This window comes from Desulfitobacterium elongatum (genome assembly GCF_055378975.1).
Genome location: NZ_AP038772.1, coordinates 2,248,622 through 2,306,292 on the forward strand (window position 1 = coordinate 2,248,622; position 57,671 = coordinate 2,306,292).

The 57,671-nt window shown below is 42.1% G+C and carries 54 protein-coding genes and 1 riboswitch (2 of these 55 running past the window's edge); of the genes, 9 read left to right on the plus strand and 45 right to left on the minus strand.

Going from position 1 to position 57,671, the window contains the following annotated elements:
* Together ACZ42W_RS10605 and ACZ42W_RS10610 are read left to right on the plus strand one after the other, a co-directional pair.
* On the plus strand, positions 1 to 1,285 hold the 3' portion of the coding sequence (locus tag ACZ42W_RS10605) for an FAD-dependent oxidoreductase (RefSeq protein WP_464170618.1). 395 nt of this gene lie to the left of the window's left edge; the window shows 1,285 of its 1,680 coding nt (coding positions 396-1,680); the start codon falls outside the window, past its left edge; it ends in the stop codon at positions 1,283 to 1,285.
* Between the two features lie 38 nt (positions 1,286 to 1,323).
* Positions 1,324 to 1,746, plus strand: coding sequence for an FMN-binding protein (locus ACZ42W_RS10610; RefSeq protein ID WP_464170620.1), 423 nt, complete (start codon positions 1,324 to 1,326; stop codon positions 1,744 to 1,746).
* 1,459 nt (positions 1,747 to 3,205) lie between these two features.
* On the opposite strand, the gene ACZ42W_RS10615 is transcribed toward ACZ42W_RS10610, so the two are convergent.
* From ACZ42W_RS10615 to ACZ42W_RS10630, 4 genes are all read right to left on the minus strand, one after another.
* A complete protein-coding gene (locus ACZ42W_RS10615; protein WP_464170622.1) occupies positions 3,206 to 3,439 on the minus strand; it encodes a hypothetical protein in 234 nt (77 codons plus the stop codon).
* A 43-nt stretch (positions 3,440 to 3,482) separates the two neighbouring features.
* Positions 3,483 to 4,460, minus strand: coding sequence for a D-alanyl-D-alanine carboxypeptidase family protein (locus ACZ42W_RS10620; protein ID WP_464170624.1), 978 nt, complete (start codon positions 4,458 to 4,460; stop codon positions 3,483 to 3,485).
* A 130-nt stretch (positions 4,461 to 4,590) separates the two neighbouring features.
* Positions 4,591 to 5,406, minus strand: coding sequence for a M23 family metallopeptidase (locus ACZ42W_RS10625; protein WP_464170626.1), 816 nt, complete (start codon positions 5,404 to 5,406; stop codon positions 4,591 to 4,593).
* A 77-nt stretch (positions 5,407 to 5,483) separates the two neighbouring features.
* Positions 5,484 to 5,813 carry a LysM peptidoglycan-binding domain-containing protein gene (locus tag ACZ42W_RS10630; protein ID WP_464170628.1) on the minus strand — a complete coding sequence of 110 codons (330 nt, stop codon included), beginning with the start codon at positions 5,811 to 5,813 and terminating at the stop codon, positions 5,484 to 5,486.
* 167 nt (positions 5,814 to 5,980) lie between these two features.
* On the opposite strand from ACZ42W_RS10630, the gene lexA reads away from it, so the two are divergent.
* Positions 5,981 to 6,595, plus strand: a complete 615-nt coding sequence (gene lexA / locus ACZ42W_RS10635) for a transcriptional repressor LexA (protein ID WP_464170630.1) — start codon at positions 5,981 to 5,983, stop codon at positions 6,593 to 6,595.
* Positions 6,596 to 6,664: 69 nt separating this feature from the next.
* Here the strand turns inward: lexA and ACZ42W_RS10640 are convergent, their stop codons facing one another.
* From ACZ42W_RS10640 to miaB, 15 genes are all read right to left on the minus strand, one after another.
* A complete protein-coding gene (locus tag ACZ42W_RS10640) occupies positions 6,665 to 7,750 on the minus strand; it encodes a D-alanine--D-alanine ligase (protein WP_464170632.1) in 1,086 nt (361 codons plus the stop codon).
* A 73-nt stretch (positions 7,751 to 7,823) separates the two neighbouring features.
* Positions 7,824 to 8,381, minus strand: a complete 558-nt coding sequence (gene lepB / locus ACZ42W_RS10645) for a signal peptidase I (RefSeq protein ID WP_464170634.1) — start codon at positions 8,379 to 8,381, stop codon at positions 7,824 to 7,826.
* A gap of 10 nt (positions 8,382 to 8,391) precedes the next feature.
* Entirely contained in the window at positions 8,392 to 9,657 is a 1,266-nt protein-coding gene (locus ACZ42W_RS10650) for a methionine gamma-lyase family protein (protein ID WP_464170636.1), read from the minus strand.
* A gap of 12 nt (positions 9,658 to 9,669) precedes the next feature.
* The gene (hflX, locus tag ACZ42W_RS10655; protein WP_464170638.1) at positions 9,670 to 11,286 is read right to left on the minus strand and encodes a GTPase HflX; all 1,617 of its coding nucleotides are present in this window, start codon (positions 11,284 to 11,286) and stop codon (positions 9,670 to 9,672) included.
* A 115-nt stretch (positions 11,287 to 11,401) separates the two neighbouring features.
* Positions 11,402 to 12,361: an AAA family ATPase gene (locus tag ACZ42W_RS10660; protein ID WP_464170639.1), complete on the minus strand. Its 960-nt coding sequence runs from the start codon at positions 12,359 to 12,361 to the stop codon at positions 11,402 to 11,404.
* A gap of 76 nt (positions 12,362 to 12,437) precedes the next feature.
* Positions 12,438 to 14,270, minus strand: a complete 1,833-nt coding sequence (gene typA, locus ACZ42W_RS10665) for a translational GTPase TypA (protein ID WP_464170641.1) — start codon at positions 14,268 to 14,270, stop codon at positions 12,438 to 12,440.
* A gap of 235 nt (positions 14,271 to 14,505) precedes the next feature.
* On the minus strand, positions 14,506 to 14,763 hold the full coding sequence (gene hfq / locus ACZ42W_RS10670; protein ID WP_464170642.1) for an RNA chaperone Hfq: 258 nt from the start codon (positions 14,761 to 14,763) through the stop codon (positions 14,506 to 14,508).
* 40 nt (positions 14,764 to 14,803) lie between these two features.
* Entirely contained in the window at positions 14,804 to 15,748 is a 945-nt protein-coding gene (gene miaA / locus ACZ42W_RS10675; protein ID WP_464170644.1) for a tRNA (adenosine(37)-N6)-dimethylallyltransferase MiaA, read from the minus strand.
* Complete coding sequence (locus ACZ42W_RS10680) at positions 15,736 to 16,581, minus strand: class I SAM-dependent methyltransferase (RefSeq protein WP_464170646.1); 846 nt, start codon at positions 16,579 to 16,581, stop codon at positions 15,736 to 15,738. The genes miaA and ACZ42W_RS10680 overlap by 13 nt, the downstream gene beginning before the upstream one ends.
* Before the next feature lie 19 nt (positions 16,582 to 16,600).
* Positions 16,601 to 18,616 (minus strand): DNA mismatch repair endonuclease MutL, encoded by a 2,016-nt coding sequence (gene mutL, locus ACZ42W_RS10685; protein ID WP_464170648.1) that lies wholly within the window; start codon positions 18,614 to 18,616, stop codon positions 16,601 to 16,603.
* Positions 18,613 to 19,938, minus strand: coding sequence for a histone deacetylase family protein (locus ACZ42W_RS10690; RefSeq protein ID WP_464170650.1), 1,326 nt, complete (start codon positions 19,936 to 19,938; stop codon positions 18,613 to 18,615). The genes mutL and ACZ42W_RS10690 overlap by 4 nt, the downstream gene beginning before the upstream one ends.
* Positions 19,935 to 21,614 (minus strand): hydantoinase/oxoprolinase family protein, encoded by a 1,680-nt coding sequence (locus tag ACZ42W_RS10695; RefSeq protein WP_464170652.1) that lies wholly within the window; start codon positions 21,612 to 21,614, stop codon positions 19,935 to 19,937. Before ACZ42W_RS10695 ends, ACZ42W_RS10690 begins: the two co-directional genes overlap by 4 nt.
* 15 nt (positions 21,615 to 21,629) lie before the next feature.
* Positions 21,630 to 24,182, minus strand: a complete 2,553-nt coding sequence (gene mutS / locus ACZ42W_RS10700) for a DNA mismatch repair protein MutS (RefSeq protein WP_464170654.1) — start codon at positions 24,180 to 24,182, stop codon at positions 21,630 to 21,632.
* Positions 24,183 to 24,287: 105 nt separating this feature from the next.
* The gene (locus ACZ42W_RS10705; protein WP_464170656.1) at positions 24,288 to 24,698 is read right to left on the minus strand and encodes a YlbF/YmcA family competence regulator; all 411 of its coding nucleotides are present in this window, start codon (positions 24,696 to 24,698) and stop codon (positions 24,288 to 24,290) included.
* An 87-nt stretch (positions 24,699 to 24,785) separates the two neighbouring features.
* Positions 24,786 to 26,132 (minus strand): tRNA (N6-isopentenyl adenosine(37)-C2)-methylthiotransferase MiaB, encoded by a 1,347-nt coding sequence (gene miaB, locus ACZ42W_RS10710; RefSeq protein ID WP_464170658.1) that lies wholly within the window; start codon positions 26,130 to 26,132, stop codon positions 24,786 to 24,788.
* 222 nt (positions 26,133 to 26,354) lie between these two features.
* Here miaB and ACZ42W_RS10715 point away from each other — a divergent pair, with 222 nt between their 5' ends.
* Positions 26,355 to 26,531 (plus strand): DUF1540 domain-containing protein, encoded by a 177-nt coding sequence (locus ACZ42W_RS10715; protein WP_464170660.1) that lies wholly within the window; start codon positions 26,355 to 26,357, stop codon positions 26,529 to 26,531.
* Between the two features lie 44 nt (positions 26,532 to 26,575).
* Here ACZ42W_RS10715 and ACZ42W_RS10720 read toward each other — a convergent pair whose 3' ends face one another.
* The 9 genes from ACZ42W_RS10720 to ACZ42W_RS10760 form a co-directional block, all read right to left on the minus strand.
* Positions 26,576 to 27,076, minus strand: coding sequence for a HyaD/HybD family hydrogenase maturation endopeptidase (locus ACZ42W_RS10720; protein WP_464170662.1), 501 nt, complete (start codon positions 27,074 to 27,076; stop codon positions 26,576 to 26,578).
* A gap of 71 nt (positions 27,077 to 27,147) precedes the next feature.
* Positions 27,148 to 27,777, minus strand: coding sequence for a Ni/Fe-hydrogenase, b-type cytochrome subunit (gene cybH, locus ACZ42W_RS10725; protein ID WP_464170664.1), 630 nt, complete (start codon positions 27,775 to 27,777; stop codon positions 27,148 to 27,150).
* A gap of 41 nt (positions 27,778 to 27,818) precedes the next feature.
* Positions 27,819 to 29,375, minus strand: coding sequence for a nickel-dependent hydrogenase large subunit (locus tag ACZ42W_RS10730; RefSeq protein WP_464170667.1), 1,557 nt, complete (start codon positions 29,373 to 29,375; stop codon positions 27,819 to 27,821).
* Between the two features lie 2 nt (positions 29,376 to 29,377).
* The gene (locus ACZ42W_RS10735; protein ID WP_464170669.1) at positions 29,378 to 30,460 is read right to left on the minus strand and encodes a hydrogenase small subunit; all 1,083 of its coding nucleotides are present in this window, start codon (positions 30,458 to 30,460) and stop codon (positions 29,378 to 29,380) included.
* A gap of 301 nt (positions 30,461 to 30,761) precedes the next feature.
* Positions 30,762 to 32,030: a D-alanyl-D-alanine carboxypeptidase family protein gene (locus ACZ42W_RS10740; protein ID WP_464170671.1), complete on the minus strand. Its 1,269-nt coding sequence runs from the start codon at positions 32,028 to 32,030 to the stop codon at positions 30,762 to 30,764.
* Positions 32,031 to 32,050: 20 nt separating this feature from the next.
* The gene (locus tag ACZ42W_RS10745; RefSeq protein ID WP_464170673.1) at positions 32,051 to 32,896 is read right to left on the minus strand and encodes a DegV family protein; all 846 of its coding nucleotides are present in this window, start codon (positions 32,894 to 32,896) and stop codon (positions 32,051 to 32,053) included.
* 179 nt (positions 32,897 to 33,075) lie between these two features.
* Positions 33,076 to 33,198 (minus strand): hypothetical protein, encoded by a 123-nt coding sequence (locus tag ACZ42W_RS10750; protein WP_464170675.1) that lies wholly within the window; start codon positions 33,196 to 33,198, stop codon positions 33,076 to 33,078.
* Positions 33,199 to 33,317: 119 nt separating this feature from the next.
* Entirely contained in the window at positions 33,318 to 33,728 is a 411-nt protein-coding gene (locus ACZ42W_RS10755; RefSeq protein WP_464170677.1) for an acyl-CoA thioesterase, read from the minus strand.
* A gap of 91 nt (positions 33,729 to 33,819) precedes the next feature.
* A complete protein-coding gene (locus ACZ42W_RS10760; protein ID WP_464170679.1) occupies positions 33,820 to 35,253 on the minus strand; it encodes a peptidoglycan DD-metalloendopeptidase family protein in 1,434 nt (477 codons plus the stop codon).
* Positions 35,254 to 35,401: 148 nt separating this feature from the next.
* Here ACZ42W_RS10760 and ACZ42W_RS10765 point away from each other — a divergent pair, with 148 nt between their 5' ends.
* Positions 35,402 to 35,575, plus strand: coding sequence for a DUF896 domain-containing protein (locus tag ACZ42W_RS10765; protein ID WP_464170681.1), 174 nt, complete (start codon positions 35,402 to 35,404; stop codon positions 35,573 to 35,575).
* A 71-nt stretch (positions 35,576 to 35,646) separates the two neighbouring features.
* Here the strand turns inward: ACZ42W_RS10765 and ACZ42W_RS10770 are convergent, their stop codons facing one another.
* Positions 35,647 to 35,868 (minus strand): hypothetical protein, encoded by a 222-nt coding sequence (locus tag ACZ42W_RS10770; RefSeq protein WP_464170682.1) that lies wholly within the window; start codon positions 35,866 to 35,868, stop codon positions 35,647 to 35,649.
* Positions 35,869 to 36,041: 173 nt separating this feature from the next.
* Between ACZ42W_RS10770 and ACZ42W_RS10775 the strand changes: the two genes are divergently transcribed.
* Positions 36,042 to 36,293 carry a hypothetical protein gene (locus ACZ42W_RS10775; RefSeq protein ID WP_464170684.1) on the plus strand — a complete coding sequence of 84 codons (252 nt, stop codon included), beginning with the start codon at positions 36,042 to 36,044 and terminating at the stop codon, positions 36,291 to 36,293.
* A gap of 35 nt (positions 36,294 to 36,328) precedes the next feature.
* On the opposite strand, the gene ACZ42W_RS10780 is transcribed toward ACZ42W_RS10775, so the two are convergent.
* The 5 genes from ACZ42W_RS10780 to ACZ42W_RS10800 form a co-directional block, all read right to left on the minus strand.
* Positions 36,329 to 37,117 (minus strand): DeoR/GlpR family DNA-binding transcription regulator, encoded by a 789-nt coding sequence (locus ACZ42W_RS10780; RefSeq protein ID WP_464170685.1) that lies wholly within the window; start codon positions 37,115 to 37,117, stop codon positions 36,329 to 36,331.
* Positions 37,095 to 38,831, minus strand: a complete 1,737-nt coding sequence (gene pyk / locus ACZ42W_RS10785) for a pyruvate kinase (protein ID WP_464170687.1) — start codon at positions 38,829 to 38,831, stop codon at positions 37,095 to 37,097. The genes ACZ42W_RS10780 and pyk overlap by 23 nt, the downstream gene beginning before the upstream one ends.
* 137 nt (positions 38,832 to 38,968) lie before the next feature.
* On the minus strand, positions 38,969 to 39,979 hold the full coding sequence (gene gap, locus ACZ42W_RS10790) for a type I glyceraldehyde-3-phosphate dehydrogenase (protein WP_464170689.1): 1,011 nt from the start codon (positions 39,977 to 39,979) through the stop codon (positions 38,969 to 38,971).
* A 178-nt stretch (positions 39,980 to 40,157) separates the two neighbouring features.
* Complete coding sequence (locus tag ACZ42W_RS10795; protein WP_464170691.1) at positions 40,158 to 41,306, minus strand: PRK06851 family protein; 1,149 nt, start codon at positions 41,304 to 41,306, stop codon at positions 40,158 to 40,160.
* 433 nt (positions 41,307 to 41,739) lie between these two features.
* Positions 41,740 to 42,153, minus strand: coding sequence for a NifB/NifX family molybdenum-iron cluster-binding protein (locus ACZ42W_RS10800; protein WP_464170693.1), 414 nt, complete (start codon positions 42,151 to 42,153; stop codon positions 41,740 to 41,742).
* Between the two features lie 167 nt (positions 42,154 to 42,320).
* Here ACZ42W_RS10800 and ACZ42W_RS10805 point away from each other — a divergent pair, with 167 nt between their 5' ends.
* Together ACZ42W_RS10805 and ACZ42W_RS10810 are read left to right on the plus strand one after the other, a co-directional pair.
* Complete coding sequence (locus ACZ42W_RS10805) at positions 42,321 to 43,232, plus strand: AAA family ATPase (protein WP_464170959.1); 912 nt, start codon at positions 42,321 to 42,323, stop codon at positions 43,230 to 43,232.
* Between the two features lie 11 nt (positions 43,233 to 43,243).
* Complete coding sequence (locus ACZ42W_RS10810; RefSeq protein ID WP_464170694.1) at positions 43,244 to 44,641, plus strand: VWA domain-containing protein; 1,398 nt, start codon at positions 43,244 to 43,246, stop codon at positions 44,639 to 44,641.
* Between the two features lie 81 nt (positions 44,642 to 44,722).
* On the opposite strand, the gene ACZ42W_RS10815 is transcribed toward ACZ42W_RS10810, so the two are convergent.
* Positions 44,723 to 45,745, minus strand: coding sequence for a molybdopterin-binding protein (locus ACZ42W_RS10815; protein WP_464170696.1), 1,023 nt, complete (start codon positions 45,743 to 45,745; stop codon positions 44,723 to 44,725).
* Positions 45,741 to 45,877: riboswitch (molybdenum cofactor riboswitch) on the minus strand. Its footprint overlaps the gene before it by 5 nt.
* 165 nt (positions 45,878 to 46,042) lie before the next feature.
* Between ACZ42W_RS10815 and ACZ42W_RS10820 the strand changes: the two genes are divergently transcribed.
* Positions 46,043 to 46,747: a Crp/Fnr family transcriptional regulator gene (locus ACZ42W_RS10820; protein WP_464170697.1), complete on the plus strand. Its 705-nt coding sequence runs from the start codon at positions 46,043 to 46,045 to the stop codon at positions 46,745 to 46,747.
* A gap of 39 nt (positions 46,748 to 46,786) precedes the next feature.
* Here ACZ42W_RS10820 and ACZ42W_RS10825 read toward each other — a convergent pair whose 3' ends face one another.
* The 10 genes from ACZ42W_RS10825 to ACZ42W_RS10870 all read right to left on the minus strand — a co-directional run.
* The gene (locus tag ACZ42W_RS10825) at positions 46,787 to 47,380 is read right to left on the minus strand and encodes a 4Fe-4S dicluster domain-containing protein (RefSeq protein ID WP_464170699.1); all 594 of its coding nucleotides are present in this window, start codon (positions 47,378 to 47,380) and stop codon (positions 46,787 to 46,789) included.
* Between the two features lie 210 nt (positions 47,381 to 47,590).
* Entirely contained in the window at positions 47,591 to 48,601 is a 1,011-nt protein-coding gene (locus ACZ42W_RS10830) for a M42 family metallopeptidase (protein ID WP_464170701.1), read from the minus strand.
* Positions 48,602 to 48,616: 15 nt separating this feature from the next.
* Positions 48,617 to 49,633 (minus strand): M42 family metallopeptidase, encoded by a 1,017-nt coding sequence (locus ACZ42W_RS10835; protein ID WP_464170703.1) that lies wholly within the window; start codon positions 49,631 to 49,633, stop codon positions 48,617 to 48,619.
* The gene (locus tag ACZ42W_RS10840) at positions 49,624 to 50,685 is read right to left on the minus strand and encodes a M42 family metallopeptidase (RefSeq protein WP_464170705.1); all 1,062 of its coding nucleotides are present in this window, start codon (positions 50,683 to 50,685) and stop codon (positions 49,624 to 49,626) included. Before ACZ42W_RS10840 ends, ACZ42W_RS10835 begins: the two co-directional genes overlap by 10 nt.
* 170 nt (positions 50,686 to 50,855) lie before the next feature.
* Positions 50,856 to 52,268, minus strand: coding sequence for a dipeptidase PepV (gene pepV / locus ACZ42W_RS10845; RefSeq protein ID WP_464170707.1), 1,413 nt, complete (start codon positions 52,266 to 52,268; stop codon positions 50,856 to 50,858).
* Between the two features lie 75 nt (positions 52,269 to 52,343).
* On the minus strand, positions 52,344 to 54,374 hold the full coding sequence (locus ACZ42W_RS10850) for a penicillin-binding protein (RefSeq protein WP_464170961.1): 2,031 nt from the start codon (positions 54,372 to 54,374) through the stop codon (positions 52,344 to 52,346).
* 284 nt (positions 54,375 to 54,658) lie between these two features.
* Positions 54,659 to 55,636 carry a rhomboid family intramembrane serine protease gene (locus ACZ42W_RS10855; protein WP_464170963.1) on the minus strand — a complete coding sequence of 326 codons (978 nt, stop codon included), beginning with the start codon at positions 55,634 to 55,636 and terminating at the stop codon, positions 54,659 to 54,661.
* Between the two features lie 241 nt (positions 55,637 to 55,877).
* Entirely contained in the window at positions 55,878 to 56,156 is a 279-nt protein-coding gene (locus ACZ42W_RS10860) for a ferredoxin family protein (protein WP_464170709.1), read from the minus strand.
* The gene (locus ACZ42W_RS10865; protein WP_464170711.1) at positions 56,153 to 57,445 is read right to left on the minus strand and encodes an FAD-dependent oxidoreductase; all 1,293 of its coding nucleotides are present in this window, start codon (positions 57,443 to 57,445) and stop codon (positions 56,153 to 56,155) included. The genes ACZ42W_RS10860 and ACZ42W_RS10865 overlap by 4 nt, the downstream gene beginning before the upstream one ends.
* Before the next feature lie 12 nt (positions 57,446 to 57,457).
* Positions 57,458 to 57,671, minus strand: partial view of an FAD-binding protein gene (locus ACZ42W_RS10870; RefSeq protein ID WP_464170713.1) — the 3' portion only. It continues 1,106 nt past the right edge of the window; 214 of the gene's 1,320 nt are visible here — the last part of the coding sequence; the start codon falls outside the window, past its right edge; the stop codon is at positions 57,458 to 57,460.

Here is a 57,671-nt window from a genome sequence, read left to right on the forward strand (position 1 = left end):
AGAATTATCCCGATACGCTTCCCATAGAGTCGATCAAAGATTAATGAAACTCTGGGCTGACAATAGTGGTCCGACAGTAGATTGGTTGGAGAATGTGGTCAAAGAATACGGAGCTTATATGGTTTTGGAGACAGATACGGGTGTAGCTGAGCACGGTGCGTACAAAACCTTCGCAATGCAGCACAATATTCAAAATGATGAGAAACCAATCGAATCGACTCAGATCATTAAGGAAAAAGCCAAAAAGTTGGGAGTAAATATAGTACTTCAGACTCAAATGGTTCAATTGATTCGCGAAAACGATAATAAAGGTAGAGTATCAGGCGTCATAGCAAAAACTAAAGACGGTCATGTAAAAATTATGGCTAGTAAAGGTACGATTCTGAGTACAGGTGGTTATTCAAACAATATGGAAATGTTGAAAGATATGAATCCCCTTGCAGTCCAAAGTTGTGTTGGGACAGCTAGCCATGTAGGAAGCCAAGGAGATGGAATTAAAGCGGCTACTTGGGTTGGTGCTGCAAAAGATGACATTGGCACTGTAATGATATTTGACAGAGCAGCAATTCCAGTCGGCGCAGATGGAAAAGATCTCACTAAGGGAGCATGGCTCCATATGGGAAGTCAGCCATTCCTGAAAGTCAATTTAAAAGGCGAACGATTTTCAAATGAATCTATCCCATACGATTTCATAATACACGCAGCAAGTATTGAACCCGGTGATAGATACTGCATGATCTGGGATGCAAATTGGAAGGAACACACTAGACAATTCCATACTATCGGCTGTTCTCGACTACAGTACAGCAAATCTGGAAGTAAGTTGATGCTCTTTGACGAAAATGCAACAGAAGCAATGCACAAGGATCAATATTTACCCGCTGGAATTATCGTTGAGTCCGATACATTAGAAGGGTTAGCACAGAAACTAAAGTTGCCTGGAGCTACTTTTGTAGAAACAGTGAAGCGTTATAATGAACTTTGCAAAAAAGGTATCGACGAAGATTTTGGGAAAGAAAGCTATCGTATGATTGCCCTAGAAAAAGCTCCTTTTAGAGCAAGCCTTTTAGGGGGTCAACTCCTTTGCACATTAGACGGATTGCGAATCAACACAAATCTACAAGTACTAGACACAAATTTAGAGCCCATTGAAGGTCTCTACGCTGCTGGAAATGATAGTGGTGGATACTTTACTGATAACTATCCTGAATTACTGATTGGGTGTGCAAGTGGACGAAGCATTACATTCGGAAGATTAGCAGGACAAATCGTAGCAGGGAAATAATATGAATCATATAGTTTTAGTTTTAAGGAGAGAAGAAAATGAAAAATATTAAATTTATGCGAGTTGTGTTATCAATTGCTCTTTTATCACTATTATTTACGACAGTAGGCTGTGGTTCTTCGACTGAAACAACAGCTAAACCTTCGACTGATACAACACCTAAACCATCGACTGAAACAGCAACTAAAGCCAGTGCATATAAAGATGGTGTATATGATGGTGTTGGTCAAGGAATACATGGAGAAGTAAAAGTATCCGTAAAAGTAGCTGGTAGTAAAATCTCAGAAGTTAAGGTAACTTCTCACAACGAAACAGAAGGCGTTGGAAGCGTGGCAGTAGATACATTGCCAGGTGAGATTGTAAAAGCACAATCAACTAAAGTAGAGACAGTATCAGGTGCTTCTATAACATCTAAAGCAATCGTCGACGCTGTAAACAGTGCATTAGAAAAAGCAAAATAAGTTTTCCCCTGTCCCATTTTGTTCTGAAAATTTCCCCTCCTTAAATGAATATTTACAATTAACATTTAAACATTGGGCTCAAAAAAACAGGTCTTGCAGAGAAATTAGTCACATTCATTGGCGGGGGAGAGCTGTCTAACCGCGTTTTCATAACCCATTTCATGGGGTCCAGGGCCGCCAGTCGATCTCCGAGTGTTCGCCTAATATCAAAGGCTCTGTACACCTTGAGCATTGAATCGTAATTCTTTTGCTATTGTAATAGGAGTAGTTGTGTCCAACGAGAAACGTTTAAGTACGACAATGGCTCAGCAGACTAAGGAAAGTTATCTATGGAAAATGGTAAAAATGGTGAAGTCATAAGATATTCATATAAACCAATTATATCGAGTTTCGTAATCTCCATATACTACGAATTTCCTTAAACAAAACATCCTGGGATATTTTGACAGTGGATTACGAACCTTCCGTCATCATAAGAGAAGAGAAAGGGAGCTATGCCGAACGAAAAGAGAAGAGACGTAAAGTTTAGAGTGAAGTAACGGGGTGGGACTAGATTGTCTGTAATAGAAAGGTAGCTAAATGTATATGGCAAATGGGGAAGAGGGAGAAGCAATTTAATGTCTACCGTAAATCCATTCAATATTTTAGGTTAGCTAAAAACGTAGGGTATATAACACACGCAAGATCTAATCTAATGGATGATCACAAGAAACAACTCTGCACTAAAACGATATTTAGTGCAGAGTTGTTTCTTAGAGAGACTTAGCTAAAAGGGGTAACACTTCGCTTATAAAAATTGAATCTAAAATGTAATTGGTTATGAGAAACAAAAATGCTCCAGGACTAGACCCAATCCATAAATACGAAATTAACGTATTCGCAAACCTCTGTAGTTAACTCGTAAGGCTGGTTAACTGCAAGTATACTCGCTAATAGATTTAAAAGTTACAGAGGCTTCTAAAGGCTCTGTTATACAAAGGGTTAATTGCAGTCAAACTCTAATCAACATTACTGATATTGAATCTTTTGTATAAATCCTATTGTTAAAGATTCTGCTGTTGGATGAATCATACCAGTCTCATAATTTGAAAGCCTTAAAGAGGCTACTAGAGGCTGAGTTTTATAGCTGGGATTGTGAACAGACCCATCGACCGACATTGTTGCTATTGAAGCAGTAACAATGTCTGAAAAAATTCGCAGAGAAACGATTACTGATGTTTACTAATAGTAAATTCTAAAAGAATAAAAAATAGAGACACTTATAACCCAAAAGTTTGTTTGATGGTCAGAATCTTTTGGGCTGTAAATAGTATACCCCTTTCCCGTATCAATTAGCAACTTGACATAATATTCATTATAGGACCCAAAATTAAATTTTTTAACACTCTCTTCGCCTTACTTCAATCGATCATTTTTAGGTTTTAGAAGGTTAATCTTTTATCCCTATCATCTCTTGTACTTATTTATTTTTTGACTTAATTCGAAATGATTTTCTGAGTTGATGCTGAGTTTGGGGCTCCTCAGTATTAAGTAAGATATCATCAATCTCAATACCTACATACTCAGCTTTAGAATCAATGCATTGGCAGCAATTATCGCAGATTTTTTCTGGACTTAATTCACAACGATCGCACTCTCCACATTCTGTACAAAGCCGATCCTCAAGTATACAGGGTTCACCATAAGTTTTCATATTAAAACACTCCAATATTCAATGTTTCTGGCTAGATTGCATGCTAAGGTGCAAAAAAGCCTGGCGCGGTAACTAGGGAGTCTGGATGACTCGTAATACTTTTTAGCGCTGAACGAGTACGAATCTTTGCCATCGCTTGGTCTAATAATTCAATAGTATCCTTATATCGTTGTTTGCTTCCTAATAAAACTAATAAAATATCACCATCAGGTCTAGTAATATAAGTTACAAGGCATTGACCTGCCTCAGTTGTCGTTCCTGTTTTAAGGCCAATATCCCCTGGGTATATTCCAAGAAGCTGATTCGTATTCTTTATGAGCTTTTTTTGCTTAGAACCACTTGAGCGAGTCCACTCTATAGTGGCCTCCTTCATGTTGACATATTTCATGAGTTCTTCCTTTTTAACAAACGCTAAGGCAATTTGTGCAAGGTCATGAGCAGTCGTGAATTGGTCAGGATTTGGTAAACCATTTGGGGTTCTAAACTTGGAATTTGTGCTACCTATTTTGCTTGCGTATTGGTTCATTGCATTTAAAAAGTCATCCATAGTGCCATAGGCAGAGACGGCTAAAACGATTGCAGCATCATTCGCGCTCTCTACATATAATGCAGTTAAGAGATCCTTGACTAGAATTTGGTCTCCAGGCTGGAGACCAAGCTGTGAGCCTTCGGTATTCCGAACCTCTTCTCCTACCCGAATAAGATCATTTTCATGGAGTTTTTCCATAGCTACTATACCTGTAAGGAGTTTTATTGTGCTTGCAGGTTGGCGTTGAACCTCATCGTTTTCAGCTAACAGCTTCTCTCCTGTTCGTACGTTTAGCATTAAATAACTAGACGTTTCAGCTGGTGAAGAGCCTTTCTTATCCGATACAGCGAGACTAGGTGAGTTTATGGTGGAAGAACCAACTTGTTCCTGCAAGGCGATAGCTTGTCCAGGGACATATGGAAGAACGATTATCCCGAAAGTGATAATCGCTAAAATGAATAAGCATATTCTTTTAGGAATTTTCCTACGCATAGTATACCTTCTTAAAATTGTAGTGTTCGGTTAACAATTATATTATAAAGAATTTGATACTTGTGAGCAAGTCATAAAAATTTTCGTGGATAAATATCATTTGACACCTTTGAATTTCTTCAGTTAGTGTTTATAGTCCTTTTAGATGCTGCCAAACATAGAGGAACGAATAAGGATTAATCCATTCTCCATTTGGCAACTCGATTCCAAAATGTAAGTGATCTGGAGTAGTCAGGGCATCACCGGTATGCCCCATTGTCCCAATTCGAGCTCCCTTTTCTATCTTTTGACCGACTTTTAAGCCAGATTCAATGGATTGCAGATGAGCATAGTAATAATAATTTCCATCCTCTCCCCTGATCCCTACTCGTTCACCTCCGAGTCTATTCCAACCTAACTTTTCGATTTGCCCTGAGGAAACACTGATTAGGGGTGTTCCTTCAGGACCGAACAAGTCCGTTCCTTCATGTTTCCTTGCTCCCCCTTCACGATCTGCTCCAAACGTATTTTCGTACCACGTTTTTCCTTGAACAGGAAAGTCAAAACGGGAAGGTTCAAAGTAAGGTTGGGTCAAGAGGATTTCTCTTCGTCTTTTGATTAGCTTAATCTTGTCCGTTTGGACCTGAATAGTTTCGGATTTCCAGGAAAGTTTCGTGAATGAAATTCCTGAATGTAATTGCTTAATAACGAAAGAGTGTTGCACTTCAGGGAGGCTGCTCTTCAGAGCAAGTAAATCGGCCCATCCTGTTGGAGAGATTTTCTCACCTTCGACTTGACACTTCAAGACAAGTTCGGTGGAAAGGCTTGTTAAGTAAGGATAAATGTCTGGTGCAATTGGAGGTGCTCTATGTATACCTTTCCATGAGGTTAATCCGACGATAAGAAGAACTAAAATTTGAAGTGGCCATAATTTATGACTATTTAACCTTATAAGAGACTTAATCATCGTGTCTCATCTCCCCTCTTCCCTCTTCAGTGCATACTTATGGGGAGAATCAAAACCTTAGAAGCAGAGTGAGAGGATTAGGGATTATTTTGCGAAATGGGAGTGTATATCACTTGACCTGTGCGAATGGTGGCATCAGTTAGGTGATTATAATCCATGATTTCCAGAACAAGTGTACGTGTATCTATTTTTAGTCTCGCATTTTCAGCTAATGACCATAGAGTATCTCCTGTCTGTACCACTTGGGGTTGAAAAATTAATGCCTCTACTCTGTCGTTAGCACGCTGCCAGTCCCAATAAAACCATACGAAACTAGAGAGAAAAAGCAGGATAAGAATGAGGGAAGAAAGAAATTGTCTTTGTGCTTTTCGATTGCGGTATTGACGAAGTGAAGAACAAGTACTCATATTAACCCTCCTATACGTTCCCTTAAATGATGAATATACGAACATAAGTTCTTAGGAACAGTATACGTGAGGAAGTCGATGTTCGTCAATAGTTAAGCGAACATTTGTTTGCAGTTTTTTGAGGTTAATGCTAAAATGAAGTTAATATATGGTGGGGAGGGACTAGTGTGTATCCGGATTTAACGCACAGACAGACAGATATTTTAGAATTCATAAAACGTGTCATTCGTCAAAAGGGGTATCCTCCCTCTGTTCGTGAAATTGGTGATGCAGTGGGATTGATGTCGAGTTCAACGGTTCATGGACACTTGCAAACTTTAGAGGAAAAAGGATACATACGCCGCGATCCAACAAAGCCTCGTGCTATAGAAATCCTAGATAGCTCGAGTGATGTGAACGAGAAAAAGACGGTATCTGTACCCATCATCGGTCGGGTAACGGCAGGACAACCTATTTTAGCACAGGAAAATATCGAAGATACGTTCCCTATACCTGTTGATTTAGTTAACTCTGATAGCGTGTTCATGCTTAGAGTCAAGGGTGAAAGTATGATCGAAGCGGGAATCATGGATGGCGATCTGATTTTGGTACGCCAGCAAAACACTGCCAGGAATGGAGAAATCGTTGTGGCTTTGATTGGTGACGAAGCTACAGTCAAACGCTTTTTTCGCGAAAAGACCCTCATACGCTTACAACCTGAAAACTCAATGATGGAGCCGATTTACTCCCAAGATGTCTCCGTTTTAGGGAAAGTGATTGGTGTATTTAGATTATTACACTAGAATACTAAATAGATAATAATAAATAGAAGAGGACTTGCCAATGGCAAGTCCTCTTCTATTTAAAGGCGTTTATCTTGAAATTTTCCTGGAACGATTATCCTCAAAACGCTCAAAGCCAAGCGAAATGAGGCGACTGATGAGTTCGGTGTAGGGAATTCCGCTCGCTTCCCAAAGTTTCGGATACATGGATATCTGCGTGAACCCTGGCAGTGTATTAATCTCATTGATATAGATGTGATCGTCTTTTGTAACAAAAAAGTCTACTCTACTAAGGCCAGAGGCTTCAACCGCATGGAAAGCACTAACAGCCATCTCTTGTAATTTACAAACAACATCTGGATCAAGGGGTGCTGGAATAAGCAGGCGGGAACCTGTATCTAAATATTTTGCATCGTAATCATAGAAATCATGTGCAGGAAGAATTTCGCCAGGGATACTTGCTTTTGCTTCGTCATTTCCAAGTACACTGACTTCGATCTCACGGCCATTGATATTTTCTTCTACGACAAGTTTGCGATCGTATTGAGAAGCATGTTCTAAGGCGTTTTGAAGTTCGGCTCGATTATGCGCTTTCGATATACCTACACTCGAGCCCAGATTTGCTGGTTTGACGAAGCAGGGATAGCCTAAGGATTGTTCAATATTGGTTATGACTTTCTCTGGGTCAGATTTAAAATCCGTCCTCAGTAATGTAAGATATGCTGCTTGAGGAAGCTCTGCTTCGGAGAAGACAGCTTTCATACGGTCTTTATCCATTCCTAAGGCAGAACCTAATACTCCAGAGCCTGCATAAGGGATGTTCGATATTTCGAACAAACCCTGTATCGTACCATCTTCACCAAAGGGCCCATGTAGGACTGGGAAGATCAAATTAAATTTCCCCTCGTCTGGAAGCTTGCTACCGTCTAAAGCAAGAAAATGTGGATTAGACGGGTCATGCACCAGAGTTACCTGAATTCCCCGAGGGGTTGGATCTTGTTGCCAATCTTCAGGATTTACTCCCCAGAACCATTGTCCTTCTTTGGAAATACCTACAGTTTGAATATCATATTGGTAACGGTCAATGGCTTTTAAAACAGAGCGAGCTGAATTTAAGGATACCTCATGCTCTCCAGATTGTCCTCCAAATAAAATTATGATTTTTGTACGTGTCATTATATGTACCCATCCTCCCTCGGCATTTTTAGTTCATTTTATGTATATGCAAAAAGAAAGAAAAGGCACCCGCCTAACGGGCAAGCGCACCAAAACGTTCAAATGGCCAATAACGGAATAATGTTTTCCCGGAAATATTTTCGATAGGTAAGAAACCCCATTCACGAGAATCAGCACTATTATTTCGGTTATCCCCCATGACAAACACTGACCCTTCAGGAACTTTTACAGGTTCTACATTTTTTATAGGTCGTTCAAGAATATAAGGTTCATAAAGGGGTTGACCGTTAATATAGGTTGTGTGGTTGCGTACTTCTACAGTATCTCTTGGTAACCCTATCAGTCGTTTAATAAAGTCGTCAGAAGCGTGCGCACTTGCTGGAGGGTGAAAGACAATAACATCTCCTGAATGAAGCTGACCAAAGTGTTTAAAAAAGAACTTATCGACGATGACTCGATCCTGGAGTTGAATCGTTGGTAACATGGAGCCAGTCGGAATAACTCTTGCTTCTAAGACATAGGTACGAATCACCCAAGATAAAGCAAAAGCTATAATAACAATTTCGATGAGTTCTAAGATATAGCGAGCCGTGCTTTTTTCAGGCTTCCTAAGCTCATGTTCATTTTCCACGATGTCCACCTCACTTAAGTAATCCCTGTTCCCAAAGTTTTTGAGCCGCTAAGATGTTCCCAAACTTGACATAGGTCATGGATACTCCGCCCTGTTGATAGGCAATATAGGGTTCCCGTAACGGACCATCTGCAGAAAACTCACTTGTAGCCCCTTGAATGAAGGTTCCACCGGCCATAATCACCTCATCTTCATACCCCGGCATTCCAGCCGGAATTGGAAGGATATGGCTGTCAATTGGCGAACCTTTTTGTAATCCTTGACAGAAGGCAATCATTCTCTCTTTGGAACCTAACTTTACAGCTTGTATCAGATCCGTACGAGGAGCTTCAGGAAGCGGGTTGACTTCAAAGCCTAAAGCCTGCCAAAAGGCAGCAGAAAAGATGGAACCACGAATCGATTCACTCACTGTGAGTGGGCTGAAAAAAAGTCCTTGAAAAAAGTGGTGCTGCCATTCAAGGGTCGCACCCACTTCTCCCCCGATTCCAGGCGCAGTAAGCCTACAAGAGGCTTTATCTACGAGTTCTTTTCTTCCTGCAATATATCCTCCTGTAGGGGCTAGGCTACCACCTAGATTTTTAATCAGTGAGCCAGCGATTAGGTCGACTCCTACATCCCCAGGTTCGAGCTTCTCTACTAGTTCACCATAGCAATTATCCACAAAAAGGATGAGTTGAGGATAATTTTTTCTAATGAATTGAACAAGTTCTGAGATTTGAGCAATGTCTAGGGCATTTCGCCAAGTATACCCTCTGGAACGCTGAACAATGAGCATTTTTGTATTGGGCTTAATAACGTCTTTGAATAAGGAGTACTGAATCTTTCCCTCATCATTCAGTGGAATTGCATCATAGAATACCCCGAAATCCATGAGGCTTCCTTGTCCTTTGCCCCGTAAACCAATCACTTCCTCTAGTGTATCATAAGGATCTCCACTAACAGAAACAAAGTGATCTCCCGGTCTGAGTACCCCAAATAAAGCCGCTGCAATTGCATGTGTTCCGGATACAAATTGACCACGCACGAGTGCGGCTTCAGCGCCAAGGACTCGTGCCATAACGCGATCGAGAACTTCTCTACCGCTATCGCCGAGTCCATAGCCAGTAGAACCCTGTAAATGATACGTAGTTACCTTCTCTTCTTGAAATGCCTGTAAGACCTTAGTATGATTATACTCCATTATTTCCAGAATTCTAGGCTCTTGTTTCTTTAGAAGGTTTTCAGCATAAAGTTTTGCTTCAAGAATTGAATCTGGTAAGTTATCTAAAAAAAACACCCGTGTAACCTCCTAATTGGATGAATCACCAGAGGGAAGAAGCTCAAGGATTTTTTTCCACACAGGCTTCAATGAATTGTCCTGAACGAGGGAAAGTGGAATGGGATGGGCGAGCTCCTGAGCTAATCTGTTTAATTCGGAAGGATTGTTTACCTTATCAATTTTATTAAGAAGTGTAATTCGTGGTTTGCTTAAGCAACCTAATTCTTCCAATATACTATGGACCGTATCTGCTCGTTCAAGCGCTTTAGGATGACTCGCATCAAGGACATGGAGTAAAATATCAGCATTTTGTACTTCTTCGAGCGTTGCAAGAAAAGCATGAAGAAGCTGGTGAGGAAGTTTCTGAATAAAGCCAACGGTATCGCTTAAAAGAATATCCGTTTCTTGATCAAGGTGTATCCCGCGTACGACTGGGTCGAGTGTGGCAAAGAGCTTGTCCTCCCCTTGAATCCGATCACCCTTTGAATGTGTAAGCTCCATTGCTTTATGGAGAAAGGTTGTTTTTCCCGCATTTGTATAGCCAACGAGAGAAACAAGTGGAACTCCACTTTTCAGACGCTGACGACGTTGGGTATTTCGGTTCTTTCGGATCTCTTTAAGTTCTTCTTCTAAGAGATTAATTTTACGACGCACTCTTCTTTTGTCTAATTCAAGCTTGGATTCCCCAGGGCCACGAGTCCCTACCCCTCCTCCTAATCTCGAAAGGTTTTGACCTTGCCCCGATAGATGAGGCAAAAGATGTTTAAGCTGTGCAAGTTCAACTTGCAGCTTTCCTTCCCGTGATTTCGCACGTTGTGCAAAAATATCGAGGATGAGAGTTGAACGGTCAAGAACTTTCATTCCTGTAGACTGTTCCAAGGTTCTAGATTGCACAGGAGTCAACTCATCATCACAGATTAAGACATTGGCTCCACAATTTTGCAGCTCATGGGTTAATTCTTCTAATTTCCCTTTGCCTAGGTAGCTGACAGGGCTACCATAACGTTTGGGCTGCAGGAGTTGACCAACCACTTTGACTCCAGCCGTGCGAGAGAGCTCAGCAAGTTCAGCCAAGAGTTCTCGTCCTTCCTCTTCATCTGCTAAGCCCACGAGAAATGCTAGTTCTTCGTTTGAGCCTTTTGAGGAAGGGCCCGAAGGGCGCGAACGTGAGAATCTTGAAGCATCATCATAGGAAAAAGATCTAAACTCTTCAGGATTTAGGGAAATATTTTCAAATCCACCCGATTCCATGAGAAATGCAACATTTACTCCTGTGATTTTACCGTTCCGAACGCCAAGGCTCGTCATGCTTTCTAATCCAAGAGAAGTTAATGCACTCAAGTCTACAGGACTTAAGTTTGAATTTCCACTGGGGTGGGTGTGAATACATCGCAAGCGCCCAGATTGGCGCTCTGGAAAAGGAGGAAGCTTAACTGCGGCATGTTGCCCCACAGCAACAGCGTTCACAACACCTGAACGATTAATATAGAGTGCGATTTCTTTATTCCAAAGACTTGTTAGGGAGCATATTCCATCTAATAAAGAAGAATGGATAAGCTCCGGACGTTCAGTCCGGAGCGCGGTCAAGGTTTTGAGTTCTTCAAGCTGGGTTGCTCGTATTCCCGAGACATCGCCATAAATATCCATATGAACCTCCCTGTCCATCATGAAAACTCTCATGTTTTTGTTGCAAGGTATTATCTAATAGTAGTATGTTCATAATTGTCTGCTTAGAAACTTCTTTTCCACACGTGACACTCATTTATTGAGAATCATCTATACTAAGGTCGCACGCTTGGATTTTTATGAGTTCTTCACGGGACGAACTCGATCTTTGAAATAGACGAACCGCTTGTTTGCGAATTGTCCGTTCAATCATATTTCGAACAAGGCGAGCATTGCCAGCGTAGGGATGAGAGTTTAATACGCCTTGAAGCATAAATCGCAAGGCATCTCGAGCCTCGCATGTAAGCTCGTATTGTCTAGATTTCAGCATGGATTCTCCGATGGCAAGGAGCTCATCGATGGAATAATCAGGAAAATCAATATGGATAGGAAACCTTGAACGAAGTCCAGGATTGGTTTGTAAAAACCATTCCATTTCGTGTCGGTATCCTGCGAGAATAAGAATTAGATTAGTTTTATTATCCTCCATGGCCTTAACGAGTGCATCAATCGCTTCTTTACCGAAGTCCTTTTCTCCACCTCTGGCTAAGGAGTAGGCTTCGTCAATAAATAAAACGCCGCCCAGGGCTTTTTTCACTTGGTCCCGAGTCTTTTGAGCTGTGTGTCCTATGTATTCCCCAACCAGGTCCGCCCTCTCGCATTCTATGACATGGCCCTTTTGTAAGACATCCATCTCTTTGAATAGTTTGCCAACTAAACGAGCGACCGTTGTCTTCCCTGTGCCTGGATTACCACGGAAAATCATATGTAGTACGAGAGGTTCTGCGACAAGTTTTTCACGTGTTCTCCGCTTTTGAATCTCGACATACGCTTGAAGTTCACGGATGAGTAGTTTTACAGTTGAGAGCCCCACTAAGCTATCAAGCTCAGCAATAATCTCAGCGACATTATCCTTTTCTATGTTGCTGGAAGTCGATTTACGTCCTCGAAAAGCTTCAGGAAAAGATTCTTCTTCGTAATCTCGCCTTACTTCAGCAGGCGTTTGTACGACCGGAGGTTGATTCTTCTCCGGTCGAAATGTAACACGAATCGGCATATGATGAGACACCTCCCGTCCTTACTACTATACGCACCAGGACGAGAAAGGTGTCCTAAAATTTATAAGTTATGAATTACTTGGCTGAATTCGAGGATAAGGACTTCGCATAGCGAACTCGAGAATTCCTGTCTAAATACTTTTTGCGTAAGCGTATACTTTTGGGGGTAACCTCCACAAGTTCATCATCATCGATATACTCAAGAGCCTGTTCAAGTGAAAATATCTTGGCAGTCTCAAGACGAAGAGCCTCTTCAGAATTACTGGCACGCATATTGGTTACATGTTTTTTCTTCACGACATTGACTTCTATATCTTGTTCGCGATTGTTTTCGCCGACAATCATACCTTCGTAAACTTTTGTGCCGGGTTCAATGAAGGTCGTTCCACGTTCTTGGGCAGCGTTTAGACCATAGGTTGTAGCTTCCCCAGTCTCAAAGGCGATGAGTACACCACGGCTACGTCCTGGAATATCCCCTTTATAGCGTTCATAGCCATGGAAAACATGACTCATCATCCCTTCTCCACGTGTCTCAGTTAGGAATTCGCCTCGGAAACCAATAAGTCCTCGGGCAGGAACTCTAAACTCAACACGCATCTGAGTCGATGATAGGTTGGTCATATTGACCATTTCAGCCTTGCGCTTTCCAAGAAGTTCAATCACTGAACCCATTGAAGTTTCCGGAATATCGCATATGAGATATTCCACAGGCTCACATTTATGCCCATCCACCATTTTGTAAATGACCTCTGGTTTTGAAACTTGAAGTTCATATCCTTCTCGTCTCATATTCTCGATGAGAATGGAAAGATGAAGTTCTCCACGTCCCGATACCCGGAAGGAATCAGCGGAATCTGTCTCATCAACGCGTAAACTGACATTGGTTTCAACCTCTTTAAAAAGGCGTTCACGTAGCTTACGCGAGGTTACAAATTCACCTTCTAGACCAGCAAACGGACTATTATTGACGATAAAGTTCATTGTCAGTGTTGGTTCGTCAATTTCGATTACCGGAAGGGCTTCGGGAGAGGTGGCGCAGGCAACGGTTTCCCCAATATTCGCGGAAGTCAATCCTGTTAAGGCTACGATTTCACCTGCTTGAGCCTCTGAGACATCAACCCGTTTTAGGCCTTCGTAGACATAGACTTTACCGACCTTAGCGCGTTCAAAGCTTTCATCCCGTTTTACTAAAGTAATGGATTCACCTTGATGAACTGTACCACGAACAATTCGGCCGATAACAATTTTGCCAACGTAGTCGTCATAGTCAAGGGTAGTCACTAAGAGTTGAAGTGGAGCTTCAACTTCTACGTTGGGTGCAGGAATATGCTCTAAAATAACCTCAAAGAGTGGCTCAAGGTTTTCACCTAACTGGTTGGGGTCTAACCCTGCAATTCCTTCACGTGCGGAAGCATAAACCACTGGAAATTCGAGCTGTTCATCATCTGCACCCAACTCAATAAATAAATCTAAGACCTCATCCACTACTTCTGCTGGTCGTGCATCATGACGATCGATTTTATTGATAACAACGATAGGAACAAGTTTCAGTTCTAAAGCCTTCCGCAAGACGAAACGAGTTTGAGGCATGGGCCCCTCAAAAGAATCTACAATCAGTAGAACTCCGTTGACCATTTTTAAGACTCGTTCTACTTCCCCTCCGAAATCAGCATGCCCTGGTGTATCCACAATATTAATTTTTGTTCCTTGCCAATGGACTGACGTATTCTTAGAGAGGATGGTGATCCCCCTCTCGCGTTCAAGGTCATTGGAGTCCATTACACGCTCCTGGACTTGTTGATTGGCTCTAAATGTTCCGCTCTGTCTAAGCATCGCGTCGACTAACGTAGTCTTACCGTGGTCGACGTGAGCAATGATTGCAATGTTACGAATATTCATTAATTGCATTGTGTTGTATCCTTTCTAGCAAATTTGCCACTAAATTTTAGTTTACCATGCTTTTATTATCTGTACAATAAGATATAATAAAATACTTTTGAAAAATATTGTGCAGATTATCTGAGGAAGAGATGGAAATATTTGCATACTGTACCAAATAGATAAAAAATAAATTAATAAAAAGCCTGGTTAACCAGGCTTTTTCATATACTCAACAGAGTTGATGTATGAAATTAAGAGAAATCTACTCCCGGTGCTCGTCAGTCGCTGCAGCGGAAGCAGCAGCTAGATTGATCGGACGAATGGGCATAACTGTAGAAATGGCATGCTTATATACCATCTGCTGTTTACCTTCAAATTCAATGACAACGGTAAAATTGTCGAAGCCACGGACTAACCCCTTGAGTTGAAACCCATTTACTAGGTATATCGTGACTGGCAAGTTTTCCTTGCGAACTTGATTCAAAAACGTATCTTGTAAATTGATGGGCGATTTATTCATTTTTTTCCCTCCATCACCATCTATTTCTATATCTATTTTTCTATTCTACACGACTTTGAATTCCGCTGCAAGTATTGACCAAGGATTCCAGAATTTTTGTCATGTTCTCGTTATAGGTATCATACCAGGTAATGCGTGGATCCCTACGGAACCATGTGAGCTGACGTTTCGCGAAATGCCGAGTATCCCGCTGAAATAACCTAAGCATTTCAGGAAAAGTAACCTTGCCGAAGAGATGCCAAAGGGCATGTCGATAGCCTATACTTTGCAAAGGCTTTAGATGTGGAGAATACCCATCGCTGAGAAGATTTAGAGTTTCGTCAAGGAGTCCCGAGGATAGCATTTGCTCACAGCGGCGATTTATTCTCTCATAAATGACTTCCCGAGGTGCTGTAAGCCCAATATAAAGAATGCTGGAATCTAGAGACGAATAAGTGGTATCATGCTTCCCACGAATCTCTGAAAAAGGTTTACCGCTTAGCTCACAGACCTCTAAGGCTCTGATAATTCTTACAGTATCATTCGGATGTAAACGCTGGGCACTTTGAGGATCCCGCTCCTGTAATGCGCAGTGTAAAGCTTCTTTTCCTAGCTTATCAAGGAAAGAAAACCAGTATGCTCGTATCTCTTCAGAGCCACTTTCCGCAAAATCAAAGGGGTCGATGAGAGAGCGAATATAAAGCCCCGTACCCCCGACGACAATGGGCACCCTCCCGCGTTTACGTATATCTTGAATATAGTCATTTGCTAGGGTTTGAAATTGAGCCACTGTAAACGGTTCTTCTGGATTGAGATAATCCAGAAGATGGTGTGGAATACCTTGTTGTTCCTCTAAAGTAGGTTTTGCTGAGCCTATATCAAGTTTTCGATAGACCTGCACAGAGTCTCCAGAAATAATCTCTCCACCAATTGCTTGAGCAAGGGCAACTCCCATGGCTGTTTTCCCCACCGCGGTAGGTCCGACGATAATAATTAAAGGATCCAAGTGTGTTCCTCCCTACGTTGGATAACCCCAAAGTCTACTTGACTATATTTCCCACCTTCATCAACAGAAAAACCCAGTCGGGAAAACTCCTTACTTCCTTTCCTCTCCTTCAAAATCACTCTCTTCTTTGCCACCCGACAGGCGTCAACTACCACTTCTTTCAGTAAGGGGTGGACATTTGAGTAATGGTGTAAGGGAAGAATCGAAGAACTTTGTTCTCGGGTATGTCGAAACATAGGATCAAAGTAGATGACATCAACCGAGGCTGAGTGAGATTGAGCCAGAATGTCTCTGTGATCACCCCAAAGGACCTCTATTCTTTGAGCAGCCTCAGCTAAGGCTAGCCATGCCTTAGCTTTTTCGGGATTTTTCACATGAGGGAGAGGTCCATGAGCTAAGGTAGAAAGGCCTTCTCTGATAAGCGCACTGAGAATAGCCGAATGCTCTATAGCGATAACCCTTCCTTCTTCTCCTACTTGCCATGCTGCGACTAAAGCATCCGTCCCCAAGCCTAACGTTGCATCAAGTAAGGTGTCTCCGCGTTGAAGTCCTGTAGCACTTAAAAAGCGGTCTGACTCTCCCCTACCGAGCTGCATTAAACGGATGAGAGCCATATTGGGATGAAATTTAAAACGAATTCCTTCAGTTTCAAGAAATGCACCTTGGCGAGTAATATGAAGAATCGGAAGCGCTAAATCTTGTATGAATTGGGGAGAGTTATCACTAGGTTGAATAAGCTTTATCCCCGGTTGCTTGGAAAACCACTGGGCCTTGCTCAACAGATTTGAATCTGACGGATGCGTTAATTTAAGAATCACTGGGTATTCTGACATTAAATTAGCCACTCTCATTTCAAGTACGATAGAATCGTCGTTCTAATTCTCCACGAGTGAGTTTTACCATGGTAGGACGCCCATGTGGGCAAGTATAGGGATTTTCTGTCTTACTCAGCTGAACAATCAGTTGCTCCATCTCTAGGAGAGATAGAGATTCTTTCGCTTTTATAGATTCTTTACAAGCGAGCATGTAAATCCATTCTTCGAGAAGCTGATCAAAGGTGGGCGGTATTTGCTTGAGTAATACTTGATCGAGAAAATCGCGAAGGAGCTTTTCGCCCTGATAGGGGCCACTGTAGGCGGGAATTCCTCGAAGTAAATAAGTGCGTGTTCCAAATTGCTCAAGGATAAACCCCATATCATTTAAAAGCATGAGATGTTCCAAAAGAGCTTGCTCTTCTGGTGGAGTGAATTCGAGAGGTATAGGGATTAAAAGGGCTTGACTATCCCCGGGATTGGCACGGTGCTGTTGTAATAAACGTTCATAGTTAATCCGCTCATGAGCGGCATGCTGATCAAAAATAACTAGATGTTCTCCATCCGTCGATAGTATATAGGTTTTGGATATCTGCCCAAGTGGTCTAAGAGCCAGCAAGGGATTTTCAGCCGCAGCATCAATCGGAATAAATTGTTCCCGTGTTTCCGAAGGAGTTACGGGCTCACCTAGAGATTGTTCTTGAAAATTAGAAGTCTCTGGTAAATTCAAATCTTCCATTTTTGGTAAGTCACCGACTTTTATTGACTCGTTAACCTTGAGAAATTCGGTATGAATAGAAGGATCCAAAACAGTTTCTTTAGAAGGTTCGTTATAAGACCTAGGTGAAATAGAATTCATAAAAGAATCTTGAGAAGGCTGAGAAGATTCATATCGATTAGTGGTGTTTGAGCTACTTGAGATAGAAGACGGTTTAGAGGGTGGAAATTTTAGAGAGTATTGAGTGGATTTATCGTAAGGCTTATCTGATATTTTTCCTATAGGTTGAGCCCCTGAGAAATTCATCGGTGTATAGTTTCTACTCTTTTCAAAAGGTGCAACAGGGTGTGCTTCTAAGAGAACGTTTCGAATCCCCTCAGAGATAAATTCAGAAAGCTCTTTTTCACGGCGAAAACGAATTTCCATTTTTGTTGGGTGCACGTTTACATCGTATTCATGCGGAGGTATCTGAAGACTTAGGATGATAATTGGATAAAGCTTATGGGGAATCAGTGTATGATATCCCTCAGCAATTGCTCGGCTAATTATATTTGAACGGATAATCCGACCATTAACAATCAGAGTTTCTCCTTGCCTTGTCGAACGCACTAAATCTGGGGGGCTAATATACCCTTCTACTCTCCACTCGTCTCGAGAAAAGGAAACGGGAAGGATACGACGAGCCGTTGACTGTCCCAAAACCGCCCCGATACTTTCTATAAGACGCCCACGTCCAGGAGTCTGTAGGACTACGACTTTGGGATGCTTTAGGGTAAATGCTACATCTGGGCGCGCCAGCGAGAGCCTTCCAATAACATCAGAGATGAGTCCAAATTCAGTATTTGTCGACTTCAAGAATTTACGTCGGGCGGGTGTATTAAAGAAAAGATCTTCTACAGTTACGGTCGTTCCGGGAGGACAGCCTGTTTCTTTGAACTCAATCTGCTTTCCTCCCTCGAGCCGTAGAAGCATACCGGAGATTTCTTCTTTGGGTCGAGTAATAATTTCTACTTTAGAGACGGAGGCGATACTCGGTAAGGCTTCTCCACGAAAACCCAGAGTTCTTAAATCATTTAAATCTTCGATATTTCGTATCTTACTCGTGGCATGGCGTAATACTGCACGGGGTAGATCTTCTGGAGATATACCGCGACCATCATCTCGGACGCGGATGAGATCTACTCCACTTCCTTCAATTGTAACCTCAATCTGTTCAGCTCCAGCATCAAGCGCATTTTCGATGAGTTCTTTAACGACAGAGACAGGTCGTTCAACCACTTCACCGGCAGCAATTTGATTGGCAGCTTGACTATCGAGAATCTGGATTAACGCGGTCAAAAATCAGTTACCCCCTTATGCATGTTCCAAAAATGAACTTTGTTTTCCACTTGGTCTTGTAGTAAAATAGCGGTTTTCCTCCCGATTAAGTCCTCCCATAAGTCGTAGCCAGCTTGGCGACATTCAGGGCAGGCTTCATAAGGAACTCTAATTAAGGCGAATTTCTCACCGGTTTCATTATGTTGACTTTCAATAAAGACTACCCCCCCGCAGTGATTACAGAGGCGAACCCAGTCCTTACGAATCTCTTGAAAGCCTTCCGTATCGTAATACACTGCATGGGGAATATAAACCCATTTTCCTTTAGGGAGATTTTTATCTCCTCGGATTGTCCAATTCGGCCTGACTTTACGATACTGATCTTTCAAATCTTTTAAGTAACCTTTAATGGAATCTGGATTTACTAGGGGACGACGCATTTTTTGAGGTTCGATTACACCAGTATAGTCTTCTCCAGCTAAGGCGAGTAAGATGGCTAGATTAACATAAGGTAAAGCTCCCTCAATAGAATATCCCCCTTCAAGGACAGCAAGATCAGGTTTTAGAAGTTCAGTTATCTTTCCATATCCACGTGCTGTAACATTCATTGAGGCTAAAGGATCCGTAAAATGATTATCCTGCCCAGCTGAATTGACGATAAGTTCGGGACCGAACTCCTGGAGACGGGGAAGAACCCAATCTTCAATGACATGATGGACCCCTTCATCTCCGGTTCCGGGAGGAAGGGGAATATTGAGAGTACTATCCCAGGCATTGGGTCCGCCTTTTTCTTGCACAAAGCCGCTTCCAGGGTAGAGTGTGCGTCCATCCTGATGAAGGGAAATGAACAGAACATTCGGATCATGATAAAAAATATCTTGAGTGCCATCTCCATGATGTACATCAGTATCCACAATGGCAATTTTCTTTATCCCGAAATGCGACCGTAAGAAGTTAATTAGGATTGCTTCGTTATTAAGTGTGCAAAAACCACGATTGCCAAGAACTGTGGCTCCTGAATGGTGCCCAGGTGGGCGAACGAGAGCAAAGCCGTTGTGAATTTCTTTCTTTGCCCAGGCATCGCCGAGAATAAGCGAACTCCCTGCTGCAATTAAATGCGCATCCAGGTCATGCTTTTCAGGAGAGGGAAATAGTGCCTGGGTGCGTAGGACATCTTTTAGTGTAGCTAGTCCTGGGGAATATTGCTTAACTTGTTGAAGATCCAAGACTCCTTCTTCAAACAATTGCTCTTGAGTATAGAGAAGCCTCTCTTCTCTTTCTGGATGTGTATCCCCCAGAGACCAATCAAAGGCGGGGAAAAATAGAATTCCCGTACGCTTCATTCTTCCACCCTCCCAATTACTCCGGGGGGTACCACTATGGACCCCCTAACAATTTGCCCTACTGTTTCATAACCTTTGACTACGGGAAAAAAGTCAAAGGGCTGAGTTGTCGGCTTAATTTGATACAACTCAAGTCCTATTTCCTTAGCTCTTCTTGAAGCAATCCCCTGGAGAAATTCCTCCACTTCTTTATGGGGACGGCGTGAACCGAACCATTCCCCTTGTTCCCCGGACTCTTCAATCCGATAACGGTGAATGGAAGTATCCAAATGAAGTGTGCAGGTTAAGGTGGGGCGCGCAAGCGCAGCACCAATCGCGTTCGATACCTCGGAATGCTTACAAAAGCGTACTGGGATATGAAGCTGTCCCTCCAAGGAAGAGGCAATTCCCTGAGCACTTCCACCACTAATCCAAATGTAAAAATCTCTGTGGCTCTGTGGATGCAGGACTTCCCAGACTTTATAAGCGGGTTCTTCACGCCAATCTTTATGTAGACTTTTAATAGCATTAGTAATTTCTTGAGCAACTCTATTAAGAATCTTTTCCGCGAGCTGCCAGATGTTTTCAGGTGTTCTAGATTCTGGTGAAAGAAGGGTTGCCAAGCCTTCTTCCGCAAGCGCAAAATTTCCATAAGAAATCCGATTTAAGTAACGCATTGCATCCGTGGGGGTTGGGGCCTTCCCTCCAAGGCAATAGGCAGGCCCGGTTCGATAGGGAGCGAGGTCAAAACCATCCATGGAATTTTGGTGGGGAAGAATAGCGGAGTCTCCCCCCACAGGGATCGAGCGTACCGCCAAGGTGCGAACGAGGGTTGAGAAGGAGCCAATCTTCGCCCCATGTGCACTAAGTAAAGGCTCACCAGTAAGAACCAAACCGATATCTGTAGTTGTTCCTCCGATATCGACCACGACAAACGATTCATAGGGATCAGTTTGGGCTAATGCCCCGATCACGCTTGCTGCGGGACCAGAGTAAATAGATTCGACTGGACGTAGTTTATTTAGGGGTAAGACTCCCCCGTCCGCCTTTAAAACGTTAATAAGTGCCTTTGAGCCTTTTGCAGCTACCGCTTGCTGCAAGTGTGAGGCAAATTCAAAAAAGAGGCTAGAACTCGCTAAATTCAAGTAGGTGGTTAGACTTCGTCTGTAAAAGTTTGACTGCCCCCATTCATGACCGAGTGCCAGATCGAGTTTTGGATAGCGTTTGGATAAAAAACTTGCTAAGTTTTCCTCAAGTGTGCTGTTTCGGTGAGAAAATTTGCTCACAATCGCGATTTGCGAGGCAGAATTGAAATCGTGTTGATTTATAATACGTCGCCATTCAAGTTCATCATGGGGATTAACTTCACGTCCGCGATAATCAATCTCGCCCTTTAACTCATGATAATGTACAGGCCAAGGCAAAGCGTCTAATTTCATCCCAGAGCCGGGAAAAAGGAAGAGTTCTACAGGTGGCAAATTATTTTGAAGGATGGCATTCGTTACCAATGTCGTACTCACTGTAATCTGTTGAACGGACTCTTGAAAGGCCCCCAATCTTTCTAAAGCGTCAAGCAAGGTTTCTAGAAGATTTGCAGGTTGAGTTGGGACCTTTGATTTACAAATAATGCAGTTTCCTCCAATGAGGACTGCATCCGTGAACGTTCCGCCGACATCAATTCCGACTTGGTACGCCATCTGTATCCTCCTATATTACAAGGTTTCTGAGGTCTTAATTCGTTCACGTAGGTCAAAAAGGTATTCTAAAGCCTGACGAGGGGTTAAATCCTCTAATGTAATTTCGGAGATTTCTTGAAGTAAAGGATGTAAGGTAGGAACTTGGAATAAGGTGAGTTGTGCCATTTTTTCTGGTTCACGTAAGCTCTCTTTTATATTCCCGTTGGAGGTTGTTTCGAGTTCGTGAAGGATTAGTTTTGCTCGAGACAATAGATTAGAGGGTAAGCCAGCGAGCTTTGCGACTTGTATTCCGTAACTCCGATCTGCGCGTCCAGGAATTATTTTATGAAGGAAAACAATCTCTTCTCCATGTTCTCGGACTCCGACATGGAGATTGAAAATACCTGGTAAGCTCTCTTCTAACTCGGTCAGTTCGTGATAATGTGTTGCAAAAAGAGTTTTTGGCTTTATGTCCTGATTTGCTAGGTACTCTGCAACCGCCCAAGCGATGCTCAAACCATCGTAGGTCGCAGTACCCCTTCCTACTTCATCGAGTATAATAAGACTACGGTTTGTCACATGATTCAAGATGTGAGCCACTTCGCGCATTTCGACCATAAACGTACTTTGCCCTGAGGCTAAATCATCCGATGCACCAACCCGGGTAAAAATATGGTCAGCTATGGAAATACTCGCCCTTTGGGCAGGGACAAAACTCCCGATTTGCGCCATTAACACGATGAGAGCAACTTGTCTCATATAGGTTGATTTTCCAGCCATATTTGGGCCTGTGATCAGGGCTAGGTGTTTGTATGGCGTTAATAAGGTATCATTGGGAACAAAGGGATTATCAAGCAGCATATCTTCCACGACGGGATGTCGTCCTTCGACGATTTGAATCTTACCATCTAAAGAGATTTCCGGGCGTACATAATGGTTCCTTACTGCTGCTTCGGCAAGGCTTGTATACACATCAATCTCCGCTAAAGCGTGGGCGACTTCAAGAATTTTAGCGGTAAACTGACGCACGTTTTCTCGGAGTTCTAGAAACAATTGATATTCCAATTGGATTATCTTTTCCTCAGCCCCTAAGATTTTTTGTTCATACTCTTTTAACTCAGGTGTTATGAACCGTTCAGCGTTTGCTAGGGTTTGCTTACGGATATACTCCGGAGGAATAAGGTGTGAGTTAGCATGGGTCACTTCGATATAATAACCGAATACCTTATTATAACCCACCTTGAGTGAACGGATTCCCGTTCGGTCCTTTTCTGTACTTTCTAATTGAGCAACCCACCCCTTTCCTCCAGATGAAATACTACGTAACTCGTCAACCACGGAGGAGTATCCTGGTTTGAGAAGATTTCCTTCCTTAAGAGAAAGAGGTGCCTCTGGATTTATAGCCTGTTCTAAGGTTATAGCTAAGTCATCAAGTCCTTCAAAGGTAGGAATATAATCCTTCAGATTCTCTGCTTGACAGGTGGATAACAATGTACGGAGTTTAGGCAGAACACTAAAGGTTTGGGTTAAAGAAAGAAGGTCACGGGCGTTTGCAGTCCCATAGGATACCTTCCCCATCAGTCGTTCTAAATCAAAAACGCCATTAAGCAGTTGTGCTAGATCGGCTCTAAGGAAACTATCATCGACCAAAGCTTCGACGTGATCTAATCGTTTCTTAATTCCATCTTCAACAATGAGCGGTTGCTCAATCCAACGTCGAAGAAGCCGTCCCCCAAAGGCTGTTTTAGCATAATCAAGAACGGAGAGCAAGGTGCCTTTTCGCCCTTGACCGCGAATCGGCTCAGTGAGCTCAAGGTTTCTACGAGTCCAGGGATCAAGAATCATCCAATGGTCGGGACGATAAGTATTTATTTCAAGAATGTGCGAGGGTTCAATTCCGGGCATGGTCTCCAATAAATATTTCCATAGTGCATTGGCAGCTTTAGCTGCAACTGGGAATTCTATAAATAACAAAGCCTGTCCTGAAAAACGCTCCTGAAGAGGCGTTTGCAAAAAGGTTTTCCTTTCTCTCTGGGTAATAAAATAATTTCGCCAGTGCTTCGACTTTGTTAGCTCAGAGGGAAGTAATAGTTCTGCAGGTTGTATGCGGGAAAGCTCAGTCAGTAGTATATCTAAAGATTGGGTTTGAAAAATCGTGAATTCACCAGTGGAAACATCAAGAAATGCTAATCCCCAATCCTGCTCATGATAAACTGACGCCAAGTAGTTATTAGCACGTTCCGCGAGGGAATCAGTTAATGTGCCGGGCGAGATAATCCGAACGACTTCCCTTTTAACAATTCCTTTAGCTGCTTGAGGATCTTCAACTTGTTCACAAATCGCAACCTTTTTGCCGGCTGAGACGAGCTTTGTAAGATACCCTTCCACTGAGTGATAGGGTACCCCACACATTGGAGTGCGTTCTCCGCCCCCTGAATCTCGGCCAGTTAAGGCGATTTCTAAGATAGGAGCAGCTATTAAGGCATCTTCGGCAAACATCTCATAGAAATCACCGAGCCTAAAAAACAAAATGGCGTCGGGCACTTGCGCTTTTATGGATTTATACTGCAACATCATAGGTGTGGACATAGAAACTACTCCTTAGTGGTAATTTACCATCAGACAAATATTCTAAAGGGAAGAGTAGTAACTCTTCCCTTGTTTTTCGCTATTATGATAAGCGAGTTAACCGCTTTAGCAGCTTCCTCCGCAACCACAGCCGCCACTGCCGCATGCGCCAGAGTCACAGGAACAATCGTCACCATGATTAGATTGACCAGCGATTGCATTTCCTAAAATAGCATTGATGCTATCAAGCATTTGAGTAAATTGACCTTGAGCTTGAAGATAAGCTGCAATTAAAGGTTGGTTCTCCACCTTTTCTTCCAACGCATCGATAGCTAGTTTGTCTTGATCCGAAAGCTCTTTCCCTTCTGATTGAAGATCAGATAACCGTTGTTGTTCTTCTTGAAACTCTGCGATAATCTGTTGAGCTTGCTCGTCTGCGAACATCGCTTGCTCAGTACTCTTTAAATTAGTAAGTTCGGAGCTTTGTGCAATTGCTGCAGCTAGGATTTCGGCTTTTTCGAAAATTTCTGCCGTCATTAAAACACCTCCATAACGATTCATTCTACACTTTTTCTGAGATTCCTGCCACCTTATTTGTATTATTCACCGAATTATTTTAAAAGATTATTGATCTTCCTCTGCTAACTCGCCCAATAGAGTCCAGGAACGGGCTTCAAGCATTTTGATTTGAACTAGGGAACCGATGAGCTGTGGGTCTCCCGTGAAGACAACAAGTTCATTTCCCCTTGTACGACCAGTTAAGCGATCTGGGTTTGATTTACTGGGGCCTTCTACTAAAACTTCATAGGTATGTCCCAGCATTTTTTGACGCCATTCTAAACTCTTTGCGTTTTGGAGGTTCATAAGTCGTTGGAGTCGACGCTTTTTGATATCAAGAGGGATTTGGTCTGTCATTTGGGCAGCCGAAGTTCCTGAACGCTTAGAATATATAAAGGTGTAGGCCTGAGTATAATTAACTCGTTCTATCATATCAAGCGTTTGTTCAAAATCTTCTTCTGTCTCCCCTGGAAAGCCAACAATGATATCAGTTGTTAAACTCGCGTGAGGTATTATCTCGAGAATTTTCTCAATACGACTAAGATAGTATTCCCGTGTATATTTCCGATTCATACGTTGTAGTATTTCATTGCTTCCTGCCTGAAAAGGAAGATGGAAATGCTCACATAAATGCTTTCCAGTAGCTACAGTTTCAATAAGCTTATCAGAAAGATCTTTTGGATGGGATGTCATAAAGCGTACCCGTAATAATCCTATAACTTTATCGACGTCTTTGAGTAAATCGGAAAAGTCATAGGGTATCTCGAATTCAAGGCCATAGGAGTTCACATTTTGGCCAAGTAGAGTGACCTCTTTACAGCCGGATTTGACGAGCTCTTCGATTTCATGAAGGATATCCTCGGGTTTACGGCTTCGTTCCCGACCTCGAACATGCGGAACAATGCAGTACGAGCAAAAATTATTGCAACCGTAACTAATGTTGACGCTGGCTTTAAGTTTGCCTTTTTCGGCAAGCGGAGCTGCCTCAATAGCTTCTTTGGGCTTTTCCCAAACTTCTGCTACTTTCCCCATTTGATTTGATTCTTCAAGTAATCGATTAAATTCATGGAGATTATGTGTTCCGGCCCAGATATCGACATGGGGAGCTCGCTTCTTGAGTCGTTCTAAGGCTCCAGGTTGTTGTACCATACACCCGGACACAGCGATTTTAAGATTAGGATTCTTTTCTTTCAGTTTTTTAAGATCTCCGATCTTGCCCAGAATTTTATTTTCTGCGCTTTCGCGAACACAACAGGTATTGACAATGATCAGATCAGCTTGATCAATTTCCTGAGAACGAGCATAGCCTTTTTGGCCAGATATCTCAGTTAAAGTCTCGGCATCGCGCTCAGACATTTGGCATCCATAGGCCAGGGTAACGACCTTTTTAGATTTAGATTTAGCTTCTGACATCTTGAATTACTCACTCCTGATTAATCAAAACTAAAATATGGACTCGGTGACAGCATTCCGCCAAATATCAATGACTCCTCGCCTTCATGGACGAGCATTGTGAATGTAGCTTAATACACCTAATAAAGGATAACACAATTCTAGAGGCGCCGCTAGTCATGTTCGATTGAAGTGCATAACGAGATGTCTTTTTGGTTATTCTTACACATGGAGGTGATAGGAATGACCAGTGGAAATCCTCAGGTTTCTTGTAATGTAGTCGAATGTAAGTATAACCAAGATGCAAAATTATGTAATGCAGGTGAGATTCAAGTGACAAAGCACCACGCAGAAGTTCGTACAACTGAAGCAACAGACTGTGGTACATTTGAACTCGGTAATTTAAGCGAAAAGGTATAATGAGACGAGGGAACCGGATAAAACACCGGTTCCCTTTTAATTCTTTATACACCTTGCTCTAGCTGGCAAAAACACCCGTCCTCTTCAATACTTTTAAACTCATTGAGAACAAAATTCTTAATCTTCGGAAATACTTCAAGGATTTCCGGACTAAGGTCTAATCCCCATTCGAGACTCTTCGGCTGGATGCCAAAGATGAGGGTCTGAGGAGCACTGCCCAAAATGTTGGCCATAGCTAAGACTTCCAGTATTCCTACTTGGTGGAAAGAAACTTCATATCGTTCTGGTAATATCTTCATTTCCTCGGGTTCGAAACGAAAAATGGCACCTGGTTCATCCTTGGCGTTAATTGCATCGATGATAATTAGAAAGTCTACTTCTTGGATGAGATGAACAAGTTCAAGTCCTGCAGTTCCACCTTCTAGTAGTTCGATGTTATCCGGGAGTGAATCCTCAGAAAATTCCTTCAGAAAATGAACCCCAAGCCCTTCATCTGAAAGAAGAATATTGCCTACCCCCATGACCATGATCCTAGGTTTCTGCATAAGTTTAACCCTTTCTGTCAATAACCATGTTATGCGACAATGATACGCTTATTGAAGGTGTAACGTCAAGCCTAGTACGAGGAAGTAGACTCTCCAGAGTTACTCAGCGGCTTCTGCACACTTTTCTTCTTCGATTTTCCGAAGAACATAAGCCAAAACTGATCATATGCTTCTGTGAAGACGAGGTAAACATGGGCTAAAATAATTGAGAAGAATAACCACATGACAACATAGTGAATTCCTCGGACAGCAGCAAGTCCACCAAAATAGGTGGTGAGTGCGGGAAAGTATAGAGGCAGGTAAAGAATCGCACCTGTGATGATTTGAACAACAGCCATAATCGGCATTGCGATATAAGCAAGTTTTTGTAGTGGGTTGTATTTGTTTGTGATCATCGGATGCTTTCTATCAAGGAACAAATAGTATTTGAGTTGAGGCCAGAAAGTCTTGAGATCTTCTGAATTGAGAAAAAAAGCATCGTAATCCTTGTGCTTTCCCAAAAAAGAGTAATAAAAACGAACTAAGCCGTTGATGATCAGTGAATACATAAAGATAAAATGTAAGTTGCGAATAAAATTCATCGGCATCCCTTGATAGGGTGAATGAATAAAGTACCCAGTAACTCCCAAGGCTAGGAAATTAATTAAGTTAATCCAATGTGAAATTCGTTGTGGAAATGAGTGATCTAACGGACTCGGCATGATTTTCCCCTCACTTTCTATTCCTTTATGTACCAACCTTATTAGCCCATGCGATACTTCTGTATGTCATTTGTCTTTGGGTCAATAAGGTGAATAGCGCAGGCTAAGCAAGGATCAAAGGAGCGAATGACCCGAACAATATTAACAGGGTTATTAGAATCGGGTACAGGAACTCCGATGAGAGCTTTTTCTAGTGGACCAGGATTTCCAAGTTCATCCTTTGGCGAAAAGTTCCAAGTCGTCGGAACAACCATTTGGTAATTTTCCACTTTATGGTCTTTGATTTTAACCCAGTGACCCAAAGCTCCACGTGGTACTTCAGTCATACCAACACCTTGTCCGGTTTGAGGTGCTTCCCAGTGATCCGTGTCGTGAATTTTTAACCCTTTTACCATTTCTTTCTCTAAAGCATCAACCCAATTAAGCATTTCATTTGCTAGTAGAACAGTCTCAACAGCACGAGCAGCATGACGGGCAACAGCGCCTGGTTTGATATTGTACTTCGCAATAAGATCCATAAGAATTTTCGGTTGCATAACGAGCATTCGAGCCAGTGGACCGACTTCAATGGGTTTACCATCATAGCGAGGAGCTTTGACAAAGGTATAGGCATCCTTCTTATCAAGATATGGAATAGTATCAGAATCATAGGGGTTTTTCCCATTTGGGCTATCTTTGTACCAAGCATATTGAACATCTTCCGTAATCTTTTCTTGATTGATTGGAAGGATATTACTTAAGTTTCCATTAAGAATAAGTCCAGATTTTATGAAGAAATCTTTTCCTTCATCATCTAAACCGAATCCGCCATAAGAAAGGAAATTAGCATAACCACCACCGACTCCTGCTTGAGCCAATGGAAGTAGAGGCCCTGTACCAAAGGTAATGACATCCTGAAGGTATACTTTCTCAATGAAGTCAATCTGCTCTAATAACATCGAACGGAACTGCTCGACCGTTTCGATGTTCGGAAGCATGGTCACTCCCCCCACGACAATCGAGGATTGGTGGGGTTGCTTTCCTGCGAAAAGTGCGGACATCTTCTTGGCCTTTGCTTGCATTTCGAGTGCTTTTAAGTAGTGAGCAACGGCGAGAGTGACGAGTTCTGGATCATTGACACTGAATTGATCGGGTTCATAACGAGGGGTCAAAGGTGCAGTATCCCCTGCCATGATGAGTTTATTAATCTTGTCCTTGACGACAAGAAGATTAGGGTCTTTACCTTGATACTTTGCAACGGCGGTGATATCAATATAATCCAAGGCACTCAAATGATAAAAATGGAGGGGATGGTCATGAAGCCACATGGCTCCTATAATTAGATTCCGTAGAATTCGCCCCCCCGCAGGAACCTTAGCATTAAAAGCCTGATCGAGCGCAAGTGAAGATGCCCAGCCGTGAGAGCCGGCACATACACCACACGTTCTTTCCGTAACATAGGTAGCATCTCGAGGATCGCGGCCTCTTAATAACGCTTCAAACCCACGATACATGGTCCCGATTGCTCTAGCATCCGTGACCACACCATTATTCACTTCAACCTCTATTTTTAAGTGACCTTCGATTCGTGTAACTGGATCAATAACGATTTTGGCCATGTCTATTTCTCCTTCTCATGCACTGAGGCATTATTCTTTAATCTCCCACTTGCGGCCGAGGCAATCAGATGTGCTCCAACGCCAACCACTGCCGCTCCTCCCACGACTTTTCCCACGCTATCGGCGTTTATTTGACCGATTCCGGGAAGTGTGAAGAAATCTTGCTTAGAATAAAGTGGACTAAACTTATTGAAGAAGTCAGACTCAGAACAGCCTGAACAGGGAGATCCAGCATTAATACAGAAGTTTGCGTTGTCATTCCACCAAACTTGAGCACAATCCGTATACGTCTTGGGCCCTTTGCATCCTTTAAGTAATAAGCAATATTCTTTTTGTGCAGGGTCATTCCAATCTTTTAGGTAATTTCCAGCTTCAAACTGTCCACGACGAGGGCAGTTATCATGGAGGAGTTTTCCATAATAGGCTACTGGGCGAGCTTGGTCGTCGAGTTGTGGGACTTTTTTAAAGGTTAGGTAATAGGTAATTGTACCGATAAGTGTTGTCGGTTTTACGGGACAGCAAGGAAGATTGATAACGGGGGTAGTGATTTGATTCATCTTTAAGAGATCTCTCACCCCAATTGCATCAACTGCACATGCACCTGGGATTCCAGCTCCATCTGTAGCACAACTGCCCACGGCAATAATTGCTTTTGCCTTTTTAGAAGCTTCGATTACAGTCTCGCGGAAGGGCCTCCCCCCCACCATACAATACTGGTCAATTTTCGAGGGTATGGAACCTTCCACTACCAGAACGAAATCTTCTTTAAGAGCATCTTCATAGGCTTTTTCTGCGACCATTCCTGAGGCCGCCATAATTGTCTCATGATACCTAATTGATAGTGAGTTTAAAATTAGTCCCTCTATGGATGGATTCAGAGTTGCGAGTAAGGATTCTGAGCAACCTGTGCACTCCATGCCATGCAACCATACGATCGGGGGTTTTTTTAGTGCTGACTCCACAGCCTCTGCGGCTTGGGGAGCTATGACTTCAGGCAAGCCAAGAGCGGCAGTAGTTGCAGCAATGAGCTTCATAAAGTCGCGTCGGCTGACTCCATGTGATTGAAGTAAATCAAACTTTCCCATTAGAACACCTCCATTGAATCGAACCCTCTAAAATTAATCTTTATAGGACATGAAAAATAATAGGGATTTCTATAGCTGTAATGTATTCGAGATGATAATTCTTTTTCCTGCTAAGAAGAGAAATATTTATCTGATTTTTCTGAATATGAGAAACTTATTACTATCACAAGCAAAAATGTCGTAAGAATGAAAAAAACGAGGAACTATTCTAAAATCAGAATAGTTCCTCGTTAAATGACTAATTACTTGCATATAGCGACAAGGAGTGGAGATGATAGGCTTCCCTTATTCCCTTATTCCCTTATTCCTTCATTCGACTCTTTTCTCTTTTTGAGCGTGTACGACTAATGTGACGTAATGTTAGCGTTCTTCGGAGTTTTAAACTAAAGAGAAGTCCCCCAGCAAGTAGAATAAGCAGATACGGTAACCTACTAATACTTTTTGGCAATTGGGGCTCAGGCTCTACTGTCCGATCTGCAGAAAGCGGAATGACGGATATTCGTTCATCCCCTTCCCAAACCTCAAGTTGGGTTAGAACTTGACCCGCTACAACTTCAGTTAGATCTGAAGTGACAGGAAGAATTTTAATCTGCGGACCAAGAAGTCCTATAGTATTAGAATCCTGAGGCAACACTTCTTTTTTCTTAGTTATCCAAATTGGTTCTTGCGCCACAAGATTGACATCCTGGTTTCTCACTTGAATTTTGCTGATGGAGTCACCGAGGGGTTTATACATAGTATTTTCGAAGTTGTTAAATCCGAAATCCAGTAAATCTAACATATCTTTATAAATCTCTCGACCTGGTGATTTTAGGATTACTGCGATTAAGTCTCGACCATCTTTTGATGCGGAAGCAACTAGACAATTTCCTGCTGCGGCCGTGTAACCTGTTTTCATTCCTGTTATCATTGAATCTTGCCATAGTAGTTTATTTTCATTAATCATTTCAAAAGGGACATTCTCTTTTGACCGAGGGATGACATGAGTTTTTGTTTTGATATAATCCCTGAATATAGGGTTGGAATAGGCTGCTTGGGCAATTCGAGCGAGGTCATGAGCGGTTGTTTGATGCCCCTCCTCTGATAAGCCGCTTGGATTTTTAAAGGTCGTATCCTTCAGTCCCAATTCTTGAGCCCTTTGATTCATAAGAGTCACAAATTGGGGGAGGCTTCCACCGATATGTTCAGCGATAGCGACCGCGGCGTCATTTGCAGAATTTAAAAGCAAGGCATAAAGCATGTCGCCAAGTAAAAGTTGTTCACCGGGTTCCATATAAATCCTTGTGCCGTACACGATTTTGTAGTTTAACATAGTAGGGCTAGCAGTAACGACCTCATTTAAATTTCCATGTTCGATTGCAAGTAACCCAGTCATAATTTTCGTCGTGCTTGCAGGGGCAAGCAACTTATCCCCGTTCTTGCTATAGAGTGTTTGCCCGGATTGTACATCAATTAAATAAGCGGCTTCCCCCCGTATTTCCGGAGGTGTTTCTTCAGGCGTTGCATAAAGTGGCGGAACGCTTTGAAAAAAACAAAGTAGTACTAAGAATATTGCTAGGACGGACTTCAAGTTGTGTTCCTCCTATATAGTCAACGTTGATAGAATAAGGTAAGTGTTCCAGGACCAGTATGACTACCCACAACGCAGCCAATTTTACTAATCAGAATATCCTTGACGTGGATGTGGTTCCGAATTTCATTTGCTAAGAATTCAGCGTCTTCAGGACAATAGGCATGTGAAATCCCGATTTCCTGATTCTCTGGATTCCGAATCTCCTCAAGCATTACATCTATAAGTTTACGGATCGCTGCTTTCCGTGAACGCACTTTTGCAAAAGGCTCTATCCGACCTTCCGGAGTAATATGGAGAAGGGGTTTTACATCAAGCAAACCACCGATAAAACCTGCAGTTTTACTCACTCGTCCACCTTTTACAAGGTATTCCAAAGTGTCAATAGTAAAAATATATCTCATCTGTTTTCGTCGCTCAAGAATCTGGGGTTCAGCCTCTTCCCAAGAATGAGATTTTTTGAGTATCTGATTTGCTTGTAACGCTAATAGTCCATAACCTAAGGATGCACCAAGGCTATCGATGACATGAATTTTATCGGGTTGGGAACACATATCACGAACAAGTAGTGCAGTCGTGTAAGTCGAGCTTAACCCAGAAGAGAGATGAATTGCTACAACCTCGTGTCCTTGAGCTAAAATCTTTTCATAGGTTTCTTTTAATGTGCCTGGATTGGGTTGTGAAGTCTTTGGAAGCTCGGTAAATGTTGAAAACCGAGGATAAAAATCGTCTGGAAAGATTTCAATCCCTTCTAAATAGGTTTTACCTTCTATGCTTACCGGCATAGGAACCACAACGATTCCTTCCTGTTGGCTACGTTCAAGTGGGATATCTGAAGAACTGTCCACAAGGACAACAAAACTCATAGTGAGCCCTCCTTTAAAAACATCGAAGCTTGAATATATTTTATTCGGGGAAAAGAGTGTTTTTCCTGCTTAAATATTAAAACGCAAAGAAAAAGCCCACTTATCGTGGGCAATTATTCTTAGTTTAAACTATATTTTGAGTTTTAAACACTTAATAAAGGAAGTTACCTCGAGTAACGTTAAGAAGCTAGGTTTTGAATGATTACGTGTTGACCGAGTGCCTCAACAAAGTTAGGAAGCTCTTGTTTCTTTACGAGACGATAGTTGACTTCTTCGCCTTCAATCCAAGTTACAAGAAACATAGAAAATCCTCCTTGCGTATTATGTATTTTCGTATTATGTATACATAATACCATAATGCTCAGTGCATATCAATATTCGAGAACTTGAACATAAAAAAAATAATTAGCCAATATTTAATTTAGTCTCCTAATATTCTTTGAATATCTTCCCATATGGGATAGTTACGAACATCAGAGATCTTCCCATCTTTATTAATAAAAACGTGAACTGTTTTTCCCTGTGCTAACACAATATCGTCGCGTAAAACTCGGTAAGTAAATGTCACTTTACGTGATGAGAAGCTTTCCACCCTCGTTTCAATGATCAAATTATCATCATATAACGCTGAACGCCGATATTTACATGAGGCCTCGATTACAGCGAGCCCTAGACCATGTTCTTCAAAGATTGTATACGGCAATCCGGCCTCACGAAATAGTTCTGCACGGCCTACTTCAAACCAGATTAGATAGTTGGAATGATAAACAATTCCCATCTTGTCTGTTTCAGCATAACGCACTCGAAGCGGAGTTCTTGAGGTTAAAATCATTCTGAGCACCTACCATATTCAAATTTTACTAAAAGAAAAGCGCCTTTGGCGCTAAAAAGTTTAAGATTTATTCTCAAGGATTTATTAGTTATTATGGCAAATGATTCAACGGGTTAACCGTATCTCCATTGACAATTACTTCAAAATGAAGGTGCGGTCCAGTTGAACGCCCCGTCGACCCGACTAAACCAATCGTCTGCCCTTTACTCACTTGTTGACCAACAGATACAAGGAGTTTCGTAGCATGACCGTAACGTGTAACTACTCCATTACCATGGTCGATTAGAATCATATTTCCAAATCCACCGCCCCAGCCTGCGGTAGTTACTTTTCCATCCGCTGCAGCCATAAAAGGGTCTCCCTTATCGCCAGCGATATCAATTCCTGTATGAAAGCTTCCCCAACGATACCCATAGTAAGAGTTGATTCCTGCTCGCAATGGCCATCCTAAACCGGATACTTCTCCAGATCCACGTGACGTACTGTAAGCTACAGTCACTGGCGTTCGAGAAGGTCCCTTAGCAATGATTTGATTCACTGGATTTTTTGTTATCGTTTCCACAAGTACTTTTCTTTCAACATTTTGACCATTTTCTTGAACGTAAGAATAAGTTACGGTTTTACTGCCATCGCTCCCCTGCTGCTTTACTACCGTTTGTCCGCTAGCTACGTTATAGTCAGTTTTGGAGACTACATCAAAGGGGATTGTTTCTGTTCCCGTATATACTCCTTTGCTGATAACCGTGAGGTATGGTGTTACAGAAACTAAGTTTATTTTTTGTCCAATTTGCAAAGTACTATCTTCTGTCTTACCTGGATTTCCAGCTAGGACTTCCTTGGTCTTCATATCGTTTTTTCTTGCAATAAGCCACCACGAATCATTTGCTTGAACAACGTATTCCTTTTTGGTCTGCTTCCCTTCTTTTAGTAAAGTTAATACTTTTTCAGACGAAGTGATTTCTTCGGGTTGAACTTCAACCTGCTTGGACAAGGGGCTTTCGCTGAATTCTACGGAAGAAATCTTGTTATTTTCACTGGGCATGGCGTAGAGTTCCTGATAGGATTGAAGAACGTGGTCTAACTCTTCTTTGCTGGCAAGAACCGCAATGGTTTCATTCGCTATATTAAGTTCATACCCCTCGGTATATGTACTCACTAGATTTTGAAGTTCTCCTTCTGAGAGCTGATTTTGTAGGAAAACTCCTTTTTTTATACGAAGGGTCTTATAATCTATTTTGTCGTGTGTCTTGGCTACTTGCCCGACCGGATCTCCTTTGGTTGCTAATATGCGTTCTAAAATTTTTCTACCATCTTCTGGGGTCGAAACAAGGCCAATCTGTTGGTCATTTACTAGTAGGGCAGTGGCTGATACGGTTACTTGAAGATAAATTGCACCGCCTATTAACAAGGCGGTTAAGGTTGTCCCCCCCACTATAATTTTGGGAGATTTCCATGACTTAAATTTAGAAGTTGGGAAAATCTTGACCGATTTGAGAAAGTTTTCTTTTAAAGATTTATAATTCAAATTTATAACTCAAGCCCCCTTCCCTATTGGACAAGTCACGATTCCTATTATACCATAAATATCTCTATCCCAACTGAAAATATTTATTTTTAACCAGTTGTGATATAATATGACATGATTTGACTTTAATCTAAAGGAGTAATCGGATATGGAGATAAATACTTTAATTCAGAGGATCAATGAACTTTCTCGTAAGCAACGTTCTACGGGATTAGAAGATTGGGAATGCGCAGAGCAAGAAGCTCTTCGACAAGAGTATCTTAGTTTTATTCGAGGTCAAGTTAGGGATACTTTAAGTCAAGTTAAAGGAGAACAGCAATAACAACCTAAAGCCTAGCTCCGATAGTTCGGAGCTAGGCTTTAGGAACATTTTATGGTTTGCTTTTTTGATGGTTAGGTGTGGATATTGGACATGCTCTTGGAGTCATCACTGAGAAAGATCTCACGAAATTCACGACTACTTGTGGTAATGTATTCTGGGAATAGGCGCTTACCGCATTTCTGGCAAAATAATTTCATTCTATTACTCACTGCATCACGACGAAATTCAATATACCCTTCACCATCATGTTCAAAGCCACAACGACAAAGAAGTCGTGGATTATTACCCATCATTCATCACCTCTAATACTGAGCTTTAATTGATTTTAACATAAAAGGAATGTTTGTGAATTATAGTTTTATTTAATTTGTTAATATGTGTATATAAGAAATAAATGTAGCCAAGTATTTTTTATCTGAAGTTTATGCATACTAAGTCTAGAATTTTTGTAAAGGAGGGGATTTTTTTGCCGGAACGAGTAATCAAATATGGTGGAGTGAAGTTCCGAAACATGGTTCCTCCAGTCAAGATTAATCGCTTTGTTAACAAGCTTCCTCGAAATAAACGGGATTCTTTATTCGAAATTGCTAGCGAATTAAGTGACGCTGGAATGATCGAAATATTAAATGAACGTGAACATAGTACGATTGATAAGGATTTAGTTGATGATATGAGTACAAATTACCCGACTCAAAGAAAGAAGCATATAAACATCTAATGAAAAAATGACCGCCCATGGCGGTCATTTTTTCATTAGGATAGCGGGGCAATCAGAATTCGGAGACCCCGTTGACAGAGTTCTTGGTATATTGAAGCAGGAATATTTTCATCTGTAATTAGGGTATGTATACTATCCCACCCAGCAAATGTGTGATAACACACTTCACTGAACTTATGACTATGAGCAACTAAAATAACTTCCTTCGCCGATTGAATCATGGCTTGCTTTATTTCTGATTCAAGGAGATTAGAAGTAGAAAGACCTCGGCTTATGCTTATTCCTGATGCGCCTAAAAAAAGTTTATCTGCATAAAAGTTACGCAAACTTGAGCGGGCTAGTGGTCCAACAAGTGCATACGTAGATTCCCTTACTTCTCCACCGGTCAGTAGAACAGAAATTCCAGCTTGACCTGTAAGAATAGTGGAAATAGGAACAGAATTTGTAATCACGACCAGTTCCTTCGGCTTAATTGCCTTAGCAACTGCAAGGGTGGTAGTCCCCGCATCAAGAATAATTGATTCTCCTGGTTGGATTAAAGCCGCAGCTGCGTTGCCTATAGTTATCTTTTCCTTCTCGCCTTCCCCTAAACGATTGAAAAAAAGATCATCTACCTGATGGGTATTCGAGGGATAACCTGCTCCACCGTGTTCGCGTTGAATTAATCCATTCGAAGCCAAGCTCTTCAAATCCCTTCGAATTGTCATCTCTGATACTTCGAAGTGAAGCGCAAGTTCAGATACGGTTAGATAACCTTGCTCCTGAAGAAGTGAGTAGATCGCTTGTTGGCGCTCTGACGGGTTAGAGAATGCTAACTGTTCCATCGTATACAACACCTGCTAGAGCATCTACGGTTAGTATTTGCCCATTCGTTATCTTCGTAAAGATATCTTTTGCACCCACAATGGCAGGTATCCCATAATTCAATGCTGCAATTGCACCATGTGAGGTTAATCCTCCCTCTTCCAAAATTAGGGCACCTGCCTTCGCAATCATGGGGATTAAATCTTTATCTGTAAATGGTGCTATGAGAATCTCGCCCTGAGCAAATGGGGTACTATCTGTTGAAGTAATGAGCCTAGCAGGTCCGGAATAGGCTTTTCGCCCGATTCCGGTCCCCTTTGTTACGACGTTACCAATCACTTGAACTTTAATCATATTGGTTGTTCCAACTCTTCCAACAGGTACCCCCGCGGTAATGACAACCACATCCCCTGTCTGAATGAGGCTATGGTTTATAGCTTCATTAACTGCGATCGACAAAAGTTCGTCGGTTCCTGAACTTTCTTGGATAAGGAGTGGATAGACCCCCCATTGTAAAGAAAGCTGACGGGCGACTTGAGAAAAAGGTGTCGCTGCAATGATTAAAGATTCAGGCCGATATTTCGAAATCATACGGGCTGTAAGACCAGAATGTGTAGGAGTTAGTATTGCTGCAGCCTCTAGATCTCTCGCAATCGTATAACTTGCATGGCTGATCGCTTCAGCGACGTTTAAATGTGGATGTCGTGGGGAACGGCCATCAAAATAATGACTTTCAGTCTGTAGGGCAATCTTATTCATCATTTCTACTGCTTCGACAGGATATGAGCCAGCAGCTGTTTCACCAGAAAGCATAATTGCATCGGTGCCATCTAAAATCGCGTTGGCGACATCACTTGCTTCTGCCCGTGTTGGTCTAGGGTTGCGTATCATAGAATCCAGCATTTGAGTTGCAACTATGACAGGCTTGCCAAGGAGGTGACACTTCTTAATCATTTCTTTTTGATGAATCGGGACTTCCTCAACGGGGATTTCGACACCTAAATCGCCACGCGCGACCATCAGCCCATCGGCAACTTCCAAGATACCATCTAAGTTGATGATTCCTTCCCGACTTTCAATCTTAGCTATAATTTTTATATTAGCGCCTTGTTCCTCAACAATACGGCGAACGGCTAGAATATCAGAGGCTTTACGAGTAAAGGAAGCAGCGATGAAATCAATTCCCTCTCGGATCCCAAAAAGAATGTCTTCTCGGTCTTTTTCTGTAACGGCAGGAAGCTGAATAGAAATTCCAGGAACATTGACACCCTTTTGAGACTTAAGGAGTCCTCCATTTTGGACAATAGTGGTAATTTTACTTTCTTCAATTGACTCGACCCTTAAATCAATGAGTCCATCGTCAAGGAGAATATGTGTACCTGATTTAACCTCTCTCCAAAGTTCGTGATATGTAATCCCTACTCTTTCCGGTGATCCTAGAGTTTGTAAATCAGTGTCTAAGATAAAGGTAGCTTCGCTTTTTAGCTGGATCCCTTGATCAGGTACCATTCCAGTACGAATCTCTGGGCCCTTTGTGTCTAAGAGAATTCCCAAGTGCTTCCCAAGCTTTTGAGCTTCATTTCTTAATGTTTGAATACGTTTGCCGTGTTCAGCATGTGTTCCGTGTGAAAAGTTTAAACGCGCAACATTCATTCCGGCATTAAGAAGTTGCTGAATTTTTTCGCTGGATTCGCTCGCTGGTCCGATAGTACAAACAATCTTAGTTCTTCTCATTCTAGTCCTCCATCAAGTCGAAAATTTTTGCTATTATATAATTTTTAATTAAAAAACACCTTAAAGAAGAGGCGAAAACCTCTTCTTTAGATGCATAATAAAGAGATAAGTATTCTTTCTGAGACTCAGATTGTAATCTATAATCCTTTTGCTACAATTAATTTGACTAGATCAATAATTCTATTAGAATAACCCCATTCGTTATCATACCAAGCTAATACTTTGACCATTCGATCTCCAAGCACTATAGTGGAAAGTCCATCGATTATGGAACTATGAGGATTTCCATTGAAATCGTGTGAGACAAGTGGAAGATCAGTATAAGCTAGATATCCCTTTAATTTCCCTTCAGCCGCTTCTCGTAATTTTTGATTCACCTCATCTTTAGTTACCGGTCGAGTTAGATTAGCTACGAAATCCACGAGTGAAACATTAGGTGTGGGTACTCGTACCGCTAATCCATTTAGTTTTCCTTTAAGTTCTGGAAGTACAAGTGCGACAGCTTTTGCTGCACCTGTTGTCGTGGGGATCATAGATTGGAAGGCAGCTCTAGCCCTTCTCCAGTCTTTATGTTCCAAATCTAAAATACGCTGGTCATTCGTGACAGAATGAGTGGTCGTCATCATTCCCTGCTCAATTCCAAATTCATCAAGCAAAACCTTAGCGACGGGTGCTAGGCAGTTCGTTGTGCAGGATGCATTCGAAATTATATGATGTTCTGAAGGATCATATTTATCGTCATTAACTCCCATAACAATAGTAATATCCTCGTTTTTAGCTGGTGCGGAAATAATGACCTTTTTGGCTCCTGCCTGGAGATGAAGCGCTGCTTTATCCCGTTCTGTAAAGCGACCCGTCGATTCAATCACTAAGTCTACTCCGAGGTCTTTCCAAGGAAGGTTTTCAGGATTTTTCTCAGCGAGAAGTTGAATCGTATGGCCATTTACTTCGAGAGTGTTCTCCTTGACTTCTACTTCATAGGGTAAAATTCCATGAATTGAGTCATATTTAAAAAGATGTCCTAAAAGGTCTGGGCTCCCCAGGTCGTTTACTGCGACAATATCGATTGGCGCATTACTTTCAATAGCGGCTCTCAGTGAAAGTCTTCCGATACGACCGAAGCCGTTTATGGCAATTCGAACAGTCATATGTGTCTTTACCTCCCTATATATTGTTTGTATAAACATATATTCTGCACATTTGAACAAAACCCTTCTGCACCTTGGCTATACTTTAGGGTATTTTTATTCAAAATTCTTGTTTATATTTCCCACTTAAGGCAAAAAAATTGCAAAGCTTTTGCTTTGCAAGGAAAATTTTATTAGGCTATACTTTTTTGCATATATTTGTATCTTCTGAGTTGACTGCAATGGCTTTTTCTTCAGCGATATTTAAGATGCTTTGAAGTACGGACAATCGCTTTTTCTCGATTTCTGAGAAGTTCATGGCAGGAATGTAATAGGTCTCCATTAAATCATGAAGTTTCTTTGCCCGCTTTGAATTCAATAAAGCTCTTTCAAAACTATGATTAATGCGGTCGCGGCATGAAGCTATATCTTCCATATAGGATTGCAATGCATTTGAATCTAAGCACGAATCAAAATCAAGTGAAATTATAGTTCCTTTGAATCCAGGGTTGTAAGTGTACTGCTCGGATGAAATAACTAAAGCCGTTTCGAGTTCTGGTAGAATGAGAAGATCTAGTTTTTCAGGCTCTAAGGTGCTATGGTATGACTCGGTGCTTAGCCCCAGCATTTTGGCGCGATTTTCTAATTTTGCGAGGAAGGTGGCTTTGCCGGTTCCTGGCTGTCCCCTAAGAACATACAGAGTTTTCACTCCTGGAAGCAAGCTGTCAATAAACTGAGTTTTGCCTTGTGGTGTATGTGCCCAAGCAAATAGATGACGTGTTTTACCAGTTCCTTTGGTGAAGGTTTTAAATAGGTCTTTCTCAACTTTGAAGAGGAGTTGATTGATATGATTCCAATTCTGACAAGGCTCGATATAGAACTCCCACTCATCCATCGCATTTTTCAATTCTTTGAGAGAGAAGTATAAGGCTTGAAAGCATCGATTAACCTGATGATTGCAGGATATGATCTCTTTTTTGAATTGACGGATCATTGGCTCGTCCCAATATTCACCTAAGTTAATGATTTCATCGACCGCTCCCGGATTTTTGGGATCAACAACATGAGGAGCCGTGCCATCTAGGAGAGCAACACCAAGAGCTGGTATGACAAGTCCATCGATTGAGTTGTTGTCTGAAGAACAACAATGGTATTCGATATCATATCCAGCAGCAAGCATCTCTTGGCCCAACTTTTTCATAAACGTAGATTTACCGACTCCAGGTCCCCCTTTGATAACGTATATGTGTCGAGCATTAGGTTCAATCATGTAGTGATAGTACGAGTAGAAACCTTGATAAGTAACGGCACCAGGGAACATTTTTTTAATAACGGGTTTGTCAGACATAAATTACGCCCCTTTCAACTCTGTATGCTCCTGCAACATTAATAGTATTCAGGAGGGCTAACATTAGTGCCGGGGTGTGATTATAAAATTCAAGGTAATCTCTAGCATCTAGTCTGAATTATGCAAGATTGATATTCTGCAAATCAGTGAGAGGAGAAATAAGCTGTAAGAATAATAAAAAGAGGGTGCAGGAATTCCCGCACCCTCTGAAGAATTAGTGAGGTCTCTTATAGCCCGTATGGTCGTAGATGTTACGTTCCTTTTGGATATCGTACTGCGAGTAGTGAGGATCTTTCACAGTAACAGGGGATTTGGGACGCGAGACTTTTTTGTGTGCTCCCATTCTATATCCATCCTTTCCACGACTAAGTATAAGAAACCTTAAAGTTATTGTTCGTTAATGCATTTATGAATATGCAATAACTGTAAAGATTTAATGATTGTGGTGGTCATGATCATCATGATGACCGTGACCCTGAGAATGGTGATGATCCTCCTTACCATGAGAATGATTACAGACAGCATTTGTTGATACGAAGGTTCCGTCAGCATAGGATTGTGCTACTTCGCGGGCTGGACCGCTCGCTCCACGTAGAACTTCTAAACCTGCGTTTTCTAGACCTGTGATAGCACCAGGACCAATTCCACCGCAGATTACAGCTTCCACTCCCTTGGATTTAAGAAGTTGGGCAATTCCAGAATGTTGATGTTCAAAACCTTTGGCATCAATATTCTCTCCACCTGTAACTTTTCCGTCTTGGACATTAAAGAGTGTAAAAGCTTGGCTACGACCAAAATGTGCGTTAACATTCCCATCTTCTGTCGGGATTGCAATTTTTTTGTTCATTATAAATCCCTTCCTTTCAGGATAATCATGATTAAGTATAGGTTGTTCTTTATGATTTATTACCCCGGGGGGGTTTATATAAACCATATTAGCTTTTCTATAAGGAATTGTCAATGACAGCCAAAGGGAGTAAAATTTTAGTAAAGATTGGAAGTGAGATGGATTTTATGTGGGAATCTGCACGTTCGATGATGGAGTCATTGGAGCAAGAAGGATATCTATTAGGTCAGGATCAAGGAACTACTTTATTTGTGGCGCTTGCCCTAGAAAAACCATGCCTTATCGAAGGACCCGCGGGTGTCGGGAAAACTCAACTCGCACTCGCAGTGGCACGGAGTACGGGCAGAAAGCTGATACGGCTCCAGTGCTATGAGGGTTTGGATTTGAGTAAGGCTCTCTATGATTGGAACTATGCAAAACAGCTATTGCGTTTACAAGCAGGACTGTCGAGTTGGGAAGAGATCAAAACGGATATCTATGGGCCTGAATTTCTGTTAGCAAGGCCACTACTTCAGACTGTACTTTCAGAAGACCCCGTCGTACTTCTGATTGATGAGCTTGATAAAAGCGATGAAGAATTTGAGAGTTTTTTGCTTGAACTTCTCGCAGAATTCCAGGTCACTATACCTGAGGTAGGGACTTTCAAGGCAAAGAATTCCCCTATTGTGCTATTAACAAGTAACAATACTCGTGAATTATCAGAAGCATTAAGGAGACGCTGTATTCATCTCCTTTTGTCTTATCCCGATTTAGAACGCGAGGTGCAAATTCTTAAGCAAAGGTGTCCTGAACTTGCTGAGCCACTGATTCGTGATGTATGTAAGTTCGTAGCGAAAATTCGTAAAATCCCGCTTAGGAAATTACCAAGTGTATCTGAAAGTATGGACTTTGCACATGCGCTAAATATTCTACACCAGGAATCTCTTAAATTGGATAGATTGGCAGGAACTCTTTCTATCCTTTTAAAACATCCTGGAGATTTGGCTAAACTTGAAGAGCGTATTAAGATTTGGCACATAGAGACTTTAAAAAGAGAGAATGGTCAGACAGAGTATGATCCGAGGCAAAATAAAGAATGAAAGAGAGGGAAATGAACGGGTGGAATTTTCTTAAGCTAATCTATGCACTTCGTGCAGTAGGAATTCCTATTTCTATTCAAGAGATTCAGGAGACTATGAAGGTCCTTGTCCGATTTTCCGATCTAGCACCTCAAATCGTGTTTCGGACTATATTTATTCATCGTAGGGAAGATCTCGACCTTTTTGAATTAGTATGGCAAGTGCTTTTTCAAAACCTAAAGAATGACTCAATGGATAGCGAGTTACTTGACCCTCCAAATTGTCGTGGTCAAGAAGGACATGACGACCAAAATAGAAATCAACAACAAGGTCTCGGGACAGGTAATTGTGGGATAACTCTCTATCCTGGACAAGAGACTTCAATGAAATCCTCTATACTCGAGTTTAGAATGCCCGACGTTAAGGAATTTATGAAACTTAAAGGGTTTCCGAGTAAGATAGATGAAGTAGAGGATCTGGAGGATTTAGATTTCGAAGAACAGATAAAGTTCATCCTAGGTCAATCTGGGTTTCTTTCTTGGGCTAATTCACTGGAGCTTGCGAATTCACGTGGAGAGATACTCGAAGCCGATTGGATGAAATTTGAAGAATTTCGAAATTTATGGGATCAACAGATACGTAAAGTACTATTAATCTATCGAATGGAATCAGGAAACCGTTGGGACCCCCTGCGAAAAGTAAATTGGCGCTATAAACCCTTGAATCACTTTACTCTCCAAGAGGAAAATGTAGTACATCAGGCTCTACGGCAAATGGGTAAGAATCTTGCGGCACGTCCTGGGTGGCGCAAGAAGAGGGCGAATCGCGGGGGGATTCGATTATCCTCTGCCCTTCGAGAAATGGTACGGGGTAATGGGTTGATCTACCGTTTAGAATTCGAAAAATACGCACTACAGCGTCCCGAACTCGTCGTTTTATGTGATGTCTCGAATTCTGTCGCACCCTTTTCGCAATTCCTTCTTTTCTTAATCAAAAGGGTTAAGTCTTGTTTTCGAAGAGTACGTATCTATCTTTTTATCGATGTCATATGGGATATATCCTATGATAATTGGGTGGAGGCCGAGGATTCTCTGGAGCAAATCCATGCGTGGAGCCGCAAAAACTCGTCAGGATTTACTGATTATGGAAGAATTCTTAATGAGTTTTCGAAAGATTGGTTATCTGAAATTTCCACCCGTGCCACACTTTTGATACTCGGCGATGGCAGGAATAATTTTAGGCCTTCACAAGCGGAATATTTGAAAGAGATTCAAGAGAAAGTAAGGCGTGTCTATTGGCTTAATCCTTTAGAGGAAAGAGAATGGGGGGATCGAGATAACCTTATGCGAGAATATAAGCCTTATTGTACTCGGGTCTTTCGATGCCGAACGATAGACGATGTCTGGAGAATTGCAAGGGAAGTTTTTTAACTGACGGTCAAGAGAACCTCTTTATAATCAAAATGAGAGAGGCCCTTAAGCCTCTCTCATTCTATATTGATATCGTTATAATCATTTTCCAAAATGACAGTGGGGATACGTGCATACAGGGCATTCCAGACAAAGGCCACCATGTCCGTATTTTGCAATCTCTAACCTGCTTAGACGTTCGCCTGTAAGGATACGGGTAGCTACAAGATCAAATACTGTCTTTCTCGAATACATTACACATCCTGGCAGTCCCATGATTGGGATTCCGTCAAGGTAGGCTAGCAAGAGCATCGCACCTGGCAAAACAGGCGTACCATAGGTTATTAGTTCCCCACCTAGTCCTTTTATCGCAGTAGGCGTGAGATCGTCTGGATCAACGGACATTCCTCCAGTTACGAGGACCATCTCTGCGCCATTTGCTAGATGTTCACGGATTTTCTCTTGAATCATTTCCACATTGTCATCTGAAAAGGTTTGTCCTATAAGAATTGATCCCCACTCGGCTACTTTATTCTGGAGCACAGGTCCGAATTTATCTTCAATTCGTCCGTGGTAGACTTCACTTCCAGTCGTAACGACTCCGATTTTCTTGGACTGAAGTGGGCGAATTTGAAGTAGAGGTTCTTTAAATTCATGGGCAATTCTCTCTGCTTCTAAGATAACGTGTTCATCGATCATAAGTGGAACAACGCGGGTTCCAGCAATTTTCTGACCCTTTTTCACAGGTCGATGGTTATGAAGTGTAGCAAGTATGATATATTCCAGAGAATTTAAGGAATAGATACCTTCTTCAGAAGTGTAAATCAAGCCGTCTTGATCGGCGATCAGATTGACTTTACCCTCTTTTGTCTCGCTAAAACTGAGACCTGGCCCGGCAATTGCTTTAGCTAGGCGTTCGGCTGCTTCATCTTCATGAATTAGTCCGGGTGTTTGATCCCAAACATAAATATGCTCTTTACCCATGCTGAGTAATACCGGGATATCTTCCTCTTTTACAATGTGCCCTTTACGAAAACGCGCATCCTTTGTTTCACCAGGGATGATCTGCGTCATGTCGTGCATAAGCACTGCTCCAATGGCGTCTTGTACTCGAATTTTTTGCATGAAATATTATCCTCCTTTTCTTTGACGGAAGGCATGTCCATTTCTAAACACACCCCGGTTTCAGGTCAACCTGAAACGGCCCAAAACCATGGATATTTCTTTAGGATTTTAGGCTCGGTTTTATTGATATTATATCATGAAAAGTGTATTCTTTAACAAAGGTTTTTTTTATTCGAAACTTCTTTATTACTTGACAAGTTTAATGTTATGTATTTTAAGAATACAGAGGTTCTTTTAATATATTCTAGAATTCATTGATAAAGGATTGCAAATTAAGAAGGGAGGTTGAATTACTTCATGACGAGTATAAACAACGGGTTCGATCTATTTAAAAAGAATGCCCTTTGGGGAGAATTACCTGAGTCATTTTGGGAATTTTGTTTAACTCATGGACGGGTACGTCATTATGCCGCAAAGCAGTTTCTCTTCTTTTCCGGGGAAGAAGGAAATTTAACGTTTTTTTTACTTCAAGGTAGAGTACAAATTTTGCTTATGAGCGAATTCACGGAGAAGATTTTTCGCGTTCTTCAGGCTCCTGCCTTTTTCCCAGAAACAATACTCGATGGCAAGAATTACCCCTATGCTGTGATAGCAACAGAAGCTTCGGAAGTTTTTGTCCTGGATAGAAAATCATTAATGCGTTATATAAAAGAGAACCCCGAAACGCTATGGGCGTTTTATCAAATCATGGCATTGGATCTTCGTCGAGCCTATCGTCAGCTTAAGAATGTGGCGCTAGGCGATGCTCGATCACGAGTGGGCGCAAAGCTTTTTGCCTTAGCTCACGTGCATGGGCGATCCGTTTCCGATGGAGTTTTGATATCTGTTCCACTCTCTGCTACTGATCTTGCTGGGATGTGTAGTCTAGCTCGTGAATCTGTAAGCCGAATTTTAGGAGAGTTGAAGGATTTGGGGATTCTTCAAATGGAGAAGAAACAGATTAAAGTAAAATCTATTGAGGATTTGCAACGTTGGGTACATGAACGGAATAATTCGGAGTAGAATAATTCGGAGTAGTTAGAAGCAAGTTCTAGAGGGTCTCTATCTTTGACGATCAAGGTAGCGATTGAGCCTTTCTTCAGGTAGAGCATTCTCAAAATAGTCTTCAAAGATATTCTTAATTTTATTGATTACCTCTTCGTTATCATTTTCAATGCCTGCAATTCTAGCGAGTTGGGGATGCCTTCCTAAGCGTCCACCAAGATGGAAGATCCAACCGGAATCTCCAGGTGCGATCCGCCCTGTTGTACAGGCTCGGATGCAATCGCCACAGTTCAGACAAAGCTTAGAGTCTAATACCACTTTCTTATTTTCCCACGTGAGGGCATTCTCGACGCAAGAATTTATACAGCGATGGCATCCTGAACAGATATTATCTGTCATTTTTGGGGTGAGGTAGCCTGAGATTCCAATATCTCTGATTTGAGGTTGGGAACATCCATTGGGACAACCTGCGAGAGCTATCTTAGGGATGTAATGATATTGTACTTGGTTGAAACGCTTCGCCAAGTGGGTCGGTATATCAAGATCCTTAAGGAGCTGTTCAAGTTGGGCATAGAGTTCTGACCAATCTTGAGAGGATTTTACACAGTGTTTTCGACAGTGTTCCAATTTGTATCCTGCATTCTCAATCAAGTTTAATCCCCCAATACGTTAAGAAGTACTTATTGCTACCGGGATTGTAACATATTTTAGAGGTGTTTTTGTGGTTTAAATCACAGTGAAAAAGCCGGTACTTTAGGTACCGGCTTTTCGTTAGAGGTCAGGTTAAGATAGTTAGGACAACCGTCACTGGAAAAGCCAACTCAACTTCTTGGTAAGTTGAAACTCCCTATGAGGTATTCTTTATAATTCTACAGGATTTTCTAAGAGTGCAACCAATAAGCGAACAGTAGCCTCGACATCTCTTCGATCGACGGTTTCTGAAGGGCTATGTACATAACGTGTCGGGATGGAAAGTACTCCTGCTGGGATTCCACCTTTGGTTAGATGAATTGCCCCTGAGTCAGTCCCCCCAAATTCAAGAACCTCCCATTGATAAGGAATCTTATGATCTTCAGCGGTTTGAGCCATCCATTTCTTGATCATGGGTGGAGTAATCATAGAGCGGTCGATGACTTTGATAGCAGTTCCATGGCCAAGTCTAACTTCCATAGTATGTGCTTTAGGAGTATCTCCAGTCATCGTGACATCTATAGCAATTGCCAAATCCGGTTCAAGGGCGAAAGCCGCTGTTTGTGCTCCCCTTAGACCGACTTCTTCCTGGACGGTAAATACAAAGGACACTTCATGATTCGTTTGGAGGCTTTTCATGGCCTCAATCGCTACAAAGCAGCCTACTCTGTCATCCATAGCTTTGGAAAGGATTTGATGTTCTGTTTCCTCATAGCTTCCCGTGAAAACAGCGCTTTCCCCGACCCGAATAAGTCTTTCACTCTCTTCGCGGGAGCTTGTACCGATATCGATGTAGAGTCTATCTCCCTTCAAATCCGTAGGTTTTTCAAGTTTCTCTACGCCAATTACACCTACGAGACCGCTTTTGAATTGAATACGTCGATGCGGAAGCTCTTGAATATGAACCCCTCCGATGGGTGCAAAACGTAAAAAACCTTTTTCATCGATATGAGTAATCATAACTCCGATTTCGTCCATATGGGCAGCGACCATTATTTTTTTACCGGATCCGCGACGAAGTGCAATTAGATTTCCAAGTTTATCTTTATATAGTTCATCACAGTAAGGTCGAATTTGTTCTTCGATCAGAGTGCTCACCTGACCCTCAACTCCAGATGGACCGAAGGTTTGGGTCAAACGTTTTAATAGCAAATAATCCAACGGATTTTGATCTAGCGGCATGAGTGAATCCTCCTTTTAAAAAGTGAAGTTCTCAGGGATGGAATGAAGAATCAGGTCAATGAGGCTAATTGTATTTTTTAAGTCATCTTCTGAGATGATTGAAGCGGTAGAATGGATATAACGGCAGGGGACACTGATTGCGATGGTAGGGATTCCCTCTCTGCTTAAGTGAATTTTTCCGGCATCATTTCCCCCACTGTTCCCCCTTCGGAACTGAAGCGGAATTTTATTATTCTTAGCGAGCTCAGCCACTTGTTCAATAAGTTTCGGGTTATATAGAGTGTTATGATCCATGATTGAGAGCGCTGGGCCCTTTCCTAGTTCAGTGACCCATTCATGCTCTTCCAAATGTATCATATCTGCAGCGATTGTTCCTTCAAGGACAATAGCAAAATCGGGTTGAACGTGATACGCTGCGACCTTCGCCCCCCTTAATCCGACTTCCTCCTGAACGGTATAAGCCCCGACTAAATTCAAAGAATAGTCCTTTTTAAAGATTTCAGAGAGGACATAACACCCCACTCGATCATCAAATGCTTTTCCCTTAAGATATCCTTCACCTAAGGGTTCAGTCTTAGTGAGGAAATAAGCATAATCACCGAGCTTGACTTGTTTTTCCGCCTCTTCTTTCGTCTTTGCACCTATATCTATATAGAGTTGATCTATTTTCAAGGCTTGTTGGCGCTCTTGAGGCTTTTGAAGATGAATAGCTTTTGCTCCGATGACACCAACTAGGGAATTGATTTTTACGGGTTTGGATACCAAAATTCGTGAATCGATTCCCCCTACTGGACGGAATTTCAGGAGGCCATCGGCTGTGAGGTCTGTAATCATAAGTGCTACTTCATCCATATGCGCCGCTAACATTATCTTTGGGCCTTGTTCTGAGCGATTCTTTTGAACAATAAGATTGCCGATTTTATCAATCATTATGGAATCAACAAAGGGTTCGATTTCTTGGCGTAGAGCTTGTCGGATCTCCTTTTCAACCCCAGAGGTTCCATTTAATTCAGTTAAGGTTCTTAGTAGCATATCGATTCCTCCAAGTCCTCTGGCAATCCGGCAATAAAATGGGCCAGTAATTTACCGGAGTTAACGACATCTTGCATGTCTAGCGTTTCGACAGAGGTATGCATATACCGTAAGGGAATAGAGAGGAGACCTGTTGGCACACCAGCTTGAGCGACTTGAATTGCCCAAGCATCTGTACCACTCATTCCTGGTATAGGTTCCACTTGATAGGGCAGTCGGGCTTCTTGTGCTGCGTTGATCATCTCTTTATAGACTATCGGATGAATATTTGGGCCTAGTGCAATTGTAGGTCCTTTACCTAATTCGATATTTACCTGTCCTTTGGTGTCCGGTGTGCTTGCATGGGTCACATCAATGGCGACTGCTAAATCTGGATTTAGGGCATGGGCGCTTGTCAAAGCCCCACGCAGGCCAACTTCCTCCTGAGTCGTCGTAACCGCTACGACATCGTGTATATGGTGCATACGCTTTAATTCTTCAAGGCAAATTTTCATGACAACGACTCCTGCTCGATCGTCAAAGGATTTACCTGCAAAAAGATGATTAAGTAATTCTAGAGGCTGACGTCTAAGCGTAATGATATCCCCAATCTGAATGACTTCCCGAATCTTTACGGCAGTAAGACCGACGTCAATCCCCATGTCTTCCATTTTTACAGCCTTTTCCCTATCTCCTAGAATAAGATGGGGCGGCATAGAGCCGATGACCCCATGAACTGGGCGTAAGCCGTGTATGATAACTTCTTGTGAAAGAAGAGTCCGCTGGTCTACTCCACCGACCGTAGTGAAGCGGAGAAAACCACGAGGATCTATTTCTTTGACCATGAGGCCTATTTCATCCATATGGGCAGCGAGCATAATCTTATGGCGTCCAATGGTACCTTTTTTGAATGCATAAATATTTCCAAAACGATCGGTACGTACATCTTCGGCAAGGGTCTGAAACTCTTTTATTACAAGGGGGGCTAGATTCATCTCGTAGCCGGACACCCCAGAGTTTTCAGAGAGTTGTTTTAAGAATTCTTTCGCGCGGGATAGTTGCGCGTTCTTCAAAGTTCTCACCCTCCAGCTGATTTTGGTTTGTTACATAACAAGATGTATTCGTTAATCGGGCTAAAATTCCTGCCTTTCAAGGCCGAATTACTCTTTTCACGTGGGTCTTCTTTTTAACGCTAAACCCTCCTGCTAGATGCAAGAGGGTTGGTCGGGTTAGATGCCTAAAGTCAAAAATTATTATCTGACGAGTTATGAGCAAGATTAACAATCGCCTGAGCATAGACCTTAGTGGCCAAAATTAGATTTTCAATGGTTATATATTCATCTGGACAATGAATTACATCAGGTTCCCCTGGGAGTACAGGACCGAAAGCAACTCCTTGTGGTAGTACCTTAGCATAAGTCCCCCCCCCGATCGCGAAGGCATAGGCTTCTAGTCCTGTAATGTCTGAGTAGGCTTTAAGAAGAGATTTAACTAGGGGGCTGTCCTTGGGAACATGATGGGCTGGTTGGTGGTTACAAATATTCATAGAAAACCCGGCCCCTGTTGCTCTCTTCTCAATCGGAGTGAGGATATCCTCTTTCTTAAAGGTCACAGGATAACGAATATCGATGACAAATCGAATATGCTGAGCGAAAAGATCCATGATACCTAGATTAAGAGATAATTTGCCAGAGGGTTCATCACTTAATGTGACCCCAAGTCCTTCTCCGTGGAAGCCTGTTCCTGGATTCTGAAGAAGCCACTCAACTAAGGTAAGCTCATCATCACTTAAAGGTAAAGACTTTAGAAAGCTTAGGGCATAAATCACAGCATTTTTGCCGTTTTGAGGTAGGCTACCATGAGCACCCATCCCTTGAATCACCACAGTGAGTCCTGTATCTGAGTTCTCAGTAGAGGCTTCAAGTTTTCCTGATACCCCTTCAGGGAAATGAAAAGCATGCAGTTGAGCATCGAGCTCATCCTCAGTGAAACCCTTAACTGTAATACGACAAAGATCGGGAACGACATTAGCTCGTTGCCCTCCTTGAATACGAACGAGATGGGAGAATTCAGAGAGATTTTTGCTTAATTCGAGATGGAGAATCCCCTTCTCGGCATGAATCAGAGGAAATTCTGCATCAGGTGCAAACCCCATGACAGGAATTTCTTCTTTTTGTTTGTAATAATCCATATCCGCCCATCCTGATTCTTCATCGGTGCCTATAATGAGACGGACTTTTTTGTTGAGTGGGAGGCCGGAGTTTTTGATTGCTTTCATAGCAAAGAGTGCTGCTAGTGTAGGTCCTTTATCATCAAGTGCTCCTCGCCCAAAAATTTTACCGTCGACAATCTTTCCACTATAAGGGGGAACAGACCATCCATCCCCTTCTGGAACGACATCGAGGTGTCCTAAGATTCCTAAGAGCTCACCTGAGCCCATCTCGATCTGACCAGCATAACCATCGATATTTTTTACTGTAAACCCCAAATTTTCTCCAAGATCCAAGGTCCATTCTAAACAGTCTTTGATACCTTGCCCAAAAGGAGCCCCTGGCATAGCATGTTCATCATCTTTGACGCTTCTGATTTTAATGCAGGATTGAACTGCACTAATAATCTCGTCTCTCAATTTGTCAATCTCTTGATTTAGATTCATTTTCCTGATTCCTCCATCGTTTCTTTGTTATTATATTAGTATACCCCCAATTAAGAATCGAAGTTGTATAGGTTACTATGGGGTGGGTGGCGGGGAAGTAGAGTTTGCTGAAGGGGCATCAAGCGGAGCGAATTTGACCTCAACTAGAGTTCCTCTGTTGACAATCTGCCCGGGTTGAGGTGCTTGCGAATTGGCTAGCCCACTTCCATTAAAGTTAAATTTGAGCTCTGCTTTAGATAGTGTTTCTCCGGCCTGTCGCATCGTGAGTCCAGTAAGATCAGGTACTACTGTCTCCCCTTCCAATGGAGTTCGAGCAGGCTTCACAGCACTTGGTGTAGGACGTGTGAACGAAGTCTCTGGAAGCTCAGTTACTATACTTTGAGTCTCATGGGCGACGGGAATTCCATAATATTGAAGAGCACCTTCGATTATCGCTTTAGCTCTTGGTCCTCCTAAGGAACCCCCTTGGTGACTTTCCCCTCGAGGAGTATCAATCGTTACCAAGACTGCAATTTTAGGATTATCAGCTGGGGCGAAGGCGGCAAAGGAGGCGATAAAGTCTGTTGTGGAGTATCCACCCGTTTGTGGATCTACTTTTTGGGCTGTTCCCGTCTTACCGGCTACACGAATCCCGGGTATCTGGGCAAGTGCTCCAGTCCCACTATTGACGACATCTTCAAGAATTGTAGTCATTTGTGTAGCTGTGGATTTTGACATTACTTGCCGGATAGGTATGGGATTATTCACCTTGGAGCTTCCATCTGAATATGTAATTTTATCAACGATATAGGGCTTATAGAGAGTTCCACCATTGGAGACACTGGAAATTGCCGAAAGCAATTGAATGGGTGTCACAAGGTTAGCTTGCCCAAATGACATCGTGGCCATGTCGATATCCCGCGCTTTGTCTTGAGGAACGAGTAACCCACTTTCCTCTCCTGAAATATCAACTCCAGTGCGACTTCCAAATCCGAAAGCCTTAAGATAGGTATAAAAGTATTCTTTCCCCAATTTCATTCCGACTTTAGATAAGACGACATTCGAAGATAACTTCATCCCTTCTGTAAAGGTAATGCTACCATGTGGTTTTAAGTCGGAGTCCCAATTAGTAATCCAACGAGGGCCAATCTGGAAGTAGCCAGGATCCTCGAATTTATCATTTGGGCTTAGGACTCCCTCTTCAAGCGCTGCAGAACCCGTTATGATTTTAAAAGTGGAGCCAGGCTCATAGGACATGCTAATACTTAGATTTCGACGATCTTCGGGATTAGACTTGGCATATTCATTGGGGTTAAAGGTTGGACGTGATCCCATCCCAAGTATTTTACCGCTCATGGGGTCCATCGCCAAAATCGATACTCGTTTAGCTTGCGTCGACTTGACGAGGACATCGAGTTGCTGTTCAACTAGGAATTGAATCGTTGAGTCAAGGGTGAGCTGCAGATTTCCTCCTTGCTTCGGAGGTTCGTTAGGGTGGATATTCTCAAGCACAGAGGAAATACTTGTCCCTTGTTGTCGGGATGAATATCCAGGAGTACCGTAAAGATCTTGATCATAATACGACTCTACCCCTTCCACACCGTGACCTGCAAGATTAACAATTCCCAGAACCGATGCGGCTAAGCTATCCATAGGATAGACTCGTTTTTGCTCATCATTAAATCCGATTCCCGGAAGCTTTAACGCTTGAATCTTCTCTACTTTTTCAAGTTCGACTTGATGAGCAATATTGATCCATGCAAGATCTTTGTCAAGTTTTTCGAGAATATCCTTAGAGTCAATCTTTAAAATCTCCCCTAGTTTTGTAGCGATCTCGGCTTTCGTCCATGAAGTTTGATTCTTAGATATCTGATCCGTTATCCCCCGGGGATCGGCATAGATTTCTTTGACAGGGACACTTTGTGCAAGAACATTTCCTTGGGCGTCGAGTATTTTTCCTCGTTCTGGTAAGAGACTTTGGTCTCTAGTTCTCCTTTCGATCCCTTTTGCTTTGAGGTCTGAAGCTTCGACTACCTGGAGGATAAATAGTTTACTGACGATGGCGAGTAGAACTAAAATCAAAATCGCATAAATCATATTTTCACGAGCAAAATAACCTTTTTTCACTCGAAATGAGTGAGGATAAAGTGTTTTCTTTTTTTTGTTAGTACCTCTCACAAGCTCGTCCCACGCTCTCTCCAAAGTTATCTACTGAATAAGTTAGTTTAAATTTTATTAGTGTATGACTATTATAACATTGTTCTCATTTCAAGAGAGTAAAAAGATGCAAAATGAAGCCCATGTTTTCTTAACTATCGATGGACTTAAGTGTTCCACCTTGCTAAGAAACCATGTGCTTCGAATATATTTTCTCCCGTGTCTAGGAAAGCATGCAAAGCTAGAAAGGTATATTATGGAAGAAGTCGAACGAGAATTAAACCACAAATTAAGCCTCCTATATGAGCATAGATGTCAATTCCAGATTGGAAAAAACCAAGACTTAAGTTGACTAAGATAATAATCACGAGATTCTTTCCAAATCCAGATTTCCAAAGTCCGGGACTCTTACGCGAATAGGAAACTAACGCACCTAGAAGTCCAAAAATTGCACCTGAAGCTCCTGCAGAAATCGCATTTGAAAAGAAAAAACTGGCAAACGATCCTGAAATCCCACTAAGAATGTAAACAATGAGATAGCGGGACCGCCCCAAGAGGTCTTCAGTAATTGGACCTAGAGCCCATAACGCATAAAGATTAAAGGTTAGGTGTAATAAGCCTATGTGTAAGAACATACTCGTAAAGAAACGCCAAACTTCTCCCTGTAAAATAAGTTCGTTAACTTTTGCTCCAAACTTAATGAGGATACTTGTCTGTGTAGACCCCCCTGCCAGGGTCATAAGGGAAAAAACAATAAGATTAAGTATAATAAGTACATAGGTTAAGTAGGGGCGTTCTCGAAAGTTTTGGAGAAATGAAGGATGTGCTTGTTCCATAAGCGTTGAATCTTTAGAAACGGAACGGTTCTCTGTTTGAGGAGAGGGTTGCTCAAGATAGGAAAGAATTCGATTTAAAGTCTGTCGATTATTACTTGAAGGGTATGGAAAAATCGAGCCAGTTTGTAAATCAATATACCAAGTCTGGATTTTCTTTAAGATAGGCTGCTGAAGATCAGATGACGATAACCCCTTTGGACAAAAGATGATTGCCTCCCAATGTTTAATCGACGCATCCTCTAGAAAAGGATCCTCAACTGGATTAAGGCTCTGTCCACGAATTAGGGAAGAAAATAGGAGACCCTCCTTCTCTTTACGAGCGATAATCCAATTCTCGGATTTCCTTTCAATTGACCAATCCTCTTGCTGGAGTCCGAGTAATATTCGATCGAGGATAAAAAGCCCTCCTTATATTCTAGTATCTTGAACAGGTTAAATATATGCAAAACGCATTCAACAGTTGTTAGCATTTTATTGTTATTAGTCCTTATTTTAATATCAAGTTGCTTTACTTGTCAAAATGGGAGTAACTATTTAGACCCGTGAAACCTAGTGGAAGCACAAAGGCAGTGGAAACTAGTTCCACTGCCTTTGTGTATGAATATACGTTTTGGGTGCTACAAAGTCAACTTGTGAATCACCCGTTTTTCCAGGATACTCCAAAGCCGCCTCGTGGATATCCCCAGAGAATATTGCCATAGGGGCAGCCAACTCGGCATGTGCCACACTCTAGGCAGCCTTCATAGCCTACGGAAATCCGATTCTCCTCTTCATCCCAGTCATAAACATGAGCTGGACAGAAACGGGTACACGGTTTGTCCTGACACTTCAAGCATACCTCTGCACTAGCGATTTTGATGTGATTCAGCTTATCAGTGTTAAAGCGCACTAAATATAATTTATCGTCTAATTTCATTTCAGTGCCCTCCATGCTCCAAACATATCTTTAACCAATCCACTCTTTGAGCGTTTATCAAATACCATTTGAAGAATATCCTTAAAGTTATCTTTTTTAGGCTTGTCACTCGCAGTGAAGTACATACGAGCAGCATTTGACAGAATCCCAGGGTAATCTCTTAAGAGATGCGGATTACTCTCTAGGAGGTGATTAAGCTTTCTAAACTTATGAAGGTCCTTAATGACAAAGGAATCTCGTAGACGGGTTTCATATACACCCATCCCATGATCGCTTGTATCACCCGATTGAATAGCTTCAGCAGCGACTTGTCCTGCGATCCTTCCTGAAGTCATCGCCAAATTAGAACCTTCGCGATTTAATCCGTTAACGAGCATTGCTGTATCACCAACAACAAGAACCCCTTGGCGATGGAGCTTCGGCATAGAGTTATAGCCACCTTCAGGTATTAGATGAGCAAGGTATTCTTTGGTTTCTCCGCCTTGAATTAAGCGTTTGACATACGGCTTGGACTTTAAGTTCTCTAAAAGATCATTTGGAGACCATTTTTTCTCATTCATTTGGCTGAGAATGGTACCGACACCAATCGAAATAGAGTCTTTATTGGTATAAATAAATGCTGTACCAAGCATTCCATCCGTTGAATCCCCGAAAAGTTCAATCGTAGCTCCTTGATTAGGTTCTAGGCAGAAGCGGTCTTCAAGTTTTTCGGTAGGAAGTGCAATAATTTCTTTAGCGCAGACGGCAATGGCTTCTGGTCGAAGCGGTTGTGCAAGACCTGCTTTAGTAGCAATAAAGTTGTTAACTCCTTCAGCAAGGATGACAACTTTTGCCCCAAGCTCACCTTCTGCACGTCCTGTGCGTACACCGACCACCTGATCCCCTTTATAAAGAAGGTCTTCTACTAAGGTTTCCGTGATGATCATGACGCCTTCTTTTTCTGCTTGTTGAGCGAGCCAGCGATCAAATTTCACACGAAGTACGGTGTGTGCATTATAAGGGGGTTCTCCCCAAGCGGGATCACGGTAACCCGCAGTGACAATTTCATCGCCACTTAGAAAAGCATAACGTTGCTCGATTACGGGTCTTTCAAGGGGTGCTTCCTTCCAAAACTCCGGAATCACAGCCCCTGTTGCCTGAGTGTATAGAACTCCACCCATGACGTTCTTTGTACCAGGATAATCTCCACGCTCGATGACGACGGTCTTCATTCCAGCTCGTGCAGCACTAATGGCGGCAGACAGGCCGGCAGGACCGCCTCCAACGACGATTACATCAAAATTTTCCATGTTGGCCCTCCTTTATTTCGCCACGCCGAGCTGAAGGCGTTTTTTAAATTCAGCCGTTAAAGCAGGAACGACTTCGTTAAGGTCGCCGACAATTCCATAGCTTGCGACTCGGAAAATCGACGCCTCAGGGTCATTGTTGATTGCCACTATATAGTCTGAAGTCTCCATACCCACGAGATGTTGGATAGCACCAGAGACTCCAATGGCAATATAAAGTTTAGGCCGA

Excerpts from the sequence above, each read along its gene's own strand:
- ACZ42W_RS10680 (WP_464170646.1), bottom strand. The coding sequence starts at position 16,581 with ATGTCAGAATACCCAGTGATTCTTAAATTAACGCATCCGTCAGATTCA.
- ACZ42W_RS10620 (WP_464170624.1), bottom strand. The coding sequence starts at position 4,460 with ATGCGTAGGAAAATTCCTAAAAGAATATGCTTATTCATTTTAGCGATT.
- hfq (WP_464170642.1), bottom strand. The coding sequence starts at position 14,763 with ATGAATAAATCGCCCATCAATTTACAAGATACGTTTTTGAATCAAGTT.
- ACZ42W_RS10800 (WP_464170693.1), bottom strand. The coding sequence starts at position 42,153 with ATGAACAAAAAAATTGCAATCCCGACAGAAGATGGGAATGTTAACGCA.
- ACZ42W_RS10660 (WP_464170639.1), bottom strand. The coding sequence starts at position 12,361 with ATGCCGATTCGTGTTACATTTCGACCGGAGAAGAATCAACCTCCGGTC.
- ACZ42W_RS10640 (WP_464170632.1), bottom strand. The coding sequence starts at position 7,750 with ATGACACGTACAAAAATCATAATTTTATTTGGAGGACAATCTGGAGAG.
- pyk (WP_464170687.1), bottom strand. The coding sequence starts at position 38,831 with ATGAGAAGAACTAAGATTGTTTGTACTATCGGACCAGCGAGCGAATCC.
- ACZ42W_RS10805 (WP_464170959.1), top strand. The coding sequence starts at position 42,321 with ATGTGGGAATCTGCACGTTCGATGATGGAGTCATTGGAGCAAGAAGGA.
- ACZ42W_RS10750 (WP_464170675.1), bottom strand. The coding sequence starts at position 33,198 with ATGTTTCTTGTAACTTGGATTGAAGGCGAAGAAGTCAACTATCGTCTC.
- ACZ42W_RS10860 (WP_464170709.1), bottom strand. The coding sequence starts at position 56,156 with ATGAAATTAGACGATAAATTATATTTAGTGCGCTTTAACACTGATAAG.
- ACZ42W_RS10715 (WP_464170660.1), top strand. The coding sequence starts at position 26,355 with ATGACCAGTGGAAATCCTCAGGTTTCTTGTAATGTAGTCGAATGTAAG.
- ACZ42W_RS10615 (WP_464170622.1), bottom strand. The coding sequence starts at position 3,439 with ATGAAAACTTATGGTGAACCCTGTATACTTGAGGATCGGCTTTGTACA.
- ACZ42W_RS10795 (WP_464170691.1), bottom strand. The coding sequence starts at position 41,306 with ATGTCTGACAAACCCGTTATTAAAAAAATGTTCCCTGGTGCCGTTACT.
- ACZ42W_RS10755 (WP_464170677.1), bottom strand. The coding sequence starts at position 33,728 with ATGATTTTAACCTCAAGAACTCCGCTTCGAGTGCGTTATGCTGAAACA.
- ACZ42W_RS10690 (WP_464170650.1), bottom strand. The coding sequence starts at position 19,938 with ATGAAGCGTACGGGAATTCTATTTTTCCCCGCCTTTGATTGGTCTCTG.
- ACZ42W_RS10770 (WP_464170682.1), bottom strand. The coding sequence starts at position 35,868 with ATGATGGGTAATAATCCACGACTTCTTTGTCGTTGTGGCTTTGAACAT.
- ACZ42W_RS10610 (WP_464170620.1), top strand. The coding sequence starts at position 1,324 with ATGAAAAATATTAAATTTATGCGAGTTGTGTTATCAATTGCTCTTTTA.
- hflX (WP_464170638.1), bottom strand. The coding sequence starts at position 11,286 with ATGGATATTTATGGCGATGTCTCGGGAATACGAGCAACCCAGCTTGAA.
- ACZ42W_RS10730 (WP_464170667.1), bottom strand. The coding sequence starts at position 29,375 with ATGGCCAAAATCGTTATTGATCCAGTTACACGAATCGAAGGTCACTTA.
- ACZ42W_RS10810 (WP_464170694.1), top strand. The coding sequence starts at position 43,244 with ATGAACGGGTGGAATTTTCTTAAGCTAATCTATGCACTTCGTGCAGTA.
- ACZ42W_RS10815 (WP_464170696.1), bottom strand. The coding sequence starts at position 45,745 with ATGCAAAAAATTCGAGTACAAGACGCCATTGGAGCAGTGCTTATGCAC.
- gap (WP_464170689.1), bottom strand. The coding sequence starts at position 39,979 with ATGACTGTTCGAATTGCCATAAACGGCTTCGGTCGTATCGGAAGACTT.
- ACZ42W_RS10735 (WP_464170669.1), bottom strand. The coding sequence starts at position 30,460 with ATGGGAAAGTTTGATTTACTTCAATCACATGGAGTCAGCCGACGCGAC.
- mutS (WP_464170654.1), bottom strand. The coding sequence starts at position 24,182 with ATGTCCACACCTATGATGTTGCAGTATAAATCCATAAAAGCGCAAGTG.
- miaB (WP_464170658.1), bottom strand. The coding sequence starts at position 26,132 with ATGTCAGAAGCTAAATCTAAATCTAAAAAGGTCGTTACCCTGGCCTAT.
- ACZ42W_RS10705 (WP_464170656.1), bottom strand. The coding sequence starts at position 24,698 with ATGACGGCAGAAATTTTCGAAAAAGCCGAAATCCTAGCTGCAGCAATT.
- ACZ42W_RS10630 (WP_464170628.1), bottom strand. The coding sequence starts at position 5,813 with ATGAGTACTTGTTCTTCACTTCGTCAATACCGCAATCGAAAAGCACAA.
- ACZ42W_RS10745 (WP_464170673.1), bottom strand. The coding sequence starts at position 32,896 with ATGAGTTTTGTTGTCCTTGTGGACAGTTCTTCAGATATCCCACTTGAA.
- ACZ42W_RS10830 (WP_464170701.1), bottom strand. The coding sequence starts at position 48,601 with ATGCCGCTAGATCAAAATCCGTTGGATTATTTGCTATTAAAACGTTTG.
- typA (WP_464170641.1), bottom strand. The coding sequence starts at position 14,270 with ATGCAATTAATGAATATTCGTAACATTGCAATCATTGCTCACGTCGAC.
- pepV (WP_464170707.1), bottom strand. The coding sequence starts at position 52,268 with ATGAATCTAAATCAAGAGATTGACAAATTGAGAGACGAGATTATTAGT.
- ACZ42W_RS10695 (WP_464170652.1), bottom strand. The coding sequence starts at position 21,614 with ATGGCGTACCAAGTCGGAATTGATGTCGGCGGAACGTTCACGGATGCA.
- ACZ42W_RS10780 (WP_464170685.1), bottom strand. The coding sequence starts at position 37,117 with ATGGAACAGTTAGCATTCTCTAACCCGTCAGAGCGCCAACAAGCGATC.
- ACZ42W_RS10820 (WP_464170697.1), top strand. The coding sequence starts at position 46,043 with ATGACGAGTATAAACAACGGGTTCGATCTATTTAAAAAGAATGCCCTT.
- ACZ42W_RS10865 (WP_464170711.1), bottom strand. The coding sequence starts at position 57,445 with ATGGAAAATTTTGATGTAATCGTCGTTGGAGGCGGTCCTGCCGGCCTG.
- ACZ42W_RS10765 (WP_464170681.1), top strand. The coding sequence starts at position 35,402 with ATGGAGATAAATACTTTAATTCAGAGGATCAATGAACTTTCTCGTAAG.
- cybH (WP_464170664.1), bottom strand. The coding sequence starts at position 27,777 with ATGCCGAGTCCGTTAGATCACTCATTTCCACAACGAATTTCACATTGG.
- ACZ42W_RS10835 (WP_464170703.1), bottom strand. The coding sequence starts at position 49,633 with ATGCTACTAAGAACCTTAACTGAATTAAATGGAACCTCTGGGGTTGAA.
- ACZ42W_RS10625 (WP_464170626.1), bottom strand. The coding sequence starts at position 5,406 with ATGATTAAGTCTCTTATAAGGTTAAATAGTCATAAATTATGGCCACTT.
- ACZ42W_RS10720 (WP_464170662.1), bottom strand. The coding sequence starts at position 27,076 with ATGCAGAAACCTAGGATCATGGTCATGGGGGTAGGCAATATTCTTCTT.